A 57,671-nucleotide genomic window follows, 5' to 3' on the forward strand; every position below is an offset into this window, starting at 1 on the left:
TCGTAATATCTTCATTAGGACACCACCTCATCATGCAGGATTTTTCCATCTTCCAGGGTAATGATGCGGTCCGCTCTCAAAGCTGTCTTCTCATCGTGTGTAATCAGCAGGATCGTCTGCCCGTATTGGCGGTTAGAAAGCTTTAAAAGCTCGATCGTCTCTTCCGAATTCTTCCGGTCCAAGTTACCTGTAGGCTCATCGGCCAGTAAGATGGCAGGGTGGTAAATGAGGCTCCTTGCAATTGCCACTCGCTGCTGTTGCCCGCCGGACAATTCACTGGGGAGATGCGTCAGTCGGTCTGTCAGTCCCAAGGTGCTGACCAGATGGTTGAAACGATCCTCGTCGGGCTTCTGGTTGTCCAGAAGGATAGGCAGCAGGATGTTTTTCCTTACATTCAGGGTAGGAATCAGGTTGTAGAACTGATAGACAAGTCCGACCTTCCTGCGTCGGAAAATAGCCAGCTGTTCCTGATTGAGTGTAGAGATATCTGTATCCTCAATAAAAATATTGCCGCTGGTGGGACGGTCTACACCTCCCAGCATGTGTAAAAGTGTTGATTTTCCAGAACCGGATGCGCCTATGACCGCAGTAAAGCTTCCTCGTTCAAGAGAAAGGCTGATATGATCCAGGGCGGTCACGGTATTTGAACCACTGCCATATGTTTTGGTAAGCTCTGTGCAGCGTAAAATTTCCATAATAAATGTAGCTCCTTTCTTGTATGATGATATCATAATACATGGGGAAAGTGACATGAAAGTGACAAAAGAAAATAATAAGTTGTTCACTCATGCTGAAAGCAGTATTGAAATCAAGAAGACTGTATGATATAGTGAAATCACTCGTGGAAATTCTATCCATGAAAGGCAAATTGTCATTTGATTTATGAATCATCTGATGGGGAGATTCCCCCCGATTTACCAGTAATCAATTTATAACTAACAACAAAATATGTTCCGGTTTTATTGAGTGGGGCTTGATTAAATTGGTTGATTTCTTTATACTTTTTATATAAGAAGCAGGCAAGGACACTCCTTGGATCGGAACCATACGAAGGAGGATGCCTATGGCTGTAAAAGAAAACAAAGGGTACAAGAATAGCATGTTTGTGGACTTATTCTTTGAGGATGAGTCGGCAGAAGAGAATGACATTGCATTGTATAATGCGCTGCATAAGGAGCCGTTGCCAAAAGGGACTAAGATACAAAAGATCCGTATAGATGATGTTTTGTATATGAATTTTAAGAATGATATTTCTTTTGGGGTGGGCGGAAAGATTATGGTATTCGGTGAGCATCAGTCTACGATTAATGAAAATATGCCTCTTCGCAGTCTGATGTATATTGGAAGAGCGTATGAACAGTTGGTGCCTATACGAGAGCGTTATAAGAAGAAGCAGACTTATCTGCCAAAGCCGGAATTTTACACCTTTTACAATGGGCAGGAACATTGGGCAAGGGAAAAGGTCTTGAAACTTTCGGAAGCGTATAAAGTGCAGGACGATGAACCTATGCTGGAATTGACTGTGAAGGTGATTAATATTAATCCGGCGGAAAATCATGAATTGCTTGATAAATGCCCTGTACTGAAAGAATATGGGCAGTTTGTAGATATGGTGCGGAAGTTTCAGAAAATGAGCGATTCAGATGCTTACAAACATGCAGTTGAGACATGTATCCGCCAGGGAATATTGGCGGATTATCTGGAGAAGAAAGGCAGCGAGGTGATCAATATGCTGATAGCTGAATATGATTATGATCTGGACATTGAGGTACAGCGTGAGGAGGCGTATACAGAGGGATTGGAAAAAGGCACAGAGCTTGGAAAAGAACGTGGTCGGCAAGAGACTTTTGAGGAGCTAATTAAAAAGAAGCTTGCAAAAGGCAAGTCACCTTCAGAAATAGCTGATGCGTTGGAGAAACCATTGGAGGATGTGGAAAAGATCATATTGAAGTTGAAAGAGAGTGATGTAGAATAGGGGATATTATATGTGTGAAATTTTAATTCCCTTTCACTTTTAAATTGTGCATCTCCTTCTGTTATGGTATACTTAGAAACGGTTTAAAAACCAATCTGTAACATGTAATATGAATATATGGAAGGAAGGATACACGATGGATAAAATCAGAATTGGAATTGTAGGATACGGAAACATCGGACGCGGCGTAGAGCTTGCTGTGGAACGCAACGAAGATATGGAACTAAAGGCTGTATTTACAAGACGTGCGCCAGAGACTGTAAAGATTATGACAGCAGGTGTACCGGTCATACATACAGACGATATGCTGAGCATGAAGGATGAGATTGATGTCATGATCCTGTGTGGTGGTTCTGCAACAGACCTGCCGGTTATCGGACCTGAGATCGTGAAGAACTTTAATACGATTGACAGCTTCGATACCCATGCTAAGATTCCAGAGTATTTTGCTAATATGGATCAAGCGGCTAAAGAGGGCGGCAATATTGGTATCATTTCGGTAGGCTGGGATCCGGGACTGTTTTCTCTGAATAGAATCTATGCGGAATCCGTCCTTGTACAGGGAGATACGTATACATTCTGGGGCAAGGGTGTCAGCCAGGGACATTCCGATGCAATCCGCCGCGTGAAAGGCGTGAAGAACGCAATTCAGTATACTGTGCCGGTAGAAGAAGCCGTGGAGAAGGTAAGAAGCGGATGCGGACCGAAGCTGACGACCAGAGACAAGCATTTGAGAGAATGCTATGTAGTGGCAGAAGAAGGGGCAGATTTAAAAGAAATCGAAGAGACAATCAAGAATATGCCGAACTATTTCTCAGATTATGATACAACCGTGACATTTATTACGGAGGAAGAATTGAAGGCAAACCACAGTAAGATGCCTCATGGAGGTTTTGTAATTAGAAGTGGCGAGACAGGACACGATGGGAATAAGCATGTGATTGAGTATTCTCTGAAATTAGATTCCAATCCAGAATTTACGGCAAGTGTTCTGGCATGCTATGCAAGAGCTGCTTACAGACTGTCTAAGAAGGGCGAGACAGGGGCGAGAAGCGTATTTGATATCGCACCGGGAATGCTTTCTATGAAGAGTGCTGAGGAATTACGAGCAGAACTTCTGTAAAAATGGAAAAATATTTGTAAATAGGGATAATATCCTGTAAAAACACTGGAGACAAGTAGAAGTATCAGCGCTTGTTGCCAGTGTTTTTTAGGTTCTTTGCTCTTTGATTAAATTTATAAACAAATCACACATTCAAAAGCAAGCATCATATATTTATCGGCCGCACTCAGCCCGTACTCAGTCAAGTCATTCGGTTCCCAGTTTTCCCCGGCAAGGCTGTCAGCTCCATAAAGGAATTGGGCGAACGGAATCTGGCGAAATTTTGTAACTGCAAGTGAAGCGGAACACTCCATTTCTACGGAAATACATCCCTGTTGCTTTCGTGCCTCAATTATTTTTGGCGTTTCTCTGTAGACTGCATCGGTAGTCCACGTTTTTCCTATAACATAAGGAATATGATGCTTTAAAAGACATGCTTCCATTGTGTTGATAGAATGCTCATCCATATGAATCTCATCACTTGCAGGATAATAGTGATAGCTTGTTCCTTCGTCTCGGACGGCGGCAGTTGGCAGGATGATCTTTCCCTGTGCGGCAGTCTCATTCAGTATCCCGGCAGATCCGAACATGACGAGCTTTTTGGCTCCCATAGCGATGATTTCTTCCAGACCCGCAACACACGCAGGAGCGCCGACCCGGGAGAGGAAGAAGGCAATCCTGTTTCCCATATAATTGATCTCGTAGACTGGAAGAATACCATTTGCAGAGTACAAAGCAGCAATCGTTTTGACTCCCGGCATTTCTGCAAATTTCTGAATGATATTTTCTGAAAATGTAGTGACGCAGAGCTTGGGAAAATCTGGTATTGATTCTGTAGTATCCATAGGTTCGAGGAACGCTTTACTTTCATTGTTAAAATGAGTGAAAATGGTAGACATTATGATACCTCCGTTTCGGTCTTTACTAAAATTTGGCGAATCTGTCTGGTGATACGTGCAGGAAGTTCTGGCCCGATCGGCATCAGTTCGCTGTACAGGCGTACCCCCTGATAGGAAAAAATAATGAGGTCGATCACGGCCTGAATATCCACAGGCTGAAACTCACCTCTGTCAATTCCATATTGTATGAATCTATGCCACATTTGAACGGATAACTGATACTGGGCGGCAATCGCATTTTCATCAGAAAAGTTGTCATCCAGGCTGAAATATTCGAAGATTGCAACACTTAAGGAAGCGCTGCTGTCTTTCATCTCAGTCTCATACCGTGACAGGACATCATCCAGAATCTGTATGGCAGACTGCTGAAGTTCCATCTTTGAGGCGAATTCTTCGTCCTGCATATTCATCAGATCATCTATGATTTCTTTAAAAATCTGTCTCGTCCCGTTATAATGACAGTATAATCCGCCTCTGCTCAATCCGGCAGCCATGCAGATATCCTTCATGGTCACTTCCTTAAATCCTTTTTCGGCAAAAAGCTGGTAAGACTTTTCTTTGATTAGTTTTCGGGTTGTTTGTCCTCGTTTATTCATAAAGAACCTCTTTTCCGACATATGTGTCTGTAAAAATATTATACGACATGAGTGTCGGAAATACAAGAAGATTTTTTAAAAGAATTACATTGTGCAATTTATTTGAGAATCGGTTATAATAGAAAAGGTATAAAATGAAAAAGAGGTCAGATAGAATGAGAAAAGTATTTCAATTACTTGAAGAAGCCTTAAGGCGCGGGGAAGACGCAGTACTTGTGACAATCGTGGCAAGCTCTGGTTCGACACCGCGCGGGGCAGGTGCAAGGATGTTAGTGACGAGTGCGGGAAGAATCGGGGGGACGATAGGTGGCGGTGCTGTAGAACATCACAGCGAGGAAACTGCGAAAGAGGTCCTTAGGACGAAAGATTCCCATACGGAACAATTTACCTTACGACAGAATGAAGTGCAGGATCTCGGGATGATCTGCGGTGGTGATGTCAATGTATATTTTCAATATATATCTGCAGAGGAACCACATAATATTGCCCTGATGCAGCATATTGAGGCGTTATATCAGACAGGAGAGGAATTCTGGATGATCAATGATCTGTCTTCTAAAGAACAGGGAAGCATGGCTGTGTATGCCCAGACAGGTGGTTTGGTCGGGATGCCTGTTCCAGATGCCGTTTTGGACGGACTCTGTGAGAAAGCAAAGCAGATCGAGGCGGATGGCAGGACTTTTTATTGTGAGAAGATGGTGAAGGCAGGCAGAGTCTATATTTTTGGAGGAGGACATGTGTCACAAGCACTGGTCCCTGCCTTAAAGGCCGTGGATTTTCGATGTGTTGTGCTGGAGGATCGGGAAGAGTTCTGCAGGCCGGAATTATTTCCGGGGGCAGAAGAGGTGATGTTGATCGAGAACAGTCATATTGCAGATTATGTGGACATCACTCCGGCGGACTATGTCTGCATCATGACCCGTGGGCATAAGGATGATCTGGCAGTCCAGGCGCAGGTGCTAAAAACAGGTGCATACTATATCGGAGTGATTGGCAGCAGGCATAAAAAGGCGGGGGTATTTGCAAAGCTAAAGGAGATGGGATTCACGGATGAGGATCTGGACCGCGTCACCACGCCGATCGGTCTGTCTATAGGGGCGGAGACACCGGCAGAAATTGCAGTCAGCATTGCCGGGCAGCTCATTGAAAAACGTGCATGTAAGCCTATGGAGCGTAAACAGATGAATCCTGTCTTAGACGCTGGAGTTCAGGAAGAAGACAGCCCTAAAGCCAGTGAATTCTCTGTCAGCGTACAGAATTCTGAACAACCGGGCGGGATGGAAGTATGACGGCCAGGCATTCGAATGATATGACCGTGGGCAGTCCTGTGAAACTGATTATCTGGTTCATGGTCCCGATGTTTCTGGGAAATGTATTCCAGCAGTTTTATAATATTGCGGATTCTATTATTGCCGGGCAGTTCCTGGGAGTCAATGCTCTTGCAGCGATTGGGAGCACTGGCTCTTTGATGTTCATGGTGACCGGATGGATCAGTGGGATCACCAGCGGGTTCGCTATTTTGGCGGCACAGTGGTTCGGGGCGCGAAGATATGATACAATGCGCCATTACGTAGCAATGTCCGTATATCTGACGACGGGAATCACAGTGGTGATGACGGTGGGACTGCTGATCGCAAATAAGACGATACTAAGGCTGATGAATACACCAGAGGAACTGATGTATGATGTGAGCAGTTATATGGCAGTCATCTACGCTGGTCTGGCGGTGACCGCAGCTTATAATGCGCTGGCTGCGGTGTTGCGGGCATTAGGAGATTCCAGATCCCCGCTGTATTTTCTGATTATTTCTGCAGGAATCAATATATTCCTGGATATCGTATTTATCGTATGGTTCCATATGGGAGTAGTTGGATGTGGTTATGCAACGGTGATCGCACAGGGAGTTTCGGCGCTTTTGTGTCTGCTTTATATCCGCAGGAAGTTTGAAATCCTTCATCTTAGACGGGATGATTTTAAAATTTCAGGTGAAAGTATGAAAAAGCTTTTGAATCTGGGGATTCCAATGGGGCTGCAATTTTCTATTACGGCAATAGGGACGATTATTGTACAGGGGGCCGTCAATATCTATGGTGCCTTCTATATTGCCGGATTTGCGGCAGGAGCTAAGATTCAGAATCTGATTGCCTGTATCTATATGTCATTCGGGGCGACTATTGCTACATATGTAGGCCAGAACTGGGGAGCCGGCAGACTGGAAAGGGTAAAAAAGGGAGTCCGTTATACGCAGATCATGATTCTGATCAGCAGCGCTGTTCTGATGGCACTGATTTTTTTCTTCGGGAAATATATGGTGCTGATGTTCGTATCGTCCTCGGAAAAGGGGGTGATCGACGCAGCGGTCACTTATTTTATGGCGGTCTTCTGGTGCTATCCTTTTCTGGGAAGTATCTTCACATACCGAAATGCACTGCAGGGAATGGGCTTTGGTCTGGTGCCCATGCTGGGAGGCGTCTTCGAGCTGGCTGCCAGGGCGGCAGTAGTAGCAGCGGTTGCAGGAAGGGCGAGCTATTTCGGTGTCTGCCTGTCAGATCCGGCTGCATGGCTGGCGGCGTTAATTCCCTTGGTGCCTTACTATATGTATAAGATGAAAAAAGTGGGGCAGAGCTTGGAATATAAAGTGGAGTAGGTTCGTAACTGTGCACAGGGTACCTGTGAACAGTTACGTAGGTATGGTTTTAAGGCTGGAGAAGGAAGAATATAGTTGAAATCACAGAATCATTTATATATAATAAGACTATCAGCAGGTCAGGAAGAAGAGAATTGTCCTGCAGGCAGGAGGGAATTATGGCCGGACAGTATGAAGGTATGGCGATAGGTGTGTTCGAGTTAGACAGTGAATGCGCATGTTTTGTGGCATTAGATGCAGCAGCAAAGGCTGCGGATGTGAAGATTCAGGCAGTAGAGAGGAACCGTCTCGGGGCAGGAGCCTGCGTGAAGATGCGCGGGAATGTTTCCAATGTGAAGGCGGCAATGGAGGCGGCGCTTCGCGTGGCAGAGCCGATTTCTAAGATTGTTTCCCATACCGTGATTGCAGCACCGTTGGCGGAGACAGAACCAGCAATTACGATGACGATTAATAAGTAAGGAAGAGGTAGAGTTATGGCATACGGAGCATATGGACTGGTAGAAGTCCTCGGGGAAGCAAATGCGGTTCTGGTCTTAGATCAGATGTTAAAGGCAGCAGAAGTCTCATATGAGACACAGGATACAAAGTGCGGGGGACATGCCCTTATTTTTATCAGCGGCAGCGTCTCAGCAGTGAGCGCGGCAGTGGAGAGCGTGACGACAGCTCCTCCCTGTAAGGTCTTTCATTCTGCAGTGATTTCGAATCCTTCACAGGAGATGGTGGAGATCGTGGAGATGTTCAAGGCACGAGAGAAAAAGTAAGAGTAAGACAGCAGTCGCAGACTATTTTTAGTCTCGCTGCTGTCTTTTTTATGGTGGGGACTTTTTAAGGCTCCTTTGAAATATTTACTTTGTCAGTTCTGTCAAAGGCTGAAAGGTGTAACCCATCTCTTCCCACTTTGTCAACAGTTCATCCAGAATCTCACCGTTGGTCTTGGAAGTACTGTGCAGCAGCACAACTGCACCTGGATGGATTCTTCCCAGCAGTTTTTCGAAGGCCTGCTCTTTGGTGGGCTGGTCGTTTTCATACCAATCTACGTAGGCAAGGCTCCAGAAAAAGGTCTTATAGCCTAAATCTTTTGCCATCTGAAGGTTGGCCTCACTATACTTTCCTTGAGGCGGACGGTAGAATTTTGTCATTTCTTTTCCTGTGATTTCTTTATAGACATCTGCAACATCCCCCAGTTCTTTTGCAAAAGCATCCTTTGTAGAGATTTTCGACATGTCGGGATGGTGATATGTATGGTTCCCTACGGTGTGGCCTTCTTCCACCATCCGTTTGACAAGCTCTGGGTTCGTGGAAATAAATGTACCAACGACAAAGAATGTGGCAGGTACCTTGTGTTTTTTCAGAGCATCCAGGATCGCGGGGGTGTTCCCGTTCTCAAATCCGGCATCAAAGGTCAGATAGATGACTTTTTCCTCATTATTTCCTGTATAGTATGCGTCATATTTTTTTAATTCCTCAGCCGTTGCATTGGCAATCGGCGGCTGGCCCTCTTGTTGGAAGCTTAAGCCCCAGTTTCCATCCGCCGCGGGCGCAATTCCTGCGGAGACAGAGGCCGTGCCCTCGGGGATCGTATCTGCAGATGTGATTGTCTCGCTGATTGCGGGGAAGAAGTGATCTTTGGCCTTCCCGGCTGCGGTTCCGGCAAGGAAGGCAGCGGCGAATAGAAAGACAAATTTAATCCCCTTTTTCAGAAGCATTTTCTTTTCCAGATTTTTTAGATTGATTTTCATTCCATCACCAAGCTTTTATTCTCTATAGTATATGATGAGATTTCAAAAATATATACAGTTAAGGCAAAACGGTAAAAGTTATGGAGGGAAAAGAATATTTTTTGTAAAGTATGGAAATAGATTTTTCAGGAAAAGCGTGATAAAGTGGTAGAAGATATTACGAGAGATAGGAGATAAGTATGAAACAGTCAGCTTTATTTTTTGATATTGATGGAACCATATTGAGTGAGATTACCATGAAGATTCCCCAGAGCGCTATGGATGCGATGCGTGCGGCAAAGGCGGCAGGCCATCTTCTTTTTATCAATACAGGCAGGACGCTGTGCAGTATTCCGGCAGTCATAAGACAGTTCCCATTTGATGGATTTTTATGTGGATGCGGAACATACCTGACTTATCAGGATGAGGTATTGTTTTCCAGCTCTCTGCCAGAAAAGCGTGGGAGGGAGATTATAGATAAAATGATCGAATGCAGGCTGGAGGGTATTGTGGAGGCAGTCGATGATATTTATCTGCCGGAGAGGATATCCCGTTTTGACAGGCTGGAGGGCTCCAGGAGATATTTTCAAAATGAAGGTCTGGGTATGGAGTGTTATCTTGAGACAGGCAGGTTCATCTATGATAAGCTGTTTGTCTATGCGGACGAGAAGAGTGACAGGGAGAGCTTCTTCAAATTTATAGAGAGTGATATGGTTGTGATCGACCGGGGCGAAGATACCTATGAATGCACACAGAAGGCATATTCTAAGGCCACGGCATGTGATTTTATCCTTAAAAAGTTCAAAATGGAGAAAGAACAGGCGTATGTGTTCGGAGATAGTATGAATGATCTGTCCATGTTCGAATATGCCGAGCATACTATTGCGATGGGGAATCATGCGGAGGGGCCTGAACCTTATACAGAATATGTGACTGCCAAGGTGGAGGAAGATGGTATCGCCAAGGCGCTTGCGCATTATGGACTGATGTAGAGCAAAGGGGCAGACCCTTTTGCTCTTCATTGTCAGAATTGTTTTGCTAATTCGTCGTGAATATGATTGCCCATATTGTAGTCGAGCTTCTTATGCAACCAGATTTCCTCTGAGCCGATCGCCTGATCTACGAGCATCATCAGCCCGGTAACGATTTTGAGTCCTTCATCCCGGGCAATTTTAAGAAATTCAGTTATCAGCGGATTATAGACAATATCTGCTGCGACCTTGAACTGTCTGATAACAGAGGTATCCACTGGGCTTTCCCCTGCATTTGGATACATTCCCACAGGTGTAGTATTGACCAGAATATCTCCGCCTGGGATACGATTGAGTGTACAGGTGTGGATATAAGGGAACAGTTCTTTGAGAGAATCAATCGCCTTTTCATTGCGTGCAGCAACGGTGATCCTGGCGGCACCTTCCAGGTGAAAACCATAGATCAATGCTTTGGCAGCACCACCGGAGCCAAGGATAACGATATCCTTTCCGGCAAGGCTGACATCCGCTTTTTTGAACATGCTGATGATGCCAATATAATCCGTATTATACCCATAGGAAATCCCATTTTCTATCAAAATGGTATTGACGGCACCGATTTTTTTTGCATGTTCATCCAGTTCATCGACCAGACGGTAAACGACTTCTTTGTATGGAATTGTGACATTCATGCCGATGACCTGGTCCCTTTTCATGACGTCCAGTATATGGAGGACTTCCTGGTCGTTCATTTCATATTTTTCATAAGTACCTTTTATATTTTGCTGTTCTAGCAAATCCTCGTGGATCTCGGGAGACAGGCTGTGGCCTAATGTTTCGCCCAGGACTCCAAGATGGATTACGTCAGTAGTCTCTATATTCATATCAGATATTCCCTGCCTTTTCGAAAAAATCTAAATTGGTCGGATATACGTAGCTGTCGCCAATTTGGTGGAGCAGAACCACATTCAGGTGATTATCCAGATTTTTTTTATCCAGCTTTACCGCGTCAGTCAGTACGGACATTGGCAGATTACATTCTGTCGGCAGACCGTAGACTTTTAATACCTGCCTGATTTTATCTGCTACCCCAGCCATTGTCAGCCCGGCCTCTTCTGCTATTTTGGTTATTTGGTACATTCCGATGGCAACTGCTTCCCCATGGCTTTCACGCTCATACTGAAAATGCTGTTCGATAGTGTGAGCCAGTGTATGGCCGAAATTCAGAAGCATCCGCTCTCCGGTATCGAATTGATCCTGTTCGACGACGATCCGCTTGATATCTACACAGCGGTAAATGATGGAAGCAAGCTGGTCTTTTAAGTCGTCAAAAGAACAGTGGGCACTCAAGGTCTCAAACAAATCGGCATCCTTGATACAACCATATTTGATTACTTCTCCCATACCATCTGTGATATAACGCTGGGGCAGTGTGTTCAGGACCTCAGGATCTATCAGCACCAGTTTCGGATGATAGAAGGCTCCTACCAGATTTTTTCCCTGTGGAAGATCCACCGCAACTTTGCCGCCTACAGAGGAATCCACCTGTGCCAGAAGAGAGGTCGGAATCTGTACGAGCTTGATGCCGCGTAAATAACTGGATGCGGCAAATCCTGCCAGATCTCCGATCACCCCTCCGCCCAGTGCAATGACCAAATCGCTGCGGGTAATCTGATGCTCCAGCATGGCGGCATAGATCTGAGGAAGTGTCTGGAAACTTTTGGTCGTCTCGCCGTGAGGCAGTACAAGACTGCTGCATTGATAAGATGGCAGAGCATGGATCAGCTTTTCCCCATACAAAGGGAAAACATTATCATCTGAGATAACCATGATTTTCTTTCCATGAAAGATATGGGAGACATATTGTTCTGCATGTGATAGAATTCCAGGTTCAATATAAATAGGATAGCTGTTTTTATCTAAGTTTACGGTTAATTCCACGAGTATTCATCCTTTCATACAAAATGGTGTGCAAAAGGGTCAGACCTCTTGGCAGAAGGGTCTGACCCCCATGAACGACCTACCTCATTTTAAACGGTTTTCCCCACCACGGAGGCGATTTGTTTGATTTGTTTCAGTAATTCATCATACTTTTTAGGCTTGAGTGACTGTGCACCGTCGCAGAGCGCGTTCTCTGGATCGTTATGCACTTCGATCATGAGTCCATCTGCTCCGGCAGCTACAGAGGCTTTCGCCATTGGTTCTACGAGCCACCATTTTCCACCGGCATGACTTGGATCTACGATGACGGGAAGGTGAGTCTTCTTTTTCAGTACCGGGATGGACTGCAGGTCCAGGGTGTTTCTGGTATAAGTCTCAAAGGTACGGATTCCTCGTTCACAGAGGATCACGTTCTCGTTTCCAGATGCCATGATATATTCTGCTGACATCACCCATTCTTCATAGGTCGCATTGAGTCCGCGCTTCAATAAAATCGGGCGGTCAAGCTGACCGAGCTGCTTTAACAGGTCGAAGTTCTGCATATTTCTGGCTCCGATCTGAATCAGATCTACCTTCTCGTTAAATACATCCAGATAATCAGGTGACATTAACTCGGAAACAATCGGAAGTCCCACTTCTTTTTTGACTTCGCAGAGAATATCTAATCCTTCCATTCCTAATCCCTGGAAAGAGTACGGGCTTGTTCTGGGCTTGAAGGCACCACCGCGTAGCATATTGGCTCCTGCAGCCTTAGCGGCTTTGGCGATTTCCAGGACTTGGTCAAAGGATTCTACGGAACATGGGCCTGCAATCAAAGCAAGATGGTCCCCGCCGACCTTGACTCCAGACACGTCGATGATAGAATCCTCAGGATGGAATGCGCGGTTGGCCAGTTTATAAGGCTCCTGTACGTGCATGACCTTATCTACGGATGCATCGACTTCGAAAATCTTCGGATCAATTGCGGTGGTATCCCCAATACAGCCGATGATTGTCATCTCCGCTCCTCTGACGATGTGTGTGTCGAGTCCGCGTTTTTTAATCAGGGTCTCAACGCGGTCGATGTTTTCTTCCGATGTGTGTGGTTTCAATACGATGATCATTTTTATTTCCTCCCAATGACAGTAACTCTATATGTGACTTCATACTGTAAAATTTTAGTTGTTTAAAGTGTGAAAACATATGTATCATAAAACATCCATCGAAGAATGTCAATAAGTTTGAAAAAAATACAGCGATAAATTTGCGGATATATGAAATGAAGGGAGATGTATGTTGTCCCCATTGCTTACTTATGAGGCAGCGTTGACAATTCCCTGCGCGTGGTGTATTTTATCATAGATAGAAAATACAGTAAAATACGGAGGAACTCAATCAGATAAACGTATTTCAGGGAGAAGGTTAGAGGACGAGAGATGAAAATTATTAAGCAAATCGGTATTATTTTTACAGTCTGCTGGCTGAGTCAGGTGATCGCGGAATTTCTTCCGTTTGAATTTCCAGCGAGCGTGATAGGGATGGTATTCCTATTTTTATGCCTCCTGACAGGAATTCTGAAAATCGAGCACATCCAGGAAAAGTCGGATTTCCTGCTGGGAAATATGGCATTTTTCTTCGTTCCGGCAGGAGTGAGCATCATGAATTATTTTGACCTGCTGAAAAATAACGGGGTGAAGTTGGCCGTCATCTGTGTCGTTTCCACAGTAATCACATTTGCGGTGACTGCTTTCAGTGTGAGTTTTACAATGAAGCTTATGAACAGGAGGAAAAAATAATGGAGGCTTTGTATACATCCCCTTATTTTGGTGTGGCATTGAGTGTCATCATGTTTGGAATCGGCGTGAAGATTCAGCAGAAAACCAAATCTGCTCTCTGTAATCCATTGATCATCGCAATCGTGCTGATTGTCGGTGTCCTGCTTATCTTCAAAATCCCTTATGATTCCTACAATGTAGGAGGCGAGATCATCAACATGTTCCTTGCTCCGGCGACAGCCTGTCTGGCAGTTTCTATTTATACGAAGCTTTCCATCTTGAAAAAATACTGGCTGCCTATTATAGTAGGATGTATAGCAGGTTCTCTTGCATCCATGGTCAGTGTCTATGGGATGTGCAGGCTGTTCGGTCTGGATGAAAGTCTGACCATGTCCATGCTTCCGAAGTCGGTCACGACACCGATTGCAATCGGTGTGGCACAGGCACATGGCGGAGTCGTTCCAGTGACAGTGGTAGCCGTCATATTTACCGGGATATTAGGAAGCATTACGGCGCCGCTTTTGATTAAGCTCTTCAGGGTATCGGATTCTGTGGCAGCAGGCTTGGCAATCGGAGCATGCAGCCATGCAGTCGGTACATCCAAGGCGATTCAGATCGGAGAAGTGGAAGGCGCTATGAGCGGACTGGCAATCGGAATCTGCGGAATCGTAACCGTACTTTTTTCAATGCTGATCTAAAAATCAGCCATTCAAAAGAGAAGTCGATGGAGAGACGAGGGGGAACAAATTTTGAAAAAAGATACTTCACACACGATTAAACGGGCGCAGCGTTTTCCTGTCATTCTGATTGGTGAGGGCCTTTTAGTAGGCGCGGTGGGAGGCCTGATCGTTCTGCTCTACCGTGTCGCGCTGACCTATGCAGGAATCTGGCTGGAATACATCTTGGACTTTGTCAGAGGCAATCCGATTCGCACGGCCGGCTGGTTCCTGGCCCTGATGCTGATGGCGTTTGTGGTCGGGAAGCTTGTAAAATGGGAACCGATGATTTCGGGAAGCGGTATCCCCCAGGTAGAGGGGGAGGTGACTGGGAAGCTGTTTCAGAACTGGAAGAAGGTACTTCCGGCGAAGTTCATTGGAGGATTCCTATGTCTGTTCGGTGGTCTTTCCCTCGGGCGGGAGGGCCCTTCGATTCAGTTGGGCGCCATGACTGGACAGGGAATTTCCAGGCTTCTGGACAGGGGAAAGACGGAAGAAAAATACCTGATGACCTGCGGAGCAAGTGCCGGCCTGGCGGCAGCATTCCATGCCCCTCTTGCAGGGATGATGTTCGCATTGGAGGAGATCCATAAAGGGTTCTCAATATCTATTCTGATTTCGGTCATGACGGCGTCGGTAACGGCGGATTTCATATCTTCCTATATCATCGGCCTGGATCCGGTCTTTCAGTTTCGTCTGGAGCATGTCCTGCCACAGCAGTATTACTGGATGTTGATTCTTTTGGGAGTCATCCTGGGGGCAATGGGAGCCTTTTATAACTGGGCAATGCTAAAGGCACAGGATCTATACAAGAAGCCAGCGTTTTTAAATGAGACGACCCGTCTGATGATCGCTTTTTTTGCAGCCGGGGTGCTGGGGCTTTTGATGCCGTCTGTGTTGGGGAGCGGCCATGAGCTGATTGTCTCACTGACAGACGGGGAGATGGCACTGGGGCTGGTCATCCTGACTTTTTTTGTGAAGTTTATTTTTTCGGCAGTCAGTTTTGGATCAGGGGCGCCGGGAGGTATTTTCTTCCCGCTGTTGATCTTAGGGGCTATGATCGGCGGGATTTTTGCCATGACAGGGGTGCAGTTCTTCGGCCTGGACCCGGTCTATATCAATAACTTTGTTCTGCTTGCCATGGCTGGATATTTTACGGCAATCGTGCGTGCGCCGATCACGGGAATCATCCTTTTGTTTGAAATGTCAGGTTCCGTCAGTCAGATGCTGTCCCTGGCAATTGTATCTGTTACGGCCTATATTATCGCGACCCTGTTAAAATCTGAGCCGATCTACGAGAGCCTTCTGGACCGTATTTTAAAGACGCACCATAAGGCGACGGCAGTGAATGTGAAAGGCTCGAGTCAGAAGGTCTTAAGCACCTTTGTCATTATGAACGGCTCGGTCCTGGAAGGGAAGATGGTGCAGGATATTACCTGGCCGGACAACTGCCTTTTAGTGGCTCTGGAAAGAGGCGGGAAGGAGCTGATCCCGAAGGGGAAAACGGTGCTCATGGCAGGAGATACGCTGACGACAATGACAGATGAAAGAGATGCAGGATATGTGCATGACAAAATGGAAAAGTTATGTTATACTTCATTTTAGAAACTACAGAATTTGAAGGAGCTTAAGACGTATGAAAAGAGTATTGTTAAAGCTGAGTGGAGAAGCACTTGCAGGAGACAAGAAGACAGGCTTTGATGAGGCGACCTGTATCGGTGTTGCGAAGCAGGTAAAGCAGCTTGTCGATGACGGAATCCAGGTAGCAGTTGTCACCGGAGGGGGCAATTTCTGGAGAGGACGCACAAGTGAGACGATAGACCGTACTAAGGCTGACCAGATCGGGATGCTGGCTACGGTAATGAATTGTATTTATGTATCAGATATATTCAGACATGTTGGTATGAAGACAGAGATCTTTACACCATTTGTCTGCGGAGCATTTACTTCCTTATTTTCCAAGGATGCAGCTGTTGAAGCATTGGAGGAAGGAAAGGTCATCTTTTTTGCAGGCGGGACAGGCCATCCGTATTTTTCAACGGATACAGGTGCAGTGCTGCGTGCGATTGAGATAGAAGCAGATGCGATGCTTCTTGCCAAGGCCATCGATGGAATCTATGACAGTGATCCGAAGGTGAATCCTGAGGCGAAGAAGTATGATGAGATTACGATTCAGGATGTCATTGACCAGAAGCTTGCGGCGGTCGATTTGACAGCATCGATTCTCTGTCTGGAGAACAAGATGCCGATGCTGGTATTCGGACTGAATGAACAGAACAGCATCGTAGAGACGATGAGCGGTACATTTACAGGGACAAAAGTAACAGTATAGGAGGATATAGGACATGGATGAAAGATTAAAAGTATATGATGAGAAGATGACAAAGACAATAGGAAGTCTGGAGAGTGAACTGGTAACGATTAGAGCCGGACGTGCCAACCCGCATGTACTGGACAAGCTGACGATCAGCTATTACGGAGTTCCGACACCGATTCAGCAGGCAGCCAATATTTCTGTACCAGAGGCACGTATGATTCAGATTCAGCCATGGGAGAAGAGCCTGTTAAAAGAAATCGAGAAGGCAATCAATATGTCAGACATCGGCATTAATCCGACGAACGACGGAAGCACGATCAGACTGGTGTTCCCAGAATTGACAGAGGAACGCAGAAAAGAACTGGTGAAGGATGTCAAGAAAAAAGGAGAGGCAGCTAAGGTTGCCATCCGTAATATCCGCCGTGACGGTAATGAGGCCTTTAAGAAGCTTAAAGGAAGCGAAGTTTCCGAAGATGCCATCAAGGATTTGGAAGAATCACTCCAGAAGATGACAGATAAGTATATTACTGAAGTTGAGAAGGCTGTAGAGGCAAAATCCAAAGAAGTAATGACTGTATAAAAGAGTGTTCAGCGAATAAGAGGGGCTTGTTTTTCACACAGCCCCTCTTTTGCTCTTTGATAAGATAGGAGGATATAACAATGAATGTACCACAGCATGTGGCAATCATACTCGACGGCAACGGACGCTGGGCGAAGTCAAAAGGGATGCCGAGGAATTATGGACATGCCCAGGGAAGTAAGAATGTAGAGCGTATCTGTGAGGAAGCATGGCGCATGGGAATCAAATATCTGACCGTGTATGCATTTTCCACGGAGAACTGGAACCGGCCGAAGAGTGAAGTGGATGCCTTGATGAAGCTGCTCCGCAATTACATGAAGACCTGCCTTAAGACAGCGGAGAAGAATGATATGAAGATACGTGTAATTGGAGATATCACTGCATTGGATGAGGATATTAAGGGCAGAATAAAAGAATTAGAAGAAGCGAGTAAGAATAATGGCGGCCTGAATTTTACCATTGCCATTAATTATGGGAGCAGGGATGAAATGATCCGTGCAACAAGAAGGCTTGCTCAGGACTGTGTGGATGGGAAGGTGGATGTGTCTGCCATTGATGAGAGACTTTATGAGACTTATCTGGATACCCATGACATTCCAGATCCAGATCTTTTGATACGCACCAGCGGGGAACTCCGGCTTTCCAACTATCTGCTCTGGCAGCTGGCTTATTCTGAGTTCTATTTTACGGATGTTTTGTGGCCGGATTTTACAAAAGAGGAATTGGTCAAAGCTATCGAGCAGTATAATAGCAGAGACAGACGTTTCGGAGGGGTAAAGGAGGCACAGGATGTTTAAGACACGGTTATTGAGCGGGATACTTTTAGTGATCATTGCGCTGGTCACATTGATTTCCGGGGGAAGCATCCTCTTCGCGACCCTGTTCATTATCAGCCTGATTGGAATGTCAGAGCTTTATAAGGTGTTCGGGATTCAGACAAAGGCTCCCGGTATCTGCGGATATTTGTTCGCAGTACTATATTATGGACTTGTCTTTTTCAAACCGGTCCTGCCGGATACGACAGACTGGTTTTTGCTGCTTTTCATGGCGTTTATGATCTGTATGATGGCGGTCATGGTATTTTCCTATCCGACATACCGGACAGAACAGATTCTGGCAGCTTTTTTCGGATTCTTTTACGTGGCTGTGATGCTCTCTTATATCTACCAGACCAGAATCCTTCCAGGCGGTGTATTCACGGTATGGCTGGTGTTCATCTGCTCCTGGGGCTGTGATACCTGTGCATATTGTGTGGGGATGCTCATTGGAAAACATAAGATGGCACCGAAGTTAAGTCCGAAAAAGTCTGTGGAAGGCGGTATCGGAGGGATTGCCGGAGCTGCCCTGATCGGTGTGCTCTATGCCCTGGCGATCAATCATTGGGGAGGCGCCGGTGCCAGTGTGGCGAGATATGCGATCATCGGTGCGGCGGGCGGTGCGATTTCTCAGGTAGGAGATCTGGCAGCCTCTGCTATCAAACGGTTCCATGACATCAAGGATTATGGAAAGCTGATACCAGGACATGGAGGGATACTGGACCGATTTGACAGTGTGATCTTTACGGCACCGATCATTTATTATCTGGCAGTCCTTTTGTAGAACTTGCGCAGGAAAGGGCATGGCAGCAGCGGATGCAATGTTGTAAGATACAGGATGCAGGAAGAGATACAGGAGAGGTTTTACGATGAAAAAAATAGCAATACTTGGCTCCACGGGTTCCATCGGAACCCAGACATTGGAGGTCGTAAGAGAGAATAAGGATATTGAAGTGACCGCAGTTGCGGCAGGGAATAATATTGCCCTGTTAGAACAGCAGATCAGAGAATTTTCTCCGAAGCTGGCAGCAGTCTGGTCAGAAGAGAAGGCAGAAGAACTGAGAGTGAAAGTCAAGGATCTGGATGTGAAGGTGGTCTCCGGCATGGATGGACTGATTCAGGTGGCAGTACAGCCAGAAGCAGAGATTCTTGTCACGGCAATCGTGGGGATGATTGGTATCCGCCCGACAATCGAGGCAATTAAGGCTAAGAAGGATATCGCCCTGGCAAATAAGGAGACACTGGTGACAGCGGGGCACATCATCATGCCGCTGGCGAAAGAGTATGGCTGTGCTATCCTTCCGGTAGACAGTGAGCATAGCGCCATTTTCCAGTCCCTCCAGGGAGGACAGAGGAAGGCGCTCCATAAGATTCTTTTGACTGCATCAGGGGGACCGTTCAGAGGCAGGACCAAGGAGCAGTTGGAGAACATCCAGGTGGAGGATGCCTTAAAGCATCCGAACTGGGAGATGGGGCGCAAGATCACGATTGATTCCTCCACCATGGTGAATAAAGGTCTGGAGGTAATCGAGGCAAAATGGCTCTTTGATGTCACCGTAGATCAGGTGGAGGTCGTAGTGCAGCCGCAGAGCATTATACATTCTATGGTAGAATACGAGGATGGTGCGATCATTGCTGAATTGGGAACGCCGGATATGAAGCTGCCGATTCAGTATGCATTGTATTACCCGGAGAGAAGATTCCTGCCGGGAGAGAGGCTGGATTTTGGGACTCTGACTCAGATCACATTTGAGAAGCCGGATATGGAGACTTTCTATGGCTTAAAGCTTGCATTTGAAGCTGGAAGAAAGGGCGGCTCCCTGCCGACAGTCCTGAATGCGGCAAATGAGAAGGCCGTGGCCATGTTTTTAGACCGGAAGATCGGATACCTTCAAATTCCTGAGATGATACAGACTTGTATGGAGCATCATAAAATAATTGAGAATCCGACGGTAGAAGAGATACTAAATACAGAACAGGAAACATATGAATTTATTAAAAACAGGTGGTAGTAATATATGGGTATCGTTTTAGCAATACTTTTGTTCAGCGGAATCATCATTTTCCATGAGCTGGGGCATTTTACTCTGGCAAAGCTAAATGGAATCCGCGTGGATGAATTTTCATTGGGACTAGGTCCTACAATTATAGGAAAAGAAATCGGGGGGACAAAGTTTTCTTTGAAACTGCTGCCGTTCGGCGGGGCATGTATGATGGGGGAAGATGATGTGGACGATATGTCCGAGGGCAGCTTTAATAGTAAGTCCGTATGGGCAAGAATGTCTGTGATCGTGGCTGGTCCGGTCTTCAACTTCATCATGGCATTGGTATTCTCTATTATCATGGTCGCGTGGATCGGATATGACAAGCCGATTCTTGCGGGAGTGACTCCGGGATACTCTGCTATGGAGCAGGGAATGCAGAAGGGCGATGTGATTACAGAATTGAATGGAAAAAGCATTCATCTCTGGAAGGAGGTCAGCTTATTCAATCTGATGAACACGGATGCAGAGACTGTTACCGTCACGTATGAGAGAGATGGGAAAGAGTACACCGCTTCCATTGAGCCGAGACAGCTGAAAGGAGATACCTACAAAATGATGGGAATCCAGGGGACCGGCGAATATACAAAGGCAGGGATTCTGGAGTCTGTACAATACGGTGCTTATACGCTCAGGTATTGGGTGGACTATACCTTCGACTGTTTAAAGCTTCTGGTGACCGGACAGGTGGGCATCAAGCAGATGTCAGGCCCGGTGGGAATCGTGAATGTAGTGGACGGGATCTACAAGGAGGCTGCTCCTGCTGGATGGCAGGCTGTCGTGCTGAACCTGCTGAATATTGCCATTTTATTATCGGCCAACTTAGGAGTGATGAATCTGCTTCCTCTTCCGGCATTGGACGGCGGACGTCTGGTCTTTTTGATCGTGGAGGCAGTCAGAAGAAAGAGGGTGCCGCCGGAGAAGGAAGGCATGGTGCATTTTGCAGGGTTCGCACTTTTAATGATATTGATGGTAGTCGTGATGTATAACGACATCCGTAATCTTTTTTAGTAATCTTGCCGGGGTTTTCTGCATATATATAATGGAAATGAGTTTTGTGAGGAATGGAATGACTTCTCTAAAAGCAATGCAGGATAACGCTGTAGATAAAGGTCAGCTGCAGATCAATGTAACCTCGGAAATTACAGCCTTCCCGATTACGGGGGCAACGATTTCTATCTCTTATACAGGAGTGCCTGACAGTACACTGGAACAGGTGAACACGGATGCATCAGGACAGAGTGATGTATTGGAGCTGGCTACGCCGCCATTGGAGTACAGCTTAAATCCATCCATTGAGTCACAGCCATATGCAGAATACACGCTGGATATCAGCGCACCGGGTTACGAGACGGTCAGTGTTGCCGGGGCAGAGGTGCTGCCGGATGTAAAAGCGATTCAGAATGTGAGGCTGCGTCCGTTGGCGGAAGTGAGTCAGGATGAGATGGTATTTGTGATCCCAGCACACACACTGTATGGAGATTATCCACCTAAGATAGCGGAAGATGAGATCAAGCCGATCGATGAGACAGGTGAAATTGTATTGAGCCGGGTGGTGGTGCCGGAGTTCATTATTGTGCATGATGGTTCTCCGCGGGATTCCACCGCCAATAATTATTATGTGAGGTATCGGGATTATATTAAAAATGTTGCATCCAGTGAGATTTATGCCACCTGGCCAGCAGATACGATTCGGGCAAATGTACTGGCAATTATGTCATTTACCCTGAACCGGGTCTATACAGAGTGGTATCGGAACAAAGGATATGATTTTACTATTACATCCTCCACTGCATTTGACCATAAGTGGATACCAGAACGCAATATATTTGATACGATCTCGGTCATTGTCGATGAATTATTTGCAAACTATCTGTCCAGGCCGAATGTCAGACAGCCGATCTTGACACAATACTGTGATGGACGCAGAGTGAGCTGTCCCAATTGGATGACACAGTGGGGCTCTATGGCACTGGGAGAGCAGGGATATTCTCCGATTGAGATTCTGCGCTACTACTATGGAGATGATATGTATATCAATAGTGCACAGGAGATTTCGGGAGTGCCTTCCTCCTGGCCGGGATATGATCTGGGAATCGGCGCCAGCGGGGATAAGGTGAGGCAGATGCAGGAACAGTTAAATGTCATTGCCGGAGCTTATCCTGCCATTCCAAGGATTGATGCAGACGGCATCTACGGACCAGCGACTGCTGCATCAGTGGAAGTGTTCCAGTCTGTATTCGGTCTGCCCCAGACAGGAGTTGTAGATTACACAACATGGTATAAGATTTCAGAAATCTATGTGGGAGTATCCAGAATTGCAGAACTGGTATAAGAAAATATGAGAACAGGTGGGACTGACGATCGAATGCCAGTCCCACCTGTTTTATAAAAGTTGTTTTTGGGAGGGGGCCGTGGTAAAGGTCACCTGTATGGTCCGAAATTTATATCCTCTTCTTAGGCAGAATCGGGAGACATAGACATTTACAACAAGAGAATCGGGGATTCCGTTAATTCTTGCATGTTCTCTTGCAATTTTCTCAACAAGTTCATTGGTCCTCCAGAACTTGTGCACGATTACATTTAGTTCGACCTCTTTCCCTGTATCGGACAGAGTACAGATGTCTCCTGCCATTTCATAATCTGGTGTAGTAAAAAGATACAGTAGTATCATACATAAAAATACAATGATTGCTGCATAGATTTTTTTCTTCAAAAGAATCACCCCTGGTTAAAATAATAGGGCGCATTCCCTGAAAAAGATACTGGTAATATCTGGAAATACGTGGATGGATCCATTCCCTATATTAAATAAACAACCTAAAGAGGAAAAACTTTCGTTTTATTTAAGAAGAATCTGGGCATACCAGTTTTATGCTCCTCCCGGGCCTTCTTTGGGAGGGACTTCATCTGGAATAATACTTTTCAATCCATTTTTTCCAGGCAGGTCGATTTCTGGAATATTATCATCATCATAAATATTGGCTTCTGTTGTTTTTGAGGGCAGTTTAATTTCTCTCATATCGAATCTCCTTCCGTTTTTTAGATAGTGTTAACAAAAGTAGGAAGGATATGTATAAAAAAAGAAAAAAGCAGCTTTTATTCTGCTAGAGAATAAAGCTGCAGTAAATTTTCACGCTCATTCTGTTTCATTTTTACAAAATCGGTAAAGTTCACATTTACATGGCACATAGGTCGTTGGCAGCAGTGAGCGTGCGATTTATTGTTTGTATAGTGGTATCTTTTGCATTTCCCGCAATAAAATACATGCATCATATGAATCACCCCCCACAAGTATGATAACACAAAAATAACCTGTAGAAAATTGTAAAATAAGGGGGCAATAAGATGAAAAAGGGTTTTTTCTGAGATTTTATGGGGAAAAAGCACAGAATATCCTACAAAAAGTGACACGGAAAAATGAATCAAATGCGCCGTAAACTTGAACTTTCGGGCATCCTGAATTATAATTTATACGAGGTGAAGAGATGGAAAATAACGAGAACACAAAGCAACGTTTTGTTGCCGCCTTGACGGCCCTGATGGCGGCAAAACCTCTGGACAAAATTACGGTGAAGGAGATCGTGGAAAAGAGCGGCAAGACCCGCCAGACCTTCTATCGCTGCTTTCAGGATAAATACGATCTTGTGAATTGGCATTTTGAACGTCTGGCAGAGAAGTCCTTTCTACAGATGGGGGTCAGGCTTACACTTCGGGAAGGGTTGGAAGAGAAGTTTCGTTTTATCAAAAATGAGCAGGTCTTTTTTGCGGCAGCGTTCCAGTCAGAGGATTATAATTCTCTTGTGGCCTATGATTATGAATGCATAATGCGGTTCTATACGAATATTATAGAGAAGAAGACGAAGCGTCCTCTTGATGCGGACACCCGTTTTTTGCTGGATATGTACTGTAGAGGTTCCATTTCTATGACGGCACAGTGGGCCAGGAGAAATATGGACCTGCCACCGGAGAAAATGGCAGATCTGCTGATTCAGGCACTGCCGGAGCCGCTGGAGGAACTTCTGTCAGATCTGCAGCCTCAGTGAGCAAGCTCCCACGCGAAAACTATAGAGATGTAATCGAAGGTGTTCGCCCTGCAAGCTCGATTCCGCTGAAAAACAGCTGCATCTCGCTTCGGCTAAACGCCGAATGGATATATGGATATAGTTTACGCTTAGTGAGCAAACTCCCACGCGAAAACTATATCCATATATCCGCAGGGCTAGATAGGTTAGAATGTTACATAGCCTTCATTTTGTAACTTGTCGGGGGTGGATTTGGTTTGTTATAATTATAACAATCAAAAAATCCTTTCCGAACAGATAGGAAGGGCAGAATGAAAAGGAGAGAATGGCTATGTCAAACAGATTTATTTTGAACGAAACATCTTATCATGGAGCAGGGGCAGTGAATGATATTGCAACTGAGGTGAATGCAAGAGGATATCAGAAAGCATTTGTATGCTCTGACCCGGATCTGGTGAAATTTGGCGTGACACAGAAGGTCTTGGATGTCCTGGACAAGAATGGACTTACATATGAGCTTTATTCCAATATTAAGCCAAATCCGACTATCGAAAATGTGCAGACAGGTGTGCAGGCATTTAAAGCATCAGGTGCAGATTATATCATTGCTATTGGTGGTGGTTCCTCTATGGATACAGCAAAGGCAGTCGGCATCATCATCAATAACCCTGAATTTGAGGATGTCAGAAGCCTGGAAGGTACTGCACCGACAAAGAATAAATGTGTTCCGATCATTGCTGTTCCGACAACGGCAGGCACTGCCGCAGAGGTTACCATCAACTATGTTATTACAGATGTTGAGAAGAACCGCAAGTTCGTATGTGTAGACCCACATGATATTCCGGTTGTTGCAGTGATCGACCCGGATATGATGTCCAGTATGCCGAAGGGACTGACTGCTTCTACTGGTATGGATGCTCTGACACATGCAATCGAGGGATATACAACAGCAGGAGCATGGGAATTATCTGACATGTTCCATCTTAAGGCGATTGAGATCATTGCCCGCTCTTTAAGAGGTGCCGTGGACAACACACCAGAAGGCAGGGCTGATATGGCGCTTGGACAGTATGTAGCTGGTATGGGATTCTCCAATGTAGGACTGGGAATCGTACATTCTATGGCTCATACACTGGGCGCATTATATGACACACCACATGGCGTAGCTAACGCAATTCTTCTTCCGACTGTAATGGAGTATAATGCAGAGGCAACAGGGGAAAAATACAGAGAAATCGCAAAAGCTATGGGTGTTCACGGAACTGAAAATATGACACAGGAAGAGTACAGAAAAGCGGCTGTTGATGCAGTGAAGAAGCTGTCTGCAGATGTAGGAATTCCGGCTGATTTGAAGGGAATTGTGAAGGAAGAGGATATTCCGTTCCTTTCCGAATCTGCATATGCGGATGCATGCAGACCAGGTAATCCAAAAGAGACTTCTGTTGAAGACATTGCAGCATTGTTCCGTTCTCTTCTGTAATAAGTGGCCGCCATACTCCGAACAATCAGGAGAGTATCTGGGGGACTGATACAAATATTCGATGATATCGAAAGCGGGTTTTGTGGCAGTAACCTGAAAGTATGGACGCGCCGGTGTTACGGAGACAAAATTATGGCGAGAAGAAGAAAAAGAAGGAAATGGCCGGTCATATTAGGCTTATTTATCATAATGTGTATCTTTACAGGTTTGGGAGCAGCGGCGTATAAGCTGCTTCCAGACCTTTTTGCGTCCACAAAAGAAGTGATCGAGACCGTAAAGATGAAGACATCCCCCTTGGCAAGTGTGCCATTTAAGGAAATAAAGATATCGGAAGAGGATGTGGCAGGAGGATATTATTATCAACAGCTGGGGGAGGAGGAACAAAGCCTTTATAAAGAGATGTACCAGGGGCTAAAAGAAGCCTCTCCAACCATTTATATGCATTCACCGGACATGAAAGTGTTAGAAAAGGTGAGTCAGTTCATTTCTATGGATCGTCCAGAGTTGTTCTGGTGCGACGGTCAGATGCAGGTAATCAGTTATGAGCAGTATTCAGAGGTGCAGCCAGTCTATACTTATACCGGGGAAGAGAAGGAGAGAAGGCAGGCAGAGATCGAGGCGGCAGCGGCAGAATGTTTCTTGGGGATGACCGGGGAGATGTCGGAATACGATCGAATCAAATATGTCTTTGAGTATTTAGTGAATACCGTGGATTACAATCTGGAGGCACCAGACAATCAGAATATTTACAGTGCACTTGTGGGAAAGGCATCGGTATGTGCGGGCTATTCCCGTGCAGCTCAATACCTTCTGAGGCAGCAGGGAATCGAGTGTATCTATGTCACTGGAAATATTCCGAACCAGGGAGCACATGCATGGAATATTGTGAAATGTAATGGACAGTATTATCAGATGGACGTGACCTTTGGAGATCCGGTTTTCATCGAGGAGGAGGGTGGTGTCAGACCTCCGGGACAGAGCATTAATTATGATTACCTGTGCTGCAGTGATGCCGAGATCATGAAGAACCATACGGCAGATACGTTTGTTTCATTTCCCCAGTGTACTTCCATGGATCTGAACTATTATAGATTAAATGGGATGTATTATGAGGTGTTCCAGCCGGATCAGATACTGGAGGCGATGAACCAGACCATCTTTAACCAGGAGAGCTCATTTACCTGCAAATTTGCCAATGACAGTCTGTATCAGGAGGCACACGATGTGATCTTGAACGATTTGGTGCAGCAGGCCGCCCAGACGCTTTTGAGCTATTATGGATTGGAATCTGTGCAGTATACGTATGTAGAGGATGAAGTGATGGATAAGATAATTATTTATTGGAATTATGAATAAGATAGGTGGCTGTTTTGCTAAGTTAACTTTCATGGAGATAAAACAGCTTTTTTTGCTGTTATGGGGAATTTGTATCAGCACACACATACTTATGCCAATATTCAACGGGAAAAATGTTTTTGTATTAACTTTCTTCCAATAAGTTATTATGACAAATTGATAGATACAATCAATCAGAATGACCTTGATACAGATGAATTTGAAGTGGGAAATTTTACACTCTCTATGGCGAATGTTGTTCATGCGCCAATTATTCAAGAGGCTTTTATCAACATGGAATGTACTTTAAAAGAAGTACAAGATTTAAGTGGTGCGGGAATAACAGCTATGATTGTTGGGCAGGTACAGCATATTTCTGTTGATGAAAAATATGCACAAGGATATGAACAGAAATACGGAAAAGATGGCTTTATGATGCTAATACCAGCACCCCAAAATCTCAATACCGGCGAGCCGAACCAATCTGCGATTGCTACTATAAATATTGAAAAATATGATTGATCAATTACAGTGGAAATGAAACTGGCAAGTTTCAATGATGCCAATCACAATTTGGATAAATTCTATATCGCTCTGGAGATTGCGAAACGAATTTAGGGAGTAATAACAACATGGACAAAGAAAAGAGAAGAAAATTAGATTTGATATTATATGGCAGCGCTACTATTGTCAGCCTTTTTGTGCTATATACATTTGTCTTTATTTTTGATAAGGGTATGGGATGGAAGACCGCATTAATTATCATCGGGATCGGTTGGCTTCTGTCAGCGATTACTGGTTTTCTAAAAGTATTAAAGAAATAAGGATCCCAGTTATATAGAAACTAAAATTTGCAACTAAAATTAAGACCTAAAATTAAGACTGAAAAAAGTTGTTGAAATCTGATTTGAATTGTAGTATAATCTTTACAATTTGAGCACGGGGGCGCTCTGGACACAATAGGAATCCAAGAGTGCCTTTGTTATGTAAAATTATACACCCTGGCAGAGTCCTGTATGGGTCATCTCCTGCAAAATGAGGAGGAACCCGCGTGAAAGGGCAATGTAGTCTCAAAGGCAGGGAATACGAAGGGAATAGGTGAACATATGAAAGCGTTTCTGATATTAGAAGACGGAACCGTGTTTACAGGAACAAGTATCGGTTCGAAGAGAGAGATGATAAGTGAAATCGTGTTTAATACCTCTATGACTGGGTATTTAGAGGTGCTGACCGACCCTTCATATGCGGGGCAGGCAGTTGTCATGACTTATCCGCTGATTGGGAATTATGGGATTACGCCGGACATGGAATCCAAAAAAGCATGGCCGGATGGTTATATTGTAAGGGAATTATCCCGCATGCCGAGCAACTTTAGGTGTGAGGGAACGATTCAGGATTTCCTTGAGAAACAGGACATTCCGGGAATCGCAGACGTAGATACCCGTGCCCTTACCAAGATCTTAAGGGAAAAAGGTACCATGAATGGTATAATCACGACGAATGAAAATTATGATCTGGAAGAGATTCTTCCGAAGCTAAAGGCCTATCAGGTAGGAGAGGTAGTCTCCAAAGTGACATGTTCCGAGAAATATGTATTGGAAGGGACAGGAAAGAAAGTCGCACTCCTTGATTTAGGCGCTAAAAATAATATTGCCAACTCTTTAAATAAACGTGGTTGCTGCGTGACTGTTTATCCGGCCCACACAACTGCTGAAGAAATCATTTCAGCTCATCCTGACGGTATTATGCTCTCGAACGGTCCTGGAGACCCTGCAGACTGCATTTCTATTATCGAAGAAATCAAGAAACTATACAATTCAGATATACCGATTTTTGCAATCTGTTTGGGACATCAATTGATGGCTCTTGCTACGGGTGCGACCACACATAAGTTAAAGTACGGTCACCGTGGAGGAAATCATCCGGTCAAAGATCTTCTGACCAACCGTGTATACATTTCTTCCCAGAATCACGGTTATGTAGTGGATACAGACAGTGTGGATTCAAAGATTGCAGTGCCGGCATTTGTGAACGTAAATGACGGGACGAACGAGGGACTGAAATATGTAGGGAAGAATATCTTCACCGTACAGTTCCACCCGGAGGCGTGTCCGGGGCCGCAGGATTCCGGTTACCTGTTTGACAGATTCATGGAAATGATGGAGGGAGCAGAATAATGCCAAGAGATAATAGTATCAAAAAAGTATTAGTCATCGGTTCCGGTCCGATCATCATCGGACAGGCCGCAGAGTTTGATTACGCAGGCACACAGGCGTGCCGTTCTTTGAAGGAAGAGGGCATTGAGGTTGTACTTTTAAACTCCAACCCGGCCACGATCATGACAGATAAGGACATCGCGGACCGTGTGTATATCGAGCCTCTTACCGTGGAAGTGGTAGAGCAGCTCATCAAAAAGGAGAAGCCTGACAGTGTGCTGCCGACACTGGGAGGCCAGGCAGGGCTGAACCTGGCGATGGAGCTGGATGAAAAGGGATTCTTAAAGGAGAACAATGTTCGTCTGATCGGCACTACATCCGAGACCATTAAGAAGGCAGAGGACCGTCTGGAATTCAAGGCTACCATGGAGAAGATCGGGGAGCCGGTGGCGGCATCTCTGGTCGTGGAAAATGTGGAGGATGGTCTTGCATTCGCCAATGAGATCGGTTATCCGGTGGTTCTTCGCCCGGCTTATACACTGGGAGGAAGCGGCGGCGGTATCGCCCACAACAGCGAGCAGCTCATGGAGATTCTGGCGAACGGCCTGCGTCTCTCCCGTGTGGGGCAGGTGCTTGTAGAGCGCTGTATCGCAGGCTGGAAGGAAATCGAATATGAAGTGATGCGCGATTCCAACGGGAACTGCATTACCGTTTGTAATATGGAAAATATCGACCCGGTCGGCGTCCACACCGGAGACAGTATCGTTGTGGCTCCGTCACAGACACTGGGCGATAAGGAATACCAGATGCTGCGTACCTCCGCTTTGAACATCATCAGCGAGCTGAACATCACAGGCGGATGTAACGTGCAGTATGCTCTTCACCCGGAAAGTTTCGAGTACTGCGTCATCGAGGTCAACCCGCGTGTAAGCCGTTCCTCCGCGCTGGCATCCAAGGCCACAGGCTACCCGATCGCAAAGGTGGCGGCCAAGATCGCGTTGGGATACACACTGGATGAGATCAAGAACGCAATCACCGGAAAGACCTACGCAAGCTTCGAGCCGATGCTGGACTACTGCGTTGTCAAGATTCCAAGACTGCCATTTGACAAGTTCATCAGTGCCAAGAGGACACTGACGACCCAGATGAAGGCGACCGGAGAGGTCATGAGTATCTGCGACAACTTCGAGGGTGCGCTGATGAAGGCAATCCGTTCCCTGGAGCAGCATGTAGACAGCTTAATGTCCTATGATTTTACATCTCTTTCAGAGGATGAGCTCACCGAGCAGCTTGCAAAGGTAGATGATATGCGAATCTGGAGGATTGCAGAGGCCATCCGTAGAGGCATCAGTTACGAGACAATCCATGAGATCACGAAGATTGATTACTGGTTCATTGATAAATTTGCCATCATCGTAGAGATGGAGCAGGCTCTGAAAAACGAGGAGCTCACACCTGAACTTTTAAAAGAAGCGAAGCGCATCGAGTTCCCGGACAATGTCATTGCAGATCTGACCGGGAAGACAGAACAGGAAATCCACGACATGCGTCATGAAAATGGAATCGTGGCAGCCTATAAGATGGTGGATACCTGTGCGGCAGAATTTGCGGCAGCTACACCTTATTATTACTCTGTATATGGAAGAGAAAATGAGGTCGAAAAGACCAGTGGCAAAAAGAAGGTCCTGGTGCTTGGCTCCGGTCCGATTCGCATTGGACAGGGAATCGAGTTCGACTTCTGTTCCGTGCACTGTACCTGGGCATTTTCCAAGGAAGGCTATGAGACCATCATTGTAAATAATAACCCGGAGACCGTAAGTACGGACTTCGACATCGCAGATAAGCTGTACTTTGAACCACTGACCCCGGAAGATGTGAAGAGCATCGTGGATCTGGAAAAACCAGACGGAGCCGTTGTCCAGTTCGGCGGACAGACCGCCATCAAGCTGACAGAAAGCCTGATGAAGATGGGCGTGCCGATTCTGGGAACCTCCGCAGAAAATGTGGACAAAGCGGAAGACCGTGAGCTGTTCGATGAGATTCTGGAAGAATGCCAGATCCCGCGTCCGACAGGTGGCACCGTATTTACCGCAGAGGAAGCAAAAGAAGTGGCAAACAGACTGTGCTATCCGGTGTTAGTCAGACCTTCCTACGTGCTCGGCGGCCAGGGAATGCAGATCGCCATCAACGATCACGATATTGATGAATTCATTGGAATCATCAACCGAATCGCACAGGATCACCCGATTCTGGTAGACAAGTACCTCCAGGGAAAAGAAATCGAGGTCGACGCAGTATGCGATGGTGAGGATATCCTGATTCCGGGAATCATGGAGCACATCGAGCGTGCGGGAATCCACTCTGGAGACAGTATTTCTGTCTATCCTGCACAGAGCCTTACAAAGGCTGCGAAAGAGAAGATTGCCGAGTACACCAGAAGACTGGCAAAATCCCTCCACGTCATCGGACTGATCAACATCCAGTTCATCGTATGCGGAGAGGAAGATGTCTATGTCATCGAGGTCAACCCACGTTCCAGCCGTACCGTGCCGTATATCAGCAAGGTGACCGGAATCCCGATCGTGCCGCTGGCAACCAAAGTCATCATCGGCAGCAAGATCAAAGACCTGGGCTACACCCCGGGGCTCCAGAAAGAAGCAGACTACGTGGCAATCAAGATGCCGGTATTCTCCTTCGAGAAAATCCGCGGCGCAGACATCAGCCTGGGACCAGAAATGAAATCCACAGGAGAGTGCTTAGGAATCGCCAAAACATTTGACGAAGCCCTCTATAAAGCATTCTTAGGAGCAGGAATCAACCTGCCGAAATACAAGAACATGATCATGACCGTTCGTGACGAAGACAAGCCGGAGGCAGTGGAGATCGGACGCCGTTTCGAAAAAATCGGTTACCGCATCTTCGCCACAAAAAGCACCGCAGAGGCCCTGCAGGCAGGCGGCGTAAAAGCAATCCCAGTCCGCAAGATCGAGCAGGAGTCCCCGAACTTACTGGACCTGATCCTGGGACACGAGATCGACCTGGTCATCGATACCCCTGCCCAGGGAGCCGAACACTCCAGAGATGGATTCGTCATCCGCAGAAACGCCATCGAGACAGGAGTCAACGTGCTCACCGCCATGGATACCGCGAGGGCACTGATCACAAGCCTGGAAAACACAGATATCCAGAAACTCACCCTTATAGACATCGCGACCGTACAATAAACGTTCGTTAGGAATGAAGTGGAAGACGAGTTGGGGCGCTGTATAGAAAGGTGAACCTGTCCCCCGCCGGGACTTACATGCCGTTTCGAAGCCTTACCGCTCGCAGAGAATATGTAACAGAAAATAAGGAGAAAATGGAGGTTACCTGACACATTCGGCCCAAAATCTGATGATTTTGCACCTCAGGTGTCAGCATGCTTTGATGTGAGACATCAAAGCATGGCCTCCATTTTCTCCTTATTTTCTGCAACATATTCTAACTGCTCGCTTAGATGGCTGTTCGAAACGGTATGTAAGCCCCGGTGGGGGACAGGCTCACCTTTCTTACAGCTAGGCGCATCAGGTCGGGACACACTCCATTTTAGGGGGAACGTTGTGGGAAGCACCGGATGGAGACTGTCAGGGTGGGATTTTGCTCCACCCTGGCAGTCCCCATCCGTCTTCCCCACCCGAATGCCTTCCGATGTATGGTCTTCCCGACCCGGAATCCCTCCCGATGTATGGTCTACCCACCCGACATGATGCCCCCAGCGCGGCTTCTCCTAAGCGTCCGGTCCCGCATCTTCTCCCGGGCAGCCCCATACATCCGATTCCTACCAGATGCCCAGAAAGTATTGCATCCCCAAACTGACGCATGCGATCCCCACCCAGCAGCAGAATCCGGTGAAGATTGGTTTTGCTCCGGTCTTTACGAGGTGGACGATGTTAGTGTTGATTCCGATCGCTGCCATTGCCATGATGATGAGGAATTTGCTCAGGTCTTTTAATGGCGCTGTTACGCTGGCAGGCAGATGGAATACGGAGGTTACTACGGCTGCGAGGATGAAGAACAGTACGAAGTATGGGAAGGTCTTTTTCAGGCTGAAGGAGGAGCCTTCTTCCTTTTTCTCTTTTCTTTCACCATAGATGGCCAGTGCAAGGGTGATCGGGATGATCGCCAGTGTTCTTGTCATTTTTACAATGGCTGCCGCCTCAAGAGTATGACTTCCATACATGCCGTCCCAGGCTGCTGCGGCAGCGGTAACGGATGAAGTATCGTTGATGGCAGTTCCGGCGAAGAGACCGAATCCTTCATTGCTTAAGTGCAGCGCTCCTCCCAGTGCTGGGAAGATCAGGGCCGCGATGACGTTGAAGAGGAAGATGACAGAGATAGACTGTGCAACTTCTTCATCGGTCGCGCGGATGACCGGTGCTGTGGCTGCAATGGCGGAACCTCCGCAGATGGATGAGCCTACTCCGACCAGTATCGCGTTGTTTGGATGTAATTTTAATGCTTTATATAAAATAAAGGCGATGATCAGTGAAGTACTGATTGTGGAAATGATAATAGGCAGTGACTGGCGGCCTTTTGCAAGGATATCAGTCAGATTCATGCCGAAGCCGAGGAAAACGACTGCGGCCTGCAGGATTTTTTTGGAAGTATAGGTGACTCCCGGTTTTATGGTTTCCTTTTGTTTGATCATCAGGGTCAGTACCATGCCGATCAGGATGGAAAATACCGGGCCCCCAATGACCGGTACGGCCTTTCCTAAAAACCAGGCTGGTATGGCAATCGTGAGACAGAGAAGAAGTCCCGGACCATTTTTTTTCATAAAATTCATTTGTAGATCCTCCGTTCCTTTGGTATAAAAATGATTCACTATTTGATAGACGTCACAGCCATAGGAGCCGGGACCGTCGTGATTCTTATGATATCATAAAACATCCATAAAATAAAATTATAAAACTTTATTTTACTATAAAATTATGTTATGATTTAAAAAAGGATTCAAATAGCAGCGGGCACACCTTAAAAAAGAGGGTCTCCCGCTTATCTAATGGGGGATTGCGATGTTAGATTTTCGGATGGAGACATTTCTTACAGTATGTGAGTATATGAATTTTACAAGAGCGGCAGAGGTGTTGAATATTACACAGCCGGCAGTCTCACAGCACGTGCATCATTTAGAGAAGCATTATCAGGTGAAGCTGTTCCATTATGAAGGGAAGAAGCTTCGGCTCACACCGCCTGGGGAGATGCTGCGCAGTGCGGCTTTGACCATGATGCACGATGAACTTTCATTAGAGAAGCGTATGCAAAGTATGTCCAAGGGCTTTCAGGATATCCGCTTCGGTGCTACGATGACGGTCGGAGAGGTGATCATGGCCCGGATCTTGAAGCAGTATCTGGTACAGTACCCGGAGACACAGCTTCATATGGAAGTGGGGAATACGCAGGAACTTCTGCAGAAGCTGGACGATGGAGAACTTGATTTTGCATTGGTGGAGGGCTTTTTTAAGAAGAGTGAATATGACTTCCTGCATTTCTCCACAGAGAATTACATTGCAGTGTGTGGACCGTATTATCCATTTCGGAAAAAAGTAAGACGGCTGGAGGATTTATTTGGTGAACGGCTGCTGCTTAGAGAGTTCGGTTCGGGGACCAGAGAAGTCTTGGAACGCTATCTCGATTCTAAGAATTTTGGAATCGATGACTTCGCAAAGACTGCGGAAATCGGGAGCCTGCATACGATTAAGGAGTTGACAAAAGAGGGGCTAGGTATTACATTTTTATATGAGATTGCAGTCAGACAGGAACTGGAAAAGGGCGAATTGAAGGAAATTCGACTCAAGGATTTTAAACTCAGCCATGATTTTACATTTATTTGGAGACGAGGGAGTATCTATGCGGATATGTATCGGGTTTTATTCCATCGTTTCTCGGAGATTGTGTAAAAAAGTGGAATGACAGCTTTTGGCTGCGGCAATGCTAAGAGAAGAGGACCAAAGCCCTGGGCTGCGGTTACGATAAGAAAAGAGGAAGAGTAAGATGTTACAGGTAGAACATTTATCATACGATGTATCGGAGGAGGGCAGACAGTCAGAGATCCTTTCTGATGTCAGCTTCTCTGTTGCAGATGGCGAGATGCTGGTGATCACGGGGCCAAACGGAGGCGGAAAGTCCACACTGGCTAAGCTTCTGATGGGAATCAACAGACAGACTGCCGGAAGGATTCTTTTAAATGGAGAAGATATCACGGATATGTCCATCAATGAGCGTGCGAAGGCAGGTATGGGATTCGCATTCCAGCAGCCGCCGAGATTCAAGGGGATGACGGTTCGCAGACTTCTGACCCTTGCAGCGGGAAGACAACTGTCAGAGGATGAATGCTGTTCCCTCTTAAGCAGTGTGGGGCTTTGTGCAATGGAATACATTGATAGGGAAGCGGATGCCACTTTATCCGGTGGGGAGATGAAGCGGATCGAGATTGCGACGGTACTGGCAAAGCATCATGATATCTGTATTTTTGATGAGCCAGAGGCAGGAATCGACCTGTGGAGCTTTTCTATGCTGATCAAGCGGTTTGAGAAGATTCATAAGGCGAAAAAGGAGAGTCTGATTCTTATTTCTCATCAGGAAAGGATTATTCAGATGGCAGACCGGATCATGGTCATCTCGGATGGAAAGGTAGAATCGATTGGAGAGGCAGCGAAGATCATGCCACAGCTATTTGGGCAGGAGACGGAATCCTGCACCTGCAGACAGCAAAAGGGAGGTGAGCTCTGTGAAGCTTAATGAAGCAGCGGAAAATGTACTTAAGGTGATTGATTCCTATGGTTTTAAAGAACAGGGAGCTTATAACCTCCGTCTTAACGGTATGGCAGTGTGCCATGGTGACAGCCGTCATATCCGAATCGTGAAGAAGGAAGATAAGCCGGGAATCGATATTTTTATCAGTGGTGAGGCAAAGGACGAACAGGTCCATATTCCGGTCGTGATGTCAGAGTCTGGTATGAAGGATGTTGTATATAACGATTTTTATATTGAGGACGGTGCTGATGTGACCATCATCGCGGGCTGCGGAATCCACAATGACGGATGCAGCGAGAGCCGCCATGACGGGATTCATGCGTTCCACATTGGGAAAGATGCGAATGTGAAATATATAGAGAACCACTATGCAGAGGGAAATGGAACCGGGGGAAAGGTATTGAACCCAGTGACGAAGATTTATGTAGGGGAGAATTCTATCTTTACTTTGGAGACGACCCAGATCAAAGGGGTGGATTCTACAGAAAGAGAGACCTTTATCGAACTTGCCAAGGGAGCTAAGCTTTTCGTGACAGAGAAGCTGATGACTCATGCGGACCAGAGTGCCATTTCGAACATGGACGTTCAGTTGAATGGAGAGAACAGCTCCGCAAGAATCGTATCACGTTCTGTTGCAAAGGGAACCTCCAGACAGGTCTTTCATCCCAGAGCAGTGGGGAATAACCTGTGCCATGCACATGTGCAGTGTGATTCCATCATCATGGATGAGGCGGAGATCAGTTCTATACCGGAGATCAATGCAAAGCATGTGGATGCACAGATCGTGCATGAGGCAGCGATTGGAAGAATCAACGATGAACAGTTGACGAAGCTCCGGACCTTCGGGATGTCAGAAGAAGAGGCAGAGGCAGTCATCATTGAGACATTTTTGAATTAGAGTGTGTTTGCAGATTGCAGGAATGAATTTTCAAACACGCTAGAGCAGGGAGAGAATTATGAGAATCAGTGCGGCTTGTATACGCTGTATGGTGGACCGGCAGGAAGAGAATATCAGCAGATTTGAGGATGAACACAAGAAGTCTGCATATCTCAAGGAGGTCCTGCGTATCATAGGGGATAGTGAGGAGGATGCTACGGCTCCGCTTCTGACTGCAAAGGTTATGAGGGCTTATCAGGAATATTTTGGAGAGAGCCTGGATTATCGTGAAATCAAGCATTCTTTTAACCAAAAGATGCTGGCCTTTGAGGATGCGATACGAAAAGAGATTCATGCAAACCAGCATCCATTGCAGTGCGCCCTGTCTTTTGCCAGGACCGGAAATTATATCGATTATGGGGCCATGAGGGATGTAGAAACGTCTGTCTTGGAGACATTAGTCAGAGAGGCCGGGCAGAAAAAGGTAGAGGAGGAGACTCTAAAACGGTTCACAAAGGAGCTTGAGACGGCAAAGAGTCTTGTGTATGTGGCGGACAACTGCGGCGAGATAGTGCTGGATAAGCTGTTGATCGAACTGATCCTAGAGCTTTATCCCCAGATTCAGGTAACTGCTGTGGTCAGAGGAAATCCAGTGCTCAATGATGCGACGATGGAGGATGCCGTAGAGGTCGGTCTGGACCGCATTGTTCCGGTCGTAGGTAACGGGACCGATATTGCAGGGACTTCGCTTGCCCATATCAATCAGGAAAGTCTGGAACTGATTCAGCATGCGGATATGATTCTGGCAAAGGGGCAGGGGAATTTTGAGACGCTTCATGGCTGTGGACTGAACATTTACTATCTTTTCCTGTGCAAGTGTGACTGGTTCGTCAGAAGATTCCAGATGGAAAAGAATGGAGGAGTCTTTGTACATGAGAGCCGGCTTGGGACGATCGATCCCTTGGGACAGTCAGATGTATAAATGAATGTATCTGATTGGAATATAACGGCATCTGGGCAGAAAGTGGAGGCGTGATGAAGAAGAAATATTTAGGAATTACTTATATCGTTATATCGGCCTTCTGTTTTGCGCTGATGAATATGTTCGTGAGACTGTCAGGAGATCTGCCGTCTGTGCAGAAAAGCTTTTTCAGAAATCTGGTAGCACTGGTATTTGCATTTGCCATCTTAAAAAAGGATGGGGCATGGTTCTCCGGGAAAAGGGAGAATATCAAATACCTGCTTGTACGTTCCGCGGCAGGGACGATCGGGATTCTCTGCAATTTTTACGCGGTGGACCGGATGGTGCTTTCGGATGCGTCTATGCTCAATAAGATGTCCCCGTTTTTTGTGATTATTTTTAGTTTCTTCATTTTAAAAGAGAAGATCAAGCCGTCGCAGATTCTGATTGTGGCAGGCGCTTTTTTGGGCAGTCTTCTGATTATCAAGCCGACACCGTCCATTTTTCAGACTCCCGCGGCATTGATTGGATTGCTGGGAGGGCTGACGGCAGGACTTGCATATACTTATGTCAGACTGCTGGGGGAAAGAGGAGAAAAGGGGCCGTTCATCGTGTTCATTTTTTCTTCATTTTCCTGCATTGTGACGCTGCCCTTCTTGCTCTTTGAATATCATCCGATGAATTTGATGCAGATTGTATTTCTTCTGCTGGCAGGGCTTTGTGCCGCCGGAGGACAGTTCGGCATCACGGCGGCATATTTTCATGCTCCTGCCAGAGAGATTTCTGTGTATGATTATTCGCAGATTATATTTTCAGCAATCCTAGGCTTCTTTGTATTCGGACAGATCCCGGATGTGTTGAGCTGGATTGGATACGGAGTAATCTGCGCCATGGCAGTGCTGATGTTCCTTTATAATAACCGGAAGCAGGAAGGAGTCTCTTAATCCTGCCCCGGTGCGGTGAACAGCCGATACATTGCTTCTAAGCATACCCGGCAGTGGAGTCGGTAATAGTCAAGGTCGATGAATTCATTCGGCCCGTGGGCATTACTGGACGGCTCATCCGGGAAGGCCGGGCCAAATGCGGCTACGGCATTGTTCGCATGTCTTGCATAGGTCCCCCCGCCTGTAGAATAGATATTACAGGTCTTTCCTGTGACTGCCTCATATGCATCAGATAATACAGAGACTAACAGGGAGTCACTGGGAACATGCAGAGGCGCCATGTGGTTCGCTTCCGTAAACTCAATCTTGTATGACTGGCAGGCCGTTTCCAGTAAGGAGAGAATCTGCTCCTTATGTGCCGTAACAGGATACCGGATATCTACAGAAATCTTTTCTTTTCCATTGTCATAGGAGATCATTCCCAAATTAAAAGTTAAAGGGCCGGATTCGTCATCCTTCATCTGAATGCCAAGAGAGGCGCCCGTATATTCCATTTTAATCTTTTCAGCAGCAAATGTGAAAAGAGGCCCCAGCTCGTCAGGGGTGAATACCTGATATAAGAGGCACAAAAGCTTGGATGCAGCATTTTCTCCCAGTTCAGGTTCAGCTCCGTGTGCCGCTTTCCCGGTACAGGTAAGGTGGATAGAAGTTCCCTCTTTTGTTACGGTAAAGTCAGGACGCTCCTGGGTCGATTGCACAAGAAGCTCATACTTCCCAGGATTCCATTCGATTTCTGCTAAGGCCTGATTTGGCACTGCATTTACCGCATTGCCTGCATGGATATGGCGGATGACGCTTTTTTCTGTTCGTAAAGCAGTAAAGTCAACTCTAAGGATTCCCTTTTCACTGCTGCAGATTCCATAAGCACAGTCTGGTGTGAATCCCATCACAGGGAAACCACGTCTTTTATAGTAGACATCCAAGTCTTCGCTCGCAATTTCTTCCCCGCATCCAAATACTGCCCTGAGACAATAATTGCCCGTGATATGTTCATCCTTTAAGGCTTTGAGTGCATACAGGGCAGCGACTGCGGAGCCTTTATCATCTGCGGTCCCCCGTCCGAAGAGACGGTTCCCTTTTTGAATCATCTCAAAAGGATCTGTGTCCCAGCCGTCACCAGCAGGTACGACGTCTACATGGGTCAGCACATCCACATAATCCTCCCCTTCTCCCAGGCGGGCTTCCCCGGCATAGCCATCCACATTTTCAACGGACAGGCCGAGTTTTTCTGCTGTCCTTAAGATGAAGTCCAGGGCATCAGCACAGGGCTGGCCGAAGGGGATTCCTTTTGCACCTGCATCACATACCGATGGGATGGCAATCAATTCTGCCAGGTCCTTTAGAATGTCGTCAAAATACAGATCAATCTTGTTTCCAAAAAGCATTTGGTCTTTCATAGAGTTGCTCCTTTTCTTTTTATATTCAATCATTTCTACTGTTACAGTTCACAGTCCACTTCACCTACATGCGCAAAAGCAGCCAGCAGAGCTGTCTGTCGCTGCGATGCAGCTTAATCTTTGGCTTATGTGGGTGAAGTGACCGGTTACGGCCAGATGGAAGTCAGCAAATCGCTTCTTACGAGCAAGCTCGACGAATCCATCTGCTGCCTTCTATCTGACTGTGAACAGTAACTTTCTGCATCAGATATGGAAATATTATGCAGAAGAATGATTGGAAAACATGTTCATTTAGTTTATAATAACATTAAATTACTTTGTGATATTCTCACAATTGGTCAGACGAGGAGAATGTAGTATGAAAAATGATATATCTTTAATTACCCCCATATCAAAGGATCTCTTATATGTTAAGATTGCAGATGCAATCTCGGATTATATCCAGAAAAATAATTTGGTGCCGGGAGATAAGCTTCCGTCCGAGCGTGAGCTTGCGGCTAGATTCCAGACCAGCCGCCATTCCTTAAGGGAGGCACTGCGCGTTCTTGAAAATCAGGGAATCATCAGTTCCCAGATGGGAAGCGGCACCTATGTTGCACATATACATGAAAAGTCGAACCTTTACTTAGATTTTGTTAAAATCAATTATCTCGAGATGCTGAATATCAAAACAGAGCTCGAAAAATATGCCATTAAGCTCGCAATTGGCCAGGTCAAGGAGGAATCCCTGAATGAACTGGAACGTCTTCTGTGCATCATGGAAGAGAGCAGCAGGAAGGGGATCTTTCCATCTGATATAGACAAAAAGTTCCACTATCTTCTTGCAGATCTGTCCGGTAATAAGATGCTGGCACAGATGATCAAAAAAATGATTGAGACATTCGATGAATATTATGGAGTCATTCCACAGTCTACCCAATTATGTCTGGATACTGTCGGATGCCACAGGGATATCCTGAATGCCATTAAGAACCAAGATGCAGAAGCAGCCCTTTCTTCCTGCGATGAAATGTGCCTGATCGACCAGAAATTGATTCAGGTGGTCGTGAATCTGGACGCAGGGAAAGAGAATGGAAGCTAAAAAGGTTAAAATGTTAAAAAATATTGACAAATGTATGAATAATGTATATGATTACTACAAAAGGATGCAAAAACATAGTAACATAGTTGAAAAGATTGTGCAAGATTGTGGTGTGGGAGTGCATTTTGTATGTAAAAGTGCATATGGAATTGAAAAAAATGACAGAAGAGATATACAGATTCACTAGGACACACCCAGCACAGAGATTGTAAAGGACCAGCGTATCAGAGTTTATTTATCTGATCGGGTGTATAAAGAGAAAGGAGGGAAGTATTTTTTTTAGAGTAAAGTGGTTGAACCATTGTACCGATTTTATCTACAAGTAGGTAAGAAATGAAGTAGAATTAGGAGGAGAAGAATGAAAAAGCGTTTATTATGTGTATTACTTACAGCAGCTATGGCAATGACCCTTGCAGCCGGATGCGGAAATAGCGGCGGAGGCGAGAAAAAGTCTGAAAAGAAGACAACGTCCAGCTCATCAGAAACAAGCGATACTCTGATCTTTGCACAGGGTGCTGACCCGAGAAGCTTAGACCCTGCATTTGCAGATGACGGAGAATCAACAAAGATCAATACGAATATCTATGAAGGTCTGGTTCAGTATGCTGCGAAGACGACAGAGATTGAGCCTTGTCTTGCAGAGAGCTGGGATATCAGTGAGGACGGCCTGACATATACCTTCCATTTAAGAGAGGGTGTTAAATTCCATGACGGCACAGATTTCAATGCAGAAGCAGTAAAATATAACTTTGACAGACAGCTTCCAGGCAAGGCAACAGAGGACATGCCATATGCAGGCTTTGTATTTGCACCTGTAAAAGACGTTGTTGCAGACGATGAGTATACAGTTACAATCCATCTGAATGAAGCACAGACCCCATTCCTTGCGAACCTTGCTATGATCCAGGGATCTCCGATCGTAAGCCCGAAGGCATTAGAGGAGAACAATGGAAATGTAACAAAGAGTCCATGTGGAACAGGCCCGTACAAATTTGTGAGCTGGGATACAGAGCAGTCAGTTATTCTGGAAAGAAACGACGAATACTGGGGAGAGCCGGCTAAGATGAAAAATGTGATCTTCAAGATCATCAAAGACAACTCTGCACGTGTTATCGCTTTGAATAACGGTGAGGCAGATATCATCGACGGTATCGATGCAACAGTAGTTGACCAGATCAAAGAAGCAGGAAATACAGTACAGACAGATGAAGCTATGATGACGAACTACATGGCATTTAACACAACAGATGGTGCCTTTAAAGACAAAGAAGCAAGAAGAGCAATCTGTGCAGCAATCAATGTTCCAGAGATGGTGGAAACACTGTATCAGGGGTATGATGTACCTGCAACGACCTTCCTTCCGACCTCTCTGCCGGGATACGATGAAAGCATCAAGCCAGCAGAATATGATCCGGAAGCAGCAAAGGCTAAATTAGGCGAGCTGGGTGTCACCAATATTCATATTATTACATATTCTAACCCAAGACCGTACAATACAGTAGGCGGACAGAAGCTTGCAGAGGCTGTACAGGGATACCTCTCCAAGGTAGGAGTTGAATGTACGATCGATGCATATGACTGGACAACCTTCAAGACCATCGCACAGGGCGGCGATTTTGATCTGATGTTCGCAGGCTGGGGCGGAGACAATGGAGACCCGGATAACTTCATGAACCTGCTTGCTACAGATGATCCTTCCATGAACTATTCACATTTCCACAGTGATAAATATAACGAACTCATTGCAAAGGGTGTTATCACCCCTGTAGGAGAGGAAAGAAGTGCGATCTATACAGAATGTGAGAAGATTATTGCAGATGAGGCACCGATCCTTCCGATTTCTCATGCAAACTTTATGTGCGGAGTAGCTAAGAATGTGGATGGCTTCTTCTACCATGTTGCATGCGGCACAAAGCTGGCAGGCGTGACAAAGAAATAGGCAGAAGCATCATCTAAAACAGCGGTAACAAGAATGGACAAGTACTCTTCTGGGGGATATCTGACTTAAGGATCTCCCAGAAGAGATTTTTTTCCAGTTAAAAACAGTCTGCAACGGAAAAAGCGGACACTCATTTTGAAAGGAGACAGCAGGGGATTACATATGGGAAAATATATTATAAAACGGCTTCTCATGCTTATTCCGGTTCTGCTCGGCGTATCCATCATCGTATTTACAATCACACATGTGTTTTCTCCCGACCCGGCTCCGGTCGTGCTGGGACAGCATGCAACAGAAGAGTCGATGGAACAGTGGCGTGAAGCAAACGGGTTAACAGGCTCAGCAGTCAGCCAATTCGGAAATTATATGGCAGGAATCGTAAAAGGAGACCTGGGAAATTCATATTATACAAAAATGCCGGTAACGGAGGAGCTTGCTGCACGTTTTCCGGCGACGATCGAGCTGGCAATTGTTTCGATCATACTTGCCTCGATCTTTGGAATTCTGATCGGAGTGGTATCGGCGGTGAAAAAGAATTCCGTCTGGGACAATGGAGGGCGGATTCTCTCGTTGGTAGGTGTTTCTGTCCCGATCTTCTGGCTTGGTGTCATGATGATCATTCTGTTCTCAGGAATTCTGCATTGGCTTCCGTCGGGAGGACAGATCGATCCGCTCTTGAAGCCGGAGGCAGTGACAAGATTTAATCTATTGAACTGTATTATCACAGGAAATACGGAGGCCTTGAAAGATTCTCTGAAGCATATTATCATGCCGGCACTTGCGCTTTCTATGTATTCCATGGCAATTACGACCAGAATCACGAGAAGCAGCATGCTGGACAGCATGAAACAGGATTATGTCAGGACCGCAAGGGCAAAAGGTCTTGGTGAGGGCAGGGTACTGAGAAAACACGTCCTGCGCAACTCCTTGAATCCGGTCGTAACCATCATTGGTCTTCAGTTCGGAAGCCTGTTAGGTGGTGCAGTGTTGACGGAAAAGGTGTTCTCCTGGCCTGGAATCGGCTCCTATATCGTAGACTGTGTACAGAAATCAGACTTCCCGGTCATCCAGGGAGCGGTCCTTCTCACGGCTACGATCTACGTGATCGTAAATCTGGTGGTTGACATTGTTTATACATTCCTGGATCCGCGGATCAAGCTTGGAAAGAAGGAGGGATAACCATATGGCACTTAAGAAAACAGCAGCAGTGGAATTAACGGCCCAGGAAAAGCCGGAGTCAGAGTTAAAATCGATATGGGAATCCCTGAAATTGAGTAAGACCGCAGTGATCGGTATGGTCATCATCATCCTGTTGATCCTGATTGCGTTAGTCACTTTTATTACGGAGAAAATGGGAATCCAGATTCTTCCCTATAATCCAAATGAGGCAGATATGTCAGCCAGTTTTGTTGCCCCATGTGCAGAGCATTGGTTTGGGACAGATGAATTGGGACGTGACATTTTCAGCCGTATTATGGATGGAACGAAGATTTCCTTGTTTGTAGGATTTTCCGTAGTCATTTTTTCGATGTTCTTTGGAATCATATTGGGGGCAGTCGCAGGATATAAAGGCGGTGTCATCGATACCGTCATCATGAGATTTATGGATATCATGCTGTCCATTCCTGGAATCCTGTTCGCGATCACATTGATGGCGGCTCTGGGTAAGGGACTTGACAAGGCCATTATTGCAATCGGTATCGTTTCCATACCGGAGTATGCCAGAATTGTCAGGGGAAGTGTTCTTTCTGCTAAGGAGAGTGATTACACGCAGGCGGCCCGGGTGATTGGAAATAAAGACATCCGCATTATTTTTAAGCATATCCTGCCGAATGTCATTTCCCCGATCATCGTCCGTGCGACGCTGGGAATTTCCGGTGCGATCTTAGATACCGCAGCGCTGGGCTTCTTAGGCCTTGGAGTGCAGCCTCCTCTTGCTGAGTGGGGAGACATGCTGGGACGGGCCAAGGGCTATATCTTCTCTGCACCGTATACCCTGGTATTCCCGGGTCTTGCAATAACCCTGGCTGTGTTGGCTTTTAACTTGTTCGGCGATGGATTGAGCGATGCGTTAGATCCAAAATCCAGAAAGCGTTAGGTGGTGAGTGTATGTTACTGGAAGTGAAAAATTTAAAGACAGAGTTTAAAATGCGTAAAGGTATCGTAAAGGCAGTGGACGATGTCAGCTTTTCCATCGACCAGGGAAAAGTCCTGGCAGTGGTGGGAGAGTCTGGTTCAGGTAAGAGTGTGACATCACTCTCTATCATGGGGCTTCTGCAGGATCCTGGAAAGGTGACCGGGGGAGAGGTCCTGTTCAAAGGAGAGGACCTTCTTCAGAAAAACAAGAAGGAAATGCAGGCGATCAGAGGGCATCATATTTCTATGATATTCCAGGAACCGATGACATCTTTGAACCCTGTTTATAAAATCAAGGACCAACTGACGGAAAGTATCATGCTGCATATGAAGCTTTCGAAAAAAGAGGCTCTGGAAAGAGCCGTGGAAATGCTGGAGCTGGTGGGAATCCCTTCGGCCAGAGAACGTGCCGATGAGTATCCGCATCAGATGAGTGGTGGTATGCGGCAGAGAGTCATGATCGCCATGGCCCTGGCCTGTAATCCAGAGCTGTTGATCGCGGATGAGCCGACAACGGCGCTGGATGTGACGATACAGGCACAGATATTGGAGCTGCTAGGTGAGATGAGGAAGAAATTCAACATGGCGGTTCTTTTGATCACACATGATCTGGGAGTCGTTTCCGAGACTGCCGACAGAGTCGTCGTGATGTATTGTGGAAAAGTGATGGAGAATGCAGAGGTGAAGGAGATTTTTGCGAACCCTCTTCACCCGTATACAAATGGTCTTCTCAAATCGATTCCGAGTCTTGAGGATGACAGTGAGGAACCTCTCTATATGATCCGCGGTATGGTGCCGAATCCATTGAAAATGCCGTCCGGCTGTCCATTTTCCGACCGCTGTGAGAAATGTATGGAGCGGTGCAGACAGGAAATGCCAGATCTGGTCGACATCGGCGGCCATGAAGTAAGGTGTTTTATGTATTCCGGGGAAAAGGAGGAGGCGTAAGATGGGAGAAGTCATATTAGAGGTACAGCATTTGTCAAAACATTTTACGGTGGATAAGGGGACCTTCGGAAAGAATAAAAAAGTGCTCAAGGCGGTGGACGATGTCTCGTTCCAGATTCATAAAGGGGAGACCTTTGGACTGGTCGGAGAATCCGGCTGTGGAAAGACGACCATCGGAAAGATGCTGGTCAACCTTTATCAGCCCAGCGGCGGTAAAATTCTTTTTGAGGGAGAAGAGCTGACCGGATTAAAACCGGCCCAAAGGCGTCAGTATTGCAAGGATATCCAGCTCATCTTCCAGGATCCGTATGCCTCGTTGAATCCCAGGATGACCATCGGGGACATCATAGCAGAGCCGATTCTGATCAATAAGCTGCTCCCTGCCGACCAGGTGGAGGAGAGAGTGACTTATCTGCTGAACAGGGTGGGCCTTGCAAACCATCAGAGGAACCGCTACCCGCATGAATTTTCAGGAGGACAAAGACAGAGGGTCGGAATCGCAAGGGCACTGGCAGTGGAACCGAAGCTGATTGTATGTGATGAGCCGGTATCTGCGCTGGATGTATCTATCCAGGCTCAAGTCCTGAATCTGTTAAGTGAGCTGCAGGAGGAATTTGGGCTGACCTATCTGTTCATTGCACACGGACTGAATGTAGTCCGGCACATCAGTGACAGGGTAGGGGTCATGTACCTGGGAAAAATGGTGGAGATCGGTCCGAAGAAGGAGCTGTATTCGAATCCTCTTCATCCATATACTCAGGCACTTCTATCCGCTGCCCCCTCCATCGGGAATAAAAAGAAGGAACGCATCATCTTGAAGGGCGATGTTCCGAGCCCGATCAATCCGCCGAAGGGGTGCAGATTCTGTGGAAGATGTTTTAAGAAGGAAGAGGGATGTGAAGGATATGTTCCCGAGTTAAAGGAAATCTCCCCGGGACATTTCGCGGCATGCCGTCTCTTGTCAGGCGAGTAGAAGGAGGCCTAAAAAGGTTTCTGGGAAAATCATCCGGGAAACCTTTCAAGAGTAAAAAAATCGTGATATAATGTAGAACGTAGCAAGACTGCCTTAGTGAAGAAAAGGCAATTTGCAGAAAGAGAGGTGTTTTTCAAATGGAGCAAAATGGAAATCTGATGTGGGCACTTGTAAAGGAGAAAGCAGAGCCGGGATTATGGCTGAGACAGCGGGAGATTCCTAAGACAGGGAAGAATGATGTCAAGATTAAGATCCATAAGACTTCAATCTGTGGAACAGACGTACATATTTATAATTGGAACGAATGGGCACAGAACACAATTCCGATCGGTCTGACTGCAGGACACGAATATGTCGGTGAGATCGTTGAGATCGGAGAGAACGTAGAAGGTTACCAAATTGGAGAACTGGTCTCTGGGGAAGGCCATATCGTATGCGGTAAGTGCAGGAACTGTCTGGCAGGACAACCTCACCTTTGCAGGAACACACAGGGCGTTGGTGTGAACCGTGATGGTGCGTTTGCAGAGTATCTTGTCATTCCAGCGAAGAATGTTTGGCGCTGCAGTTCTTCTATCGATGAGGAGTTATACTCCTGCTTCGATCCGTTGGGAAATGCAGTACACACAGCTCTGGCATTTAACATGATTGGGGAAGATGTGTTAATTACAGGAGCTGGCCCGATCGGTTGTATGGCAGCAGCAATCAGCAGACACGTAGGAGCAAGACACGTTGTCATCACCGACATGAACGAATACCGTCTGGAGCTTGCGAAGAAGCTGGGAGCAACAAGAACCGTTAACATCGCAAAAGAGAGCCTGGATGATGTGGAGCATGAGCTGGGCATGAAAGAAGGATTCGATGTCGGTCTTGAGATGTCAGGCAACCAGTCCGGTTTTAACGATATGGTGAACCACATGAAGAACGGCGGTAAGATCGCACTTCTGGGACTTCAGAGGGCAGATGCCCGCATCAACTGGGAGAAGGTGATCTTCAACGGACTGACCATCAAAGGAATCTACGGAAGAGAGATGTGGGAGAACTGGTATAAGATGACGACCATGCTTCAGAGCGGTCTTGATATCCATGAGATCATTACGCACAGATTCGATATCCGTGACTACGAAAAAGGTTTTGAAGCTATGAATAGCGGTAATTCAGGTAAGGTAGTACTGGATTGGAGCCACATTCACGAAGAAAGATAGGAAAGAGGGAGATTTTGGAAATGGAACAGTGGAAAAACGACTTATTAGACATTTACAGAAATGAAATCAAAAGTATTACCGATGACGGTCTTTTGAAAAATGAGACTCCGCTCTGTTCTCCGCAGGGAAGACAGATCAGCCTGGAAGACGGAAGAAAAGTCATTAACATGTGTGCGAACAACTACCTTGGACTGGCTGATGATCCAAGAGTGATCGAGGCTGCTAAGCAGGCATATGATGAGAGAGGATATGGACTTTCTTCTGTACGTTTCATCTGCGGTACACAGGACATCCATTTACAGCTTGAGAAGACGATCAGCAATTTCCTTGGAATGGAAGATACGATCCTGTATTCTTCCTGCTTTGATGCCAACGGCGGTCTGTTCGAGACAATCCTGACAGCGGATGATGCGGTGATCAGTGATGAATTGAACCATGCAAGTATCATTGATGGTGTACGTCTGTGCAAGGCAAAACGTTTCCGTTACAAGAACAATAACATGGAAGACCTGGAGGCGAAGCTGAAAGAAGCTGATGAAGCTGGTGCAAGAATTAAGCTGATTGCTACAGACGGTGTCTTCTCCATGGACGGAATCATCGCTGACTTAAAGGGTGTATGTGCATTGGCTGAAAAGTATCATGCATTGGTCATGGTAGATGACAGCCACTCTGCAGGATTCGTAGGTAAGACAGGTCGTGGAACTGCAGAGTACTGTGGCGTGACAGACAAAGTGGACATCATCACAGGAACGCTCGGCAAAGCATTAGGCGGAGCATCCGGCGGATATACAAGCGGTAGAAAAGAGATCATTGACTTGCTCCGTCAGAGAAGCCGTCCGTACCTTTTCTCCAACACACTGGCTCCGGCAATCGTAAAGGCCAGCATGGAAGTGTTCAAGATTCTGGAGGCAGACACCTCCTTAAGAGATCACTTAGAGGAAATTACAGCTTATTACCGTGAGAAGCTGACAGAAGCCAACTTTGACATCATCCCTGGAGTACATCCGATCGTACCGATCATGCTGTATGATGAGCACAAAGCAACAGATATGGCAGCACGTATGATGGCTAAGGGCGTTTATGTGGTAGCATTCTCCTACCCAGTAGTTCCGAAGGGAAAAGCAAGGATCAGGACACAGGTCTGTGCATCCCATACAAAAGAAGATATCGACTACATCGTAAAATGCTTCATCGAAGCGAGAGACGAGATGCAGGCATAGGATTGATGCAGGCTTAGATTCATCCAAAAGAAAGACATAGAAAAGGCAGGGGAAACCCTGCCTTTTAAAATAGCATTTAGTCGTATTTTTCCATCCATTCATTGACAAGCTTGCAATACTTATCGTTTTCTTCTACGAAGCACATATGTCTGCATCCGTCGAACAGCTCCCATTTGGAGTTCGGAATCAGATCATACATGGTCTTAGCTACGAATGGTGTACAAAGGTCATTTGTTCCGCTGATAATGAGTGCCGGCTCTTTGATGCCGCCAATCTTATCGCGGTATTCCCATCCGCCAAGGCTTCCTGTCGGATTGTATTCGTTCGGTCCCCATCCAGCAACATAAGCTTCTGTACCGGATTTCTTCGGACGACGTAAGCATTCTGGTGAGTCTTCTGTTACTTCACCTGCACAGTGGAGCAGCATAAATCTTTCATTTGCAGCCAGATAAGCAGGATCGTCGAAATTACCTGTCTCTTCAGCCTTTGCAATTGCTTCCTGGTCTTCCTTAGACATGAACTTGATCATGCGGTGCTGCTCGTGAGCCCACAGCTCAGCAGCCGGAAGTGTACTGGAAAGAATCACGGACTTTACGCCTTCTGGTTTGTAATCGCACAGATACTCGATTGCAAGCATTCCGCCCCAGGACTGTCCTAACAGATGAACCTCATCTAATCCAAGGTGCTTTCTCAGTTCGATCAACTCGTTGTCCCATGTCTTAGAGCACCACAGTTCTGGATGTCCATCTACATAAGAGTTACCGCATCCGATCTGATCATAAGAGATGATAGCACGTCCCTCTTCTGCAAGTCTGTCCAATACTTCAAAATAGTTGTGTGTAGATCCAGGACCGCCATGCAGTAAAACAAGAGGTTTCTTGTTGCCTTTGCATTCCCCAACGATACGGTAGTAAGTCTTGTACCCCAGATATGGCATATAACCTTCAATGACTTTCATATATGTACCCTCCTTGCCGTTTTTCGGCTCTTTTATAATACTTCTATATTATAACAGACTTGGAGGATACTTTCAATTCAAGCTATGAGAAATTCTTAACAATTTACTGGTTACAGGAATTTATCCAGTTCGTTTTCCACCTGGGGCATTTTCTTTACTTTTGGGGAACGAATCACATTTCCGCGGGTTACCACCATACTGATGCTGCGAAGCGCGGTCAGATCCTCCAGCGGATTGTCCTTTGTAACAATAAAGTCAGCGCATTTTCCTTCTTCAATGGAGCCGGTGATGTCCCCAAGTCCTGCTAATTCAGCATTACGTTTTGTGGCGGTATACAGAGCAAAGGTGTTGGAAACACCACAATATTTATGGAAATAGTTGACCTCACGCCACATATCATAATGTGTAGTGTACGGGCATCCGGTATCTGTACCAAGCCCTACGGGGATGTCGTTTTCCAGGCATGCCTTTGCACATTCCACAATTCCTTTAAAGACGACCTCACCATTATACTGCTCGGTCTCGGTCACGTTACTGATAGAACGATCGAACAAGGCGTAGGGGAGTGCAGGAGACAGGGTGGCAATATGGCAGGCATTGTGCTCTTTGAACAGCCTGATGATGGTATCGTCTGGTTTGGCACCATGCTCGATTGTATCGACCCCGTTTTCCAAAGCGACCCTGACGCCTTCTGGACTCTCCACATGGGCAGCGACCTTCATCCCCAGCCGATGGGCTTCTTCACAGGCGGCTTTCACAGATTCCGGCGGCATCTTCAATTCACCGGGCTCTCCCTTTACCTTTGCATCAAGGACTCCACCGGTAATCATGAGCTTAATAATATCTGGCTTGTCTTTTGCAATCTGTTGTACATAAGCTCTGGCTTCCTCTGCATTGTGGGCTATGTAAGCGAGGGAGCCGGCCATGTGGCCTCCTGGAACGGAGACAGCCATGTTAGAAGCCAGGATGCGGGGACCGGTGATCTCGCCGGACAGGATACGGTCACGAATCAGGCTGTCACAATTCTGGACACCTCCCATTGTACGGATCGTGGTGACACCGCTCATTAACTGGGTCCGTGCATAGCCCTCGCACATGCTGATGAGGATCTTACGCATCAGTGCGTTGCTAGTCATTAGTTTTACCAGTTTTGTATTATCCTGCTGCTTTTTCTGCGGTTTTCCGCTGGCAGGCAGATGAACATGCATGTTGATCAGTCCGGGCATGATGTACTGGCCTTTTAGGTCTATGATTTCATAGCCGCTCAAGTCAGAACCCTCTGATACAATTTTTTCAATGTTCTCCCCTTCGGTCAGGATGACCCTGCCGGTCTGTGGTGACATGTCCCTGGAACCATCCAGGAGGATGCCGTTTGTATAGGCGTATTTCATGGTGAAGTCTCCTTTGGACTGTAAAATGTAGGGGGATACGTAGAATCCCTGTTACAATCTATTATAGCACCAATCTGGGTGGATGTCAGCGGGCATGTTATCCTCATGTCAATCCTGTATCAGGTGAAAGAAGTTGATCTTAAAGGTACTTCCGCCCTTAGGTGTGTCCAGCACTTCAAGGGAAAGCTGCATAGAATCCGACAGCATTTTTGCAATACTGAGCCCCAGACCTGAATGCTCTTTATCATTGCGTGCCGAATCAGCGCGGTAAAAACGGTCAAAAATCCGGTCCTTCTGTGAATTTGGGATTCCCGGACCATGATCTATGACAGAAACGCTCAGCCGTTTATCATGCAGACTGGCCGATAACTGGATGGCAGGTGATTTTCCGGTACAGCCATAGGCGATGGCGTTATCTAAAAGAATACATAAGATCTGATAGATCCACTGGTGATTCCCTGAGACCTTCGGGAGAAAATCTTCTGGGAGCTTTAAGTTGAGCTTTATTCCTTTTGAGTCGCAAAGAGGCTCATAAATCTCAAAAACCTGTAGCAGCAGTACGTCAATTTCTACCGGCTGTATTTCACCCGGGAGATGATTCCCGGTAGATAAAAGGAGAAGATTTTTAATGAGATTTCCTGCCCTCTGACATTCCTTTTGAATAAAGAGCGCCATCTTAGGAGCCTGGTCAGGCATGGAGAGGATTGCCGAAGCACTCGTCTGCATGACTGCAAGAGGGGAACGCAGCTCATGAGAGGCAGCGGCAATGAATTCATCTTGCTTTTGTTGGTATTCTTCGATAGGAAGAACTGCTTTTCTCACAACAAGGCGGCTGACTAGAAATAGGGAAACTACTCCGAGCAGCTCTAAAAGTAGAAAAACAGCAGTTTGGATCAAAAGCTCTTGGTGAAGCTTGGTCGTCTCTTCCAGAAGAACCAGTGACCGAAAGCCTGCTGCAGTGGAAAAAACCATCACCGTTCCACGATAAGAATCCTGGTGTTCCCCGCGTAAGGGAAACACGGAAGTTTTCAGCAGTGAGGATGAGGAGGGCTCGCTATTCGTATCGATTCCCTGCTTTTTCGCTTCTTCCTTTGCAAGTGTAATCAAAGAATCACGGCTGGTAAACGGTGTCCAGGAGCCGGGGAAAAATAAGGGAACCCGGTTGTCTTCGATATGGATGATAAAATGCCCCTCTGCTTCCAGTCTTGCGAGCCAGTCATCAGAAAGGCTGGAGGTATATTCCAGACGATGCGTCAGATCTAATAATTGATTCTGAAAAAAGGCATCACTCTGACTTTTGCTTAATCGGACCTGGTAAAACAAGGCAACGATAAGAACGAGCGTTAAGATCACGCCCGTTGCTGCTGTAAATAAAAAGGTTAAGTGCCGCTGCAGTTTTCGTATCATGTTTCTTTCTCCAGTCTGTATCCAAGTCCGTGTACCGTTGCAATCTTGACCCCGCTGTTTAATTTACGCAAATGTTTGCGCAGATAATAAACATACGTGTCCAGGTTTCCGTCTTCCACCTCGCTGTCGGGTCCCCACACGCGTGTGTAGATCAGCTGCCGCGCCAGTGTCTGCCCCGGATTTTTCAGGAAATATTCCATTAAAAGTGCTTCACGGCGGGAGAGCTGGATTTCTGTCTGGCATGAACGAAGGATATGGCTTTCCGGCTGAAAGGTAAGATCACCATAAGTCATCTGGTCTGTATGCCCCAGGGAAACAGGACGCCTCACAAGGGCCCGGATTCTGGCGAGCAGTTCGCCCACATCATAGGGCTTAACAATGTAGTCATCGGCACCGCAGTCAAGGCCCTCGATCCGGTCGGAGATGGAATCGACTGCAGTGGCCAGAAGCACAGGTGTATGGATCTGGTTCTCCCTTAGCAGCTTGAGAATGGTAAGCCCATCCATACCCGGCAGCATCCGGTCCAGAATCATCACGTCATATATATTGTGGAGTGCATAATATACCGCATCTGCACCGTCTGTGATACAGTCCGTTTGAAACCCATTGTGTTCTAGCTGGAGCTTTAATGCCTCTAAAAGCTGGTCATCATCTTCGATAATCAAAATACGCATATGTAAAAAGTCCTTTTTATGATTCATTCTATTTATTATATGTAATTGTTCAGACCGTGCTGTACACCTTACTGTACAGCATCGGACCAAAAATTATTATAGCACACAGTATATCATATAAACCTCAAAAAAATCTTTAAAAAAAGAGCGGATGTTCTCAAGATTTTTTGAGATTTGATTGATATAATGGTCCAGGATAGGATATGAGAGGAGCAAGGATATGAAGGAAAGAAAAATATGGAAAAGAGCAGCAGTATTCATGCTTTCATCAGGATTGATAGCGGGGATGTTCACTGGATGCGGCCGACGGTCTCAAGAAGAGAAGGCACTACAGGCAAAAGGCCGTTTTGTGGAATCGGAGATTGCCCTGCCGGAAGGTACGGGAAGACCATTAGGGATGGAATATGGGGAAGAAGGGTTGAGACTATATACCAGTTCGGCAGATGAGCAGTATTATCAAAGTTATATATATGAAAATGATATGTGGTCCGCTCCACGGGAAGAAAAATGGCTGACCGATGGAAAAGAGCGGTTAGGGATGAATTTGGTGGATATATATTTAGGAAGAGATGGGAAAAATTATGCCACGGCAGAAACAGGTCAGGGGATTCATCTTTTGACGGCCGAAGAAGATGGCACGGCAAGAGATGTGACACCCTTTAAAGAGGCGGATCAGGAAACAGCAGACATCAGTGATGTGACAGTATTGAGGGATGGAACTATTGGCATTGGAGAGTACAGAAATGCAATGGTCGAATTTTATAAAGCTGGTGAACTTGTATTTTCAACAGAAGGAATCCAGGCCGGTTCGGAAGAACAGATTATGCTTGAAGCAAGTGACAAGACAATTGCGCTAGTCGGTCAGGATACAACAAGTATCGAATTTTATTCTGCAGCCGATTTTGCTAAAAAAAATACCATATCAACAGGGCAGAATCTGCAGGATTGTTTTCTTGTTCCGGGAGAGGGCGGAGTCTGGTATTTTGTGAATGCAAAAGGAATCCACAGGGTCACCGAAGACGGAAGTATCTCTGAGATGATCATGGACGGAATAAACGGAATGATGAACAATGAGGTGACATGGTTTCTGCGCAGATTCATAATGGGCAGTGAGGAAGAATTTTATGGGTTATATTCGAATGCAGATCAGGATTGGAAACTGATGAAGTATGCATTTGACAAAGAGGCAGCGGCATTCAGGGAGGAAACACTGCGTATTTTCAGTATGAAGGAAAGCAGCACGGTGACTTTGGCAGTCAATGAGTTCAAAAGACGCTATCCAGACGTACAGGTGGAGTATAACACAGCAGTAACTGGGGAAGAGACGCCGACAGCAGATCATATCCGTACCCTGAATGCGGAACTGCTGGGCGGAAGCGGAGCGGATGTACTGATTCTGGACGGTCTGCCCATGGAGTCTTACATGGAAAAAGGGGTCCTTGCAGATCTGTCCGGTCTTGCTAAAGGACTGGAACAGTCCGGGGTGCTCAGCAATGTGATAGAAGGTACAGCGCAAAAGGATGGGAAGATCTATGCAATCCCTGCACGCGTGAATATCCCAGTCCTCTTTGGAACACAGAATGAGAAAAATGCATGTGAGAGCATCGATTCGCTGCATGCATACGCACAGGAAAATCCAGATAAAAGGCTGTTCGGAGTTACCTCTCATGATCTGACAGGTATGACACTTTTCCATATGTTTTATGAGGAAATGAAAACAGAAGAGGGCACAATCAGCGAAGAAAAACTGAGCAGCCTCATATCTGCATGGATGCAGATCAGTAAAAACGGGGATTTCCAGAAATATGAGAAGGAATATTTCGAATCCGAGGAGTCCATATGGCCGCTTCTTGACAAGAGCTTTTGCACGTCACAGACAGTGCCGGAGGAGGATACATACGCAGATGTGATTGAAATGGAGGGGCTGATGGCATCGCAGATGGTTTACACAGGGGCCAAAAAAGCGGGAAATCAACTGCAGGACCTGAAAGGATATTATGTGCCAAAGGTAATCGCAGGGGTGAATGCTTCCTCAAAACAGCCGAAGCTTTCGAACGCTTTTTTGGAATGTCTATTTACAGAAACTGTGCAGCAGACAGAAGCATGGGAAGGTTTTCCGGTATTGAACTCTGTGCTGGAGACCTATCCCGATTATGTAGAAAGTAAAGAGGGACAGAAGCATACCATGCAATACAGCGGAATCAACTATGTGACCGGGGAACGTTATGAAGAGACCATGACCTATCCGACGCGGGAGGAGACAGAGGCCCTGATCGCGATGCTTAAGGGACTCAAGTCACCCTTCATCCAGGACAGGATTATTTCCGATACAGTGCAAAAGGAGCTGGAGAAGTGCTATACGAAGAAACAGTCTCCCGAAGAAACCGCGAAAGTAATCTGCCGGAAGATAGATACCTATCTGGCAGAATAAAAAGGGAGGCGTGAAAGCATGAGAAAAAAGGAAGAAAAAATAGCATATTGTTTTCTGCTTCCAAGCCTTTTCGGAACGACGGTATTTATTTTTCTTCCATTCTTGGATGTGGTACGCCGCTCCTTTTTTCAGGCGGTGGGAGGTACTTTCGTAGGGCTTGGAAATTACCGGGAGGTGCTTCACAATGCTGCATTTCTACAGGCCCTGTCACATACGGTAAAATTTTTCGGAATCTGTCTTCCTATATTACTGACAGTATCCTTTGGGATGGCGGTGGGCATCTTACAGTTGCCAGGTCCAGGAAAATGGATAGAAAGTCTGTTCCTTTTACCTATGGCGCTTCCGGTTGCATCCATTGTCGTGTTCTGGAAGCTCTTATTCCATGACAACGGAGGGATAAATCAACTTTTGTCCTGGTTCGGGCTTAAGGGAAGTGACTGGATGAATACAGGAGCAGCTTTTGGAGTGCTCGTGGGCACTTATATCTGGAAAAATCTTGGATATGACATGATACTCTGGCTTACCGGCCTGGCTGCAATATCCGGTGAGCAGTACGAAGCGGCAAAAGTCAGCGGGGCGAACCGCTTTCAGATCTTTGTATATATCACCCTTCCTCAGATGAAAACGTGTGCTGTCATGACGGGGATACTGTCTTTTATCAATGCATTCCGGGTATTCAGGGAGGCATATCTGATTGCAGGGGAATATCCGCACAACAGTATTTATATGTTACAGCATTTGTTCTATAACTGGTTTACCAAGCTGGATATCCAGAAAATGAGCGCAGCAGCAGTCATGCTGGCGGCAGGAATCAGTATACTTTTTCTGCTGCTGGAGTGGTGGAATGAAAAGGAGGAAAGACAGTGATAAAACGTCTGATGTGGGGAATCATCGGTGGATTTATGATTTTTCCGTTGTTGTTCATGGTCGGGAATTCGTTCATGGGAACCTTGGAATTACAAGAAGCATACGGTGCGGTATTGGGAAATGCAGGTGGAGGCGTTTCTATGAGGCTCATCCCACGGTACCCGACACTTCGCCCCCTTGTGGAGCTTCTCATGGATTCACCAGGATTTTTCGTAATGTTCTGGAACTCCGTAAGACAGGTGTTTGGGGTCCTGGCGGGACAGGCAGTGATTGGAATTCCAGCCGCCTGGGCATTTGCAAGGTATCGTTTCAGGGGACGCAGGGTATTGTTCATGATCTATATGATTCTGATGATCATGCCGTTTCAGGTGACCATGGTTTCCAATTATCTGTTGCTTTCA

General features: G+C 46.2%; 56 protein-coding genes and 1 pseudogene (2 of these 57 cut by a window edge). 41 read left to right on the forward strand and 16 right to left on the reverse strand.

All coding sequences use genetic code 11. The features are described from left to right. Positions 1–15 carry the 5' end (the start) of an ABC transporter permease gene (locus HGO97_RS10195; protein ID WP_216241210.1) on the reverse strand. It extends 2,667 nt beyond the left edge of the window, so the window shows 15 of its 2,682 coding nt (coding positions 1–15); its start codon is at positions 13–15; its stop codon lies off the left edge, out of view. Beyond that, positions 15–695, reverse strand: coding sequence for an ABC transporter ATP-binding protein (locus tag HGO97_RS10200; RefSeq protein WP_216241212.1), 681 nt, complete (start codon positions 693–695; stop codon positions 15–17). Before HGO97_RS10200 ends, HGO97_RS10195 begins: the two co-directional genes overlap by 1 nt. A 368-nt stretch (positions 696–1,063) precedes the next feature. On the opposite strand from HGO97_RS10200, the gene HGO97_RS10205 reads away from it, so the two are divergent. Beyond that, complete coding sequence (locus tag HGO97_RS10205) at positions 1,064–1,975, forward strand: RpnC/YadD family protein (RefSeq protein ID WP_216241214.1); 912 nt, start codon at positions 1,064–1,066, stop codon at positions 1,973–1,975. Positions 1,976–2,111: 136 nt separating this feature from the next. Further along, on the forward strand, positions 2,112–3,098 hold the full coding sequence (locus tag HGO97_RS10210) for a diaminopimelate dehydrogenase (RefSeq protein WP_168866836.1): 987 nt from the start codon (positions 2,112–2,114) through the stop codon (positions 3,096–3,098). Between the two features lie 113 nt (positions 3,099–3,211). Here HGO97_RS10210 and HGO97_RS10215 read toward each other — a convergent pair whose 3' ends face one another. Next, positions 3,212–3,922, reverse strand: a complete 711-nt coding sequence (locus tag HGO97_RS10215) for a nucleoside phosphorylase (RefSeq protein ID WP_330654231.1) — start codon at positions 3,920–3,922, stop codon at positions 3,212–3,214. Positions 3,923–3,975: 53 nt separating this feature from the next. Beyond that, a complete protein-coding gene (locus HGO97_RS10220; RefSeq protein WP_216241218.1) occupies positions 3,976–4,572 on the reverse strand; it encodes a TetR/AcrR family transcriptional regulator in 597 nt (198 codons plus the stop codon). Between the two features lie 155 nt (positions 4,573–4,727). Here HGO97_RS10220 and HGO97_RS10225 point away from each other — a divergent pair, with 155 nt between their 5' ends. From HGO97_RS10225 to HGO97_RS10240, 4 genes are all read left to right on the forward strand, one after another. Further along, positions 4,728–5,861 (forward strand): XdhC family protein, encoded by a 1,134-nt coding sequence (locus tag HGO97_RS10225; protein WP_216241220.1) that lies wholly within the window; start codon positions 4,728–4,730, stop codon positions 5,859–5,861. Then, on the forward strand, positions 5,858–7,219 hold the full coding sequence (locus HGO97_RS10230; protein WP_246597396.1) for an MATE family efflux transporter: 1,362 nt from the start codon (positions 5,858–5,860) through the stop codon (positions 7,217–7,219). Before HGO97_RS10225 ends, HGO97_RS10230 begins: the two co-directional genes overlap by 4 nt. A 158-nt stretch (positions 7,220–7,377) precedes the next feature. Beyond that, complete coding sequence (locus HGO97_RS10235; RefSeq protein WP_216241222.1) at positions 7,378–7,677, forward strand: BMC domain-containing protein; 300 nt, start codon at positions 7,378–7,380, stop codon at positions 7,675–7,677. 15 nt (positions 7,678–7,692) lie between these two features. Further along, positions 7,693–7,980 (forward strand): BMC domain-containing protein, encoded by a 288-nt coding sequence (locus HGO97_RS10240; RefSeq protein WP_216241224.1) that lies wholly within the window; start codon positions 7,693–7,695, stop codon positions 7,978–7,980. Between the two features lie 84 nt (positions 7,981–8,064). On the opposite strand, the gene pdaA is transcribed toward HGO97_RS10240, so the two are convergent. Continuing rightward, complete coding sequence (gene pdaA, locus HGO97_RS10245) at positions 8,065–8,958, reverse strand: delta-lactam-biosynthetic de-N-acetylase (protein WP_246597397.1); 894 nt, start codon at positions 8,956–8,958, stop codon at positions 8,065–8,067. Between the two features lie 179 nt (positions 8,959–9,137). On the opposite strand from pdaA, the gene HGO97_RS10250 reads away from it, so the two are divergent. Then, positions 9,138–9,929 (forward strand): Cof-type HAD-IIB family hydrolase, encoded by a 792-nt coding sequence (locus HGO97_RS10250; RefSeq protein WP_216241225.1) that lies wholly within the window; start codon positions 9,138–9,140, stop codon positions 9,927–9,929. A 32-nt stretch (positions 9,930–9,961) separates the two neighbouring features. Here the strand turns inward: HGO97_RS10250 and aroE are convergent, their stop codons facing one another. The 3 genes from aroE to aroF form a co-directional block, all read right to left on the reverse strand. After that, a complete protein-coding gene (gene aroE / locus HGO97_RS10255) occupies positions 9,962–10,792 on the reverse strand; it encodes a shikimate dehydrogenase (protein WP_216241227.1) in 831 nt (276 codons plus the stop codon). A gap of 1 nt (position 10,793) precedes the next feature. Further along, positions 10,794–11,849, reverse strand: a complete 1,056-nt coding sequence (aroB, locus tag HGO97_RS10260) for a 3-dehydroquinate synthase (RefSeq protein ID WP_216241228.1) — start codon at positions 11,847–11,849, stop codon at positions 10,794–10,796. An 89-nt stretch (positions 11,850–11,938) separates the two neighbouring features. Next, positions 11,939–12,952 carry a 3-deoxy-7-phosphoheptulonate synthase gene (gene aroF, locus HGO97_RS10265; RefSeq protein WP_216241230.1) on the reverse strand — a complete coding sequence of 338 codons (1,014 nt, stop codon included), beginning with the start codon at positions 12,950–12,952 and terminating at the stop codon, positions 11,939–11,941. Positions 12,953–13,264: 312 nt separating this feature from the next. Between aroF and HGO97_RS10270 the strand changes: the two genes are divergently transcribed. From HGO97_RS10270 to HGO97_RS10315, 10 genes are all read left to right on the forward strand, one after another. Beyond that, entirely contained in the window at positions 13,265–13,624 is a 360-nt protein-coding gene (locus HGO97_RS10270; RefSeq protein WP_216241232.1) for a CidA/LrgA family protein, read from the forward strand. Beyond that, the gene (locus tag HGO97_RS10275; protein WP_216241234.1) at positions 13,624–14,301 is read left to right on the forward strand and encodes an LrgB family protein; all 678 of its coding nucleotides are present in this window, start codon (positions 13,624–13,626) and stop codon (positions 14,299–14,301) included. Before HGO97_RS10270 ends, HGO97_RS10275 begins: the two co-directional genes overlap by 1 nt. Before the next feature lie 51 nt (positions 14,302–14,352). Further along, on the forward strand, positions 14,353–15,924 hold the full coding sequence (locus HGO97_RS10280) for a ClC family H(+)/Cl(-) exchange transporter (protein WP_216241237.1): 1,572 nt from the start codon (positions 14,353–14,355) through the stop codon (positions 15,922–15,924). Between the two features lie 31 nt (positions 15,925–15,955). Next, positions 15,956–16,651, forward strand: coding sequence for a UMP kinase (gene pyrH / locus HGO97_RS10285; protein WP_216241238.1), 696 nt, complete (start codon positions 15,956–15,958; stop codon positions 16,649–16,651). Positions 16,652–16,664: 13 nt separating this feature from the next. After that, positions 16,665–17,216, forward strand: coding sequence for a ribosome recycling factor (frr, locus tag HGO97_RS10290; RefSeq protein WP_216241240.1), 552 nt, complete (start codon positions 16,665–16,667; stop codon positions 17,214–17,216). Positions 17,217–17,296: 80 nt separating this feature from the next. After that, on the forward strand, positions 17,297–18,013 hold the full coding sequence (locus tag HGO97_RS10295) for an isoprenyl transferase (protein WP_216241242.1): 717 nt from the start codon (positions 17,297–17,299) through the stop codon (positions 18,011–18,013). Further along, positions 18,006–18,815, forward strand: coding sequence for a phosphatidate cytidylyltransferase (locus HGO97_RS10300; protein WP_216241244.1), 810 nt, complete (start codon positions 18,006–18,008; stop codon positions 18,813–18,815). The genes HGO97_RS10295 and HGO97_RS10300 overlap by 8 nt, the downstream gene beginning before the upstream one ends. An 85-nt stretch (positions 18,816–18,900) precedes the next feature. After that, positions 18,901–20,043, forward strand: a complete 1,143-nt coding sequence (dxr, locus tag HGO97_RS10305; protein WP_216241247.1) for a 1-deoxy-D-xylulose-5-phosphate reductoisomerase — start codon at positions 18,901–18,903, stop codon at positions 20,041–20,043. A gap of 6 nt (positions 20,044–20,049) precedes the next feature. Beyond that, entirely contained in the window at positions 20,050–21,084 is a 1,035-nt protein-coding gene (gene rseP, locus HGO97_RS10310) for an RIP metalloprotease RseP (protein WP_216241249.1), read from the forward strand. Positions 21,085–21,121: 37 nt separating this feature from the next. Beyond that, a complete protein-coding gene (locus HGO97_RS10315; protein WP_334299574.1) occupies positions 21,122–22,408 on the forward strand; it encodes a peptidoglycan-binding protein in 1,287 nt (428 codons plus the stop codon). A gap of 51 nt (positions 22,409–22,459) precedes the next feature. On the opposite strand, the gene HGO97_RS10320 is transcribed toward HGO97_RS10315, so the two are convergent. Next, complete coding sequence (locus HGO97_RS10320; RefSeq protein WP_216241251.1) at positions 22,460–22,789, reverse strand: hypothetical protein; 330 nt, start codon at positions 22,787–22,789, stop codon at positions 22,460–22,462. Positions 22,790–22,945: 156 nt separating this feature from the next. Then, positions 22,946–23,095: a hypothetical protein gene (locus HGO97_RS10325; RefSeq protein WP_216241252.1), complete on the reverse strand. Its 150-nt coding sequence runs from the start codon at positions 23,093–23,095 to the stop codon at positions 22,946–22,948. Between the two features lie 466 nt (positions 23,096–23,561). On the opposite strand from HGO97_RS10325, the gene HGO97_RS10330 reads away from it, so the two are divergent. The 7 genes and pseudogenes from HGO97_RS10330 to carB all read left to right on the forward strand — a co-directional run bounded on the left by HGO97_RS10330 (position 23,562) and on the right by carB (position 32,293). Beyond that, complete coding sequence (locus HGO97_RS10330; RefSeq protein WP_216241254.1) at positions 23,562–24,119, forward strand: TetR/AcrR family transcriptional regulator C-terminal domain-containing protein; 558 nt, start codon at positions 23,562–23,564, stop codon at positions 24,117–24,119. Positions 24,120–24,429: 310 nt separating this feature from the next. Beyond that, a complete protein-coding gene (gene fucO / locus HGO97_RS10335) occupies positions 24,430–25,578 on the forward strand; it encodes a lactaldehyde reductase (protein WP_216241256.1) in 1,149 nt (382 codons plus the stop codon). Positions 25,579–25,710: 132 nt separating this feature from the next. Then, complete coding sequence (locus HGO97_RS10340; RefSeq protein ID WP_216241259.1) at positions 25,711–26,934, forward strand: transglutaminase domain-containing protein; 1,224 nt, start codon at positions 25,711–25,713, stop codon at positions 26,932–26,934. A gap of 27 nt (positions 26,935–26,961) precedes the next feature. Next, a pseudogene (locus HGO97_RS10345) lies at positions 26,962–27,435 on the forward strand (flavin reductase family protein); the annotation flags it as partial. Positions 27,436–27,545: 110 nt separating this feature from the next. Then, positions 27,546–27,737 carry a hypothetical protein gene (locus HGO97_RS10350; RefSeq protein WP_216241261.1) on the forward strand — a complete coding sequence of 64 codons (192 nt, stop codon included), beginning with the start codon at positions 27,546–27,548 and terminating at the stop codon, positions 27,735–27,737. 282 nt (positions 27,738–28,019) lie between these two features. Further along, positions 28,020–29,090, forward strand: a complete 1,071-nt coding sequence (locus HGO97_RS10355) for a carbamoyl phosphate synthase small subunit (protein WP_216241263.1) — start codon at positions 28,020–28,022, stop codon at positions 29,088–29,090. Beyond that, on the forward strand, positions 29,090–32,293 hold the full coding sequence (gene carB / locus HGO97_RS10360; protein ID WP_216241265.1) for a carbamoyl-phosphate synthase large subunit: 3,204 nt from the start codon (positions 29,090–29,092) through the stop codon (positions 32,291–32,293). Before HGO97_RS10355 ends, carB begins: the two co-directional genes overlap by 1 nt. Before the next feature lie 593 nt (positions 32,294–32,886). Here carB and HGO97_RS10365 read toward each other — a convergent pair. Then, entirely contained in the window at positions 32,887–33,894 is a 1,008-nt protein-coding gene (locus HGO97_RS10365) for a YeiH family protein (RefSeq protein ID WP_216241267.1), read from the reverse strand. Between the two features lie 229 nt (positions 33,895–34,123). Between HGO97_RS10365 and HGO97_RS10370 the strand changes: the two genes are divergently transcribed. The 5 genes from HGO97_RS10370 (at position 34,124) to HGO97_RS10390 (ending at position 38,646) form a co-directional block, all read left to right on the forward strand. Further along, positions 34,124–35,008 (forward strand): LysR family transcriptional regulator, encoded by an 885-nt coding sequence (locus HGO97_RS10370; protein WP_216241269.1) that lies wholly within the window; start codon positions 34,124–34,126, stop codon positions 35,006–35,008. A gap of 94 nt (positions 35,009–35,102) precedes the next feature. Then, complete coding sequence (locus HGO97_RS10375; RefSeq protein WP_216241271.1) at positions 35,103–35,849, forward strand: ABC transporter ATP-binding protein; 747 nt, start codon at positions 35,103–35,105, stop codon at positions 35,847–35,849. Further along, a complete protein-coding gene (locus tag HGO97_RS10380) occupies positions 35,839–36,762 on the forward strand; it encodes a SufB/SufD family protein (protein ID WP_216241273.1) in 924 nt (307 codons plus the stop codon). Before HGO97_RS10375 ends, HGO97_RS10380 begins: the two co-directional genes overlap by 11 nt. A 58-nt stretch (positions 36,763–36,820) precedes the next feature. Further along, positions 36,821–37,723 carry a damage-control phosphatase ARMT1 family protein gene (locus tag HGO97_RS10385; protein ID WP_216241275.1) on the forward strand — a complete coding sequence of 301 codons (903 nt, stop codon included), beginning with the start codon at positions 36,821–36,823 and terminating at the stop codon, positions 37,721–37,723. Positions 37,724–37,776: 53 nt separating this feature from the next. Continuing rightward, the gene (locus tag HGO97_RS10390) at positions 37,777–38,646 is read left to right on the forward strand and encodes a DMT family transporter (protein ID WP_216241277.1); all 870 of its coding nucleotides are present in this window, start codon (positions 37,777–37,779) and stop codon (positions 38,644–38,646) included. On the opposite strand, the gene HGO97_RS10395 is transcribed toward HGO97_RS10390, so the two are convergent. After that, positions 38,643–40,043: a Sapep family Mn(2+)-dependent dipeptidase gene (locus tag HGO97_RS10395; protein ID WP_216241279.1), complete on the reverse strand. Its 1,401-nt coding sequence runs from the start codon at positions 40,041–40,043 to the stop codon at positions 38,643–38,645. The two genes, HGO97_RS10390 and HGO97_RS10395, sit on opposite strands and share 4 nt — an antisense overlap. A 358-nt stretch (positions 40,044–40,401) precedes the next feature. Between HGO97_RS10395 and HGO97_RS10400 the strand changes: the two genes are divergently transcribed. The 9 genes from HGO97_RS10400 to HGO97_RS10440 all read left to right on the forward strand — a co-directional run bounded on the left by HGO97_RS10400 (position 40,402) and on the right by HGO97_RS10440 (position 49,542). Continuing rightward, positions 40,402–41,124 (forward strand): FadR/GntR family transcriptional regulator, encoded by a 723-nt coding sequence (locus HGO97_RS10400; RefSeq protein WP_216241294.1) that lies wholly within the window; start codon positions 40,402–40,404, stop codon positions 41,122–41,124. Further along, on the forward strand, positions 41,114–41,311 hold the full coding sequence (locus tag HGO97_RS10405; protein ID WP_216241296.1) for a hypothetical protein: 198 nt from the start codon (positions 41,114–41,116) through the stop codon (positions 41,309–41,311). Before HGO97_RS10400 ends, HGO97_RS10405 begins: the two co-directional genes overlap by 11 nt. 171 nt (positions 41,312–41,482) lie before the next feature. After that, positions 41,483–43,063 (forward strand): ABC transporter substrate-binding protein, encoded by a 1,581-nt coding sequence (locus tag HGO97_RS10410; protein ID WP_216241298.1) that lies wholly within the window; start codon positions 41,483–41,485, stop codon positions 43,061–43,063. Positions 43,064–43,225: 162 nt separating this feature from the next. After that, positions 43,226–44,242: an ABC transporter permease gene (locus tag HGO97_RS10415; protein WP_216241300.1), complete on the forward strand. Its 1,017-nt coding sequence runs from the start codon at positions 43,226–43,228 to the stop codon at positions 44,240–44,242. A 4-nt stretch (positions 44,243–44,246) separates the two neighbouring features. Next, entirely contained in the window at positions 44,247–45,161 is a 915-nt protein-coding gene (locus tag HGO97_RS10420; protein ID WP_216241302.1) for an ABC transporter permease, read from the forward strand. An 11-nt stretch (positions 45,162–45,172) separates the two neighbouring features. Next, positions 45,173–46,147: an ABC transporter ATP-binding protein gene (locus HGO97_RS10425; protein ID WP_216241304.1), complete on the forward strand. Its 975-nt coding sequence runs from the start codon at positions 45,173–45,175 to the stop codon at positions 46,145–46,147. A 1-nt stretch (position 46,148) separates the two neighbouring features. After that, on the forward strand, positions 46,149–47,120 hold the full coding sequence (locus HGO97_RS10430) for an ABC transporter ATP-binding protein (RefSeq protein ID WP_216241306.1): 972 nt from the start codon (positions 46,149–46,151) through the stop codon (positions 47,118–47,120). 137 nt (positions 47,121–47,257) lie between these two features. Then, on the forward strand, positions 47,258–48,322 hold the full coding sequence (tdh, locus tag HGO97_RS10435; RefSeq protein WP_246597400.1) for an L-threonine 3-dehydrogenase: 1,065 nt from the start codon (positions 47,258–47,260) through the stop codon (positions 48,320–48,322). A 20-nt stretch (positions 48,323–48,342) separates the two neighbouring features. Continuing rightward, complete coding sequence (locus tag HGO97_RS10440; RefSeq protein WP_216241308.1) at positions 48,343–49,542, forward strand: glycine C-acetyltransferase; 1,200 nt, start codon at positions 48,343–48,345, stop codon at positions 49,540–49,542. A gap of 76 nt (positions 49,543–49,618) precedes the next feature. On the opposite strand, the gene pepI is transcribed toward HGO97_RS10440, so the two are convergent. The 4 genes from pepI to HGO97_RS10460 form a co-directional block, all read right to left on the reverse strand. Continuing rightward, positions 49,619–50,500 (reverse strand): proline iminopeptidase, encoded by an 882-nt coding sequence (pepI, locus tag HGO97_RS10445; RefSeq protein ID WP_216241310.1) that lies wholly within the window; start codon positions 50,498–50,500, stop codon positions 49,619–49,621. Between the two features lie 110 nt (positions 50,501–50,610). Beyond that, positions 50,611–51,891, reverse strand: a complete 1,281-nt coding sequence (locus HGO97_RS10450) for an amidohydrolase family protein (RefSeq protein ID WP_216241312.1) — start codon at positions 51,889–51,891, stop codon at positions 50,611–50,613. A 108-nt stretch (positions 51,892–51,999) separates the two neighbouring features. Beyond that, positions 52,000–53,298, reverse strand: a complete 1,299-nt coding sequence (locus HGO97_RS10455) for a sensor histidine kinase (protein ID WP_216241313.1) — start codon at positions 53,296–53,298, stop codon at positions 52,000–52,002. After that, complete coding sequence (locus HGO97_RS10460) at positions 53,295–53,972, reverse strand: response regulator transcription factor (RefSeq protein WP_216241316.1); 678 nt, start codon at positions 53,970–53,972, stop codon at positions 53,295–53,297. Before HGO97_RS10460 ends, HGO97_RS10455 begins: the two co-directional genes overlap by 4 nt. 220 nt (positions 53,973–54,192) lie before the next feature. Between HGO97_RS10460 and HGO97_RS10465 the strand changes: the two genes are divergently transcribed. The 3 genes in view from HGO97_RS10465 to HGO97_RS10475 are tightly spaced (at most 18 nt apart) and all read left to right on the forward strand, a layout consistent with a single transcriptional unit that may run on beyond the window. Next, entirely contained in the window at positions 54,193–56,403 is a 2,211-nt protein-coding gene (locus HGO97_RS10465; protein WP_216241317.1) for an ABC transporter substrate-binding protein, read from the forward strand. Positions 56,404–56,421: 18 nt separating this feature from the next. Further along, positions 56,422–57,270 (forward strand): carbohydrate ABC transporter permease, encoded by an 849-nt coding sequence (locus tag HGO97_RS10470; protein WP_216241323.1) that lies wholly within the window; start codon positions 56,422–56,424, stop codon positions 57,268–57,270. Next, a protein-coding gene (locus tag HGO97_RS10475; RefSeq protein WP_216241326.1) for a carbohydrate ABC transporter permease crosses the window boundary here: on the forward strand, positions 57,267–57,671 show its start. Its footprint extends 426 nt past the window's final position; 405 of the gene's 831 nt are visible here — the first part of the coding sequence; it begins with the start codon at positions 57,267–57,269; its stop codon lies beyond the right edge, outside the window. The genes HGO97_RS10470 and HGO97_RS10475 overlap by 4 nt, the downstream gene beginning before the upstream one ends.

It is taken from the genome of Faecalicatena faecalis, assembly GCF_012524165.2.
Taxonomy (GTDB): domain Bacteria; phylum Bacillota; class Clostridia; order Lachnospirales; family Lachnospiraceae; genus Faecalicatena_A; species Faecalicatena_A faecalis.

What these genes read in the sequence shown, in the direction of transcription:
- HGO97_RS10200 (WP_216241212.1), bottom strand. Translation starts at nt 695, where the DNA reads ATGGAAATTTTACGCTGCACAGAGCTTACCAAAACATATGGCAGTGGT.
- HGO97_RS10205 (WP_216241214.1), top strand. Translation starts at nt 1,064, where the DNA reads ATGGCTGTAAAAGAAAACAAAGGGTACAAGAATAGCATGTTTGTGGAC.
- HGO97_RS10210 (WP_168866836.1), top strand. Translation starts at nt 2,112, where the DNA reads ATGGATAAAATCAGAATTGGAATTGTAGGATACGGAAACATCGGACGC.
- HGO97_RS10215 (WP_330654231.1), bottom strand. Translation starts at nt 3,922, where the DNA reads ATGGATACTACAGAATCAATACCAGATTTTCCCAAGCTCTGCGTCACT.
- HGO97_RS10220 (WP_216241218.1), bottom strand. Translation starts at nt 4,572, where the DNA reads ATGAATAAACGAGGACAAACAACCCGAAAACTAATCAAAGAAAAGTCT.
- HGO97_RS10225 (WP_216241220.1), top strand. Translation starts at nt 4,728, where the DNA reads ATGAGAAAAGTATTTCAATTACTTGAAGAAGCCTTAAGGCGCGGGGAA.
- HGO97_RS10230 (WP_246597396.1), top strand. Translation starts at nt 5,858, where the DNA reads ATGACGGCCAGGCATTCGAATGATATGACCGTGGGCAGTCCTGTGAAA.
- HGO97_RS10235 (WP_216241222.1), top strand. Translation starts at nt 7,378, where the DNA reads ATGGCCGGACAGTATGAAGGTATGGCGATAGGTGTGTTCGAGTTAGAC.
- HGO97_RS10240 (WP_216241224.1), top strand. Translation starts at nt 7,693, where the DNA reads ATGGCATACGGAGCATATGGACTGGTAGAAGTCCTCGGGGAAGCAAAT.
- pdaA (WP_246597397.1), bottom strand. Translation starts at nt 8,958, where the DNA reads ATGAAAATCAATCTAAAAAATCTGGAAAAGAAAATGCTTCTGAAAAAG.
- HGO97_RS10250 (WP_216241225.1), top strand. Translation starts at nt 9,138, where the DNA reads ATGAAACAGTCAGCTTTATTTTTTGATATTGATGGAACCATATTGAGT.
- aroE (WP_216241227.1), bottom strand. Translation starts at nt 10,792, where the DNA reads ATGAATATAGAGACTACTGACGTAATCCATCTTGGAGTCCTGGGCGAA.
- aroF (WP_216241230.1), bottom strand. Translation starts at nt 12,952, where the DNA reads ATGATCATCGTATTGAAACCACACACATCGGAAGAAAACATCGACCGC.
- HGO97_RS10270 (WP_216241232.1), top strand. Translation starts at nt 13,265, where the DNA reads ATGAAAATTATTAAGCAAATCGGTATTATTTTTACAGTCTGCTGGCTG.
- HGO97_RS10275 (WP_216241234.1), top strand. Translation starts at nt 13,624, where the DNA reads ATGGAGGCTTTGTATACATCCCCTTATTTTGGTGTGGCATTGAGTGTC.
- pyrH (WP_216241238.1), top strand. Translation starts at nt 15,956, where the DNA reads ATGAAAAGAGTATTGTTAAAGCTGAGTGGAGAAGCACTTGCAGGAGAC.
- frr (WP_216241240.1), top strand. Translation starts at nt 16,665, where the DNA reads ATGGATGAAAGATTAAAAGTATATGATGAGAAGATGACAAAGACAATA.
- HGO97_RS10295 (WP_216241242.1), top strand. Translation starts at nt 17,297, where the DNA reads ATGAATGTACCACAGCATGTGGCAATCATACTCGACGGCAACGGACGC.
- HGO97_RS10300 (WP_216241244.1), top strand. Translation starts at nt 18,006, where the DNA reads ATGTTTAAGACACGGTTATTGAGCGGGATACTTTTAGTGATCATTGCG.
- dxr (WP_216241247.1), top strand. Translation starts at nt 18,901, where the DNA reads ATGAAAAAAATAGCAATACTTGGCTCCACGGGTTCCATCGGAACCCAG.
- rseP (WP_216241249.1), top strand. Translation starts at nt 20,050, where the DNA reads ATGGGTATCGTTTTAGCAATACTTTTGTTCAGCGGAATCATCATTTTC.
- HGO97_RS10315 (WP_334299574.1), top strand. Translation starts at nt 21,122, where the DNA reads ATGAGTTTTGTGAGGAATGGAATGACTTCTCTAAAAGCAATGCAGGAT.
- HGO97_RS10325 (WP_216241252.1), bottom strand. Translation starts at nt 23,095, where the DNA reads ATGAGAGAAATTAAACTGCCCTCAAAAACAACAGAAGCCAATATTTAT.
- HGO97_RS10330 (WP_216241254.1), top strand. Translation starts at nt 23,562, where the DNA reads ATGGAAAATAACGAGAACACAAAGCAACGTTTTGTTGCCGCCTTGACG.
- fucO (WP_216241256.1), top strand. Translation starts at nt 24,430, where the DNA reads ATGTCAAACAGATTTATTTTGAACGAAACATCTTATCATGGAGCAGGG.
- HGO97_RS10340 (WP_216241259.1), top strand. Translation starts at nt 25,711, where the DNA reads ATGGCGAGAAGAAGAAAAAGAAGGAAATGGCCGGTCATATTAGGCTTA.
- HGO97_RS10350 (WP_216241261.1), top strand. Translation starts at nt 27,546, where the DNA reads ATGGACAAAGAAAAGAGAAGAAAATTAGATTTGATATTATATGGCAGC.
- HGO97_RS10355 (WP_216241263.1), top strand. Translation starts at nt 28,020, where the DNA reads ATGAAAGCGTTTCTGATATTAGAAGACGGAACCGTGTTTACAGGAACA.
- carB (WP_216241265.1), top strand. Translation starts at nt 29,090, where the DNA reads ATGCCAAGAGATAATAGTATCAAAAAAGTATTAGTCATCGGTTCCGGT.
- HGO97_RS10365 (WP_216241267.1), bottom strand. Translation starts at nt 33,894, where the DNA reads ATGAATTTTATGAAAAAAAATGGTCCGGGACTTCTTCTCTGTCTCACG.
- HGO97_RS10370 (WP_216241269.1), top strand. Translation starts at nt 34,124, where the DNA reads ATGTTAGATTTTCGGATGGAGACATTTCTTACAGTATGTGAGTATATG.
- HGO97_RS10375 (WP_216241271.1), top strand. Translation starts at nt 35,103, where the DNA reads ATGTTACAGGTAGAACATTTATCATACGATGTATCGGAGGAGGGCAGA.
- HGO97_RS10385 (WP_216241275.1), top strand. Translation starts at nt 36,821, where the DNA reads ATGAGAATCAGTGCGGCTTGTATACGCTGTATGGTGGACCGGCAGGAA.
- HGO97_RS10390 (WP_216241277.1), top strand. Translation starts at nt 37,777, where the DNA reads ATGAAGAAGAAATATTTAGGAATTACTTATATCGTTATATCGGCCTTC.
- HGO97_RS10395 (WP_216241279.1), bottom strand. Translation starts at nt 40,043, where the DNA reads ATGAAAGACCAAATGCTTTTTGGAAACAAGATTGATCTGTATTTTGAC.
- HGO97_RS10400 (WP_216241294.1), top strand. Translation starts at nt 40,402, where the DNA reads ATGAAAAATGATATATCTTTAATTACCCCCATATCAAAGGATCTCTTA.
- HGO97_RS10405 (WP_216241296.1), top strand. Translation starts at nt 41,114, where the DNA reads ATGGAAGCTAAAAAGGTTAAAATGTTAAAAAATATTGACAAATGTATG.
- HGO97_RS10410 (WP_216241298.1), top strand. Translation starts at nt 41,483, where the DNA reads ATGAAAAAGCGTTTATTATGTGTATTACTTACAGCAGCTATGGCAATG.
- HGO97_RS10415 (WP_216241300.1), top strand. Translation starts at nt 43,226, where the DNA reads ATGGGAAAATATATTATAAAACGGCTTCTCATGCTTATTCCGGTTCTG.
- HGO97_RS10420 (WP_216241302.1), top strand. Translation starts at nt 44,247, where the DNA reads ATGGCACTTAAGAAAACAGCAGCAGTGGAATTAACGGCCCAGGAAAAG.
- HGO97_RS10425 (WP_216241304.1), top strand. Translation starts at nt 45,173, where the DNA reads ATGTTACTGGAAGTGAAAAATTTAAAGACAGAGTTTAAAATGCGTAAA.
- HGO97_RS10430 (WP_216241306.1), top strand. Translation starts at nt 46,149, where the DNA reads ATGGGAGAAGTCATATTAGAGGTACAGCATTTGTCAAAACATTTTACG.
- tdh (WP_246597400.1), top strand. Translation starts at nt 47,258, where the DNA reads ATGGAGCAAAATGGAAATCTGATGTGGGCACTTGTAAAGGAGAAAGCA.
- HGO97_RS10440 (WP_216241308.1), top strand. Translation starts at nt 48,343, where the DNA reads ATGGAACAGTGGAAAAACGACTTATTAGACATTTACAGAAATGAAATC.
- pepI (WP_216241310.1), bottom strand. Translation starts at nt 50,500, where the DNA reads ATGAAAGTCATTGAAGGTTATATGCCATATCTGGGGTACAAGACTTAC.
- HGO97_RS10450 (WP_216241312.1), bottom strand. Translation starts at nt 51,891, where the DNA reads ATGAAATACGCCTATACAAACGGCATCCTCCTGGATGGTTCCAGGGAC.
- HGO97_RS10455 (WP_216241313.1), bottom strand. Translation starts at nt 53,298, where the DNA reads ATGATACGAAAACTGCAGCGGCACTTAACCTTTTTATTTACAGCAGCA.
- HGO97_RS10460 (WP_216241316.1), bottom strand. Translation starts at nt 53,972, where the DNA reads ATGCGTATTTTGATTATCGAAGATGATGACCAGCTTTTAGAGGCATTA.
- HGO97_RS10465 (WP_216241317.1), top strand. Translation starts at nt 54,193, where the DNA reads ATGAAGGAAAGAAAAATATGGAAAAGAGCAGCAGTATTCATGCTTTCA.
- HGO97_RS10470 (WP_216241323.1), top strand. Translation starts at nt 56,422, where the DNA reads ATGAGAAAAAAGGAAGAAAAAATAGCATATTGTTTTCTGCTTCCAAGC.